This is a genomic window from Shewanella sp. MF05913 (assembly GCF_059758095.1).
Genome location: NZ_JCAYNT010000005.1, coordinates 173,015 through 230,685, shown reverse-complemented (window position 1 = coordinate 230,685; position 57,671 = coordinate 173,015). Strand labels below are relative to the sequence as shown.

The 57,671-nt window shown below is 42.6% G+C and carries 45 protein-coding genes and 1 pseudogene (2 of these 46 running past the window's edge); 20 read left to right on the top strand and 26 right to left on the bottom strand.

From position 1 onward, the window contains the following. Window positions 1-184, bottom strand: partial view of a hypothetical protein gene (locus tag AC19MV_RS09405; protein WP_498307209.1) — the start only. Its footprint begins 284 nt before the window's first position; the window shows 184 of its 468 coding nt (coding positions 1-184); it begins with the start codon at window positions 182-184; its stop codon lies off the left edge, out of view. 80 nt (window positions 185-264) lie between these two features. Further along, window positions 265-1,533 carry an IS4 family transposase gene (locus AC19MV_RS09400; protein WP_498307207.1) on the bottom strand — a complete coding sequence of 423 codons (1,269 nt, stop codon included), beginning with the start codon at window positions 1,531-1,533 and terminating at the stop codon, window positions 265-267. 541 nt (window positions 1,534-2,074) lie between these two features. Between AC19MV_RS09400 and AC19MV_RS09395 the strand changes: the two genes are divergently transcribed. Further along, window positions 2,075-3,101, top strand: a protein-coding gene (locus tag AC19MV_RS09395; protein WP_498307205.1) for an IS630 family transposase whose coding sequence is annotated in 2 segments (ribosomal slippage) — window positions 2,075-2,530 and window positions 2,532-3,101 — 1,026 coding nt in all. Because the reading frame shifts where the segments join, the coding sequence is not laid out codon by codon here. A 19-nt stretch (window positions 3,102-3,120) separates the two neighbouring features. On the opposite strand, the gene AC19MV_RS09390 is transcribed toward AC19MV_RS09395, so the two are convergent. Further along, the gene (locus tag AC19MV_RS09390; RefSeq protein ID WP_498307204.1) at window positions 3,121-4,155 is read right to left on the bottom strand and encodes a polysaccharide lyase family 7 protein; all 1,035 of its coding nucleotides are present in this window, start codon (window positions 4,153-4,155) and stop codon (window positions 3,121-3,123) included. 286 nt (window positions 4,156-4,441) lie between these two features. Between AC19MV_RS09390 and AC19MV_RS09385 the strand changes: the two genes are divergently transcribed. Next, window positions 4,442-5,191, top strand: a complete 750-nt coding sequence (locus AC19MV_RS09385) for a class I SAM-dependent DNA methyltransferase (protein ID WP_498307203.1) — start codon at window positions 4,442-4,444, stop codon at window positions 5,189-5,191. A gap of 222 nt (window positions 5,192-5,413) precedes the next feature. Here the strand turns inward: AC19MV_RS09385 and AC19MV_RS09380 are convergent, their stop codons facing one another. The 4 genes from AC19MV_RS09380 to AC19MV_RS09365 form a co-directional block, all read right to left on the bottom strand. After that, window positions 5,414-5,692 carry a DNA polymerase III subunit epsilon gene (locus AC19MV_RS09380; RefSeq protein WP_432401009.1) on the bottom strand — a complete coding sequence of 93 codons (279 nt, stop codon included), beginning with the start codon at window positions 5,690-5,692 and terminating at the stop codon, window positions 5,414-5,416. Window positions 5,693-5,852: 160 nt separating this feature from the next. Further along, window positions 5,853-6,860 (bottom strand): alpha/beta hydrolase, encoded by a 1,008-nt coding sequence (locus tag AC19MV_RS09375; protein WP_498307201.1) that lies wholly within the window; start codon window positions 6,858-6,860, stop codon window positions 5,853-5,855. A gap of 43 nt (window positions 6,861-6,903) precedes the next feature. Further along, window positions 6,904-7,674 carry an SDR family oxidoreductase gene (locus AC19MV_RS09370; protein WP_498307199.1) on the bottom strand — a complete coding sequence of 257 codons (771 nt, stop codon included), beginning with the start codon at window positions 7,672-7,674 and terminating at the stop codon, window positions 6,904-6,906. A 35-nt stretch (window positions 7,675-7,709) separates the two neighbouring features. Continuing rightward, the gene (locus AC19MV_RS09365; RefSeq protein WP_498307197.1) at window positions 7,710-9,176 is read right to left on the bottom strand and encodes a flavin-containing monooxygenase; all 1,467 of its coding nucleotides are present in this window, start codon (window positions 9,174-9,176) and stop codon (window positions 7,710-7,712) included. 164 nt (window positions 9,177-9,340) lie between these two features. Here AC19MV_RS09365 and AC19MV_RS09360 point away from each other — a divergent pair, with 164 nt between their 5' ends. Then, window positions 9,341-10,348, top strand: coding sequence for an AraC family transcriptional regulator (locus tag AC19MV_RS09360; RefSeq protein ID WP_498307195.1), 1,008 nt, complete (start codon window positions 9,341-9,343; stop codon window positions 10,346-10,348). A 3-nt stretch (window positions 10,349-10,351) separates the two neighbouring features. On the opposite strand, the gene AC19MV_RS09355 is transcribed toward AC19MV_RS09360, so the two are convergent. Next, complete coding sequence (locus tag AC19MV_RS09355) at window positions 10,352-11,005, bottom strand: cold shock domain-containing protein (RefSeq protein ID WP_498307193.1); 654 nt, start codon at window positions 11,003-11,005, stop codon at window positions 10,352-10,354. 311 nt (window positions 11,006-11,316) lie between these two features. Between AC19MV_RS09355 and AC19MV_RS09350 the strand changes: the two genes are divergently transcribed. Together AC19MV_RS09350 and AC19MV_RS09345 are read left to right on the top strand one after the other, a co-directional pair. Then, window positions 11,317-11,832 carry a hypothetical protein gene (locus tag AC19MV_RS09350; RefSeq protein ID WP_498307191.1) on the top strand — a complete coding sequence of 172 codons (516 nt, stop codon included), beginning with the start codon at window positions 11,317-11,319 and terminating at the stop codon, window positions 11,830-11,832. A gap of 185 nt (window positions 11,833-12,017) precedes the next feature. Further along, window positions 12,018-12,539 (top strand): DUF1993 domain-containing protein, encoded by a 522-nt coding sequence (locus tag AC19MV_RS09345; RefSeq protein ID WP_498307189.1) that lies wholly within the window; start codon window positions 12,018-12,020, stop codon window positions 12,537-12,539. Window positions 12,540-12,609: 70 nt separating this feature from the next. Here AC19MV_RS09345 and AC19MV_RS09340 read toward each other — a convergent pair whose 3' ends face one another. Continuing rightward, complete coding sequence (locus AC19MV_RS09340; protein WP_498307188.1) at window positions 12,610-13,503, bottom strand: DMT family transporter; 894 nt, start codon at window positions 13,501-13,503, stop codon at window positions 12,610-12,612. Window positions 13,504-13,642: 139 nt separating this feature from the next. Here AC19MV_RS09340 and AC19MV_RS09335 point away from each other — a divergent pair, with 139 nt between their 5' ends. After that, window positions 13,643-14,131 carry a MarR family winged helix-turn-helix transcriptional regulator gene (locus AC19MV_RS09335; RefSeq protein WP_498307186.1) on the top strand — a complete coding sequence of 163 codons (489 nt, stop codon included), beginning with the start codon at window positions 13,643-13,645 and terminating at the stop codon, window positions 14,129-14,131. Between the two features lie 78 nt (window positions 14,132-14,209). Here the strand turns inward: AC19MV_RS09335 and AC19MV_RS09330 are convergent, their stop codons facing one another. Further along, window positions 14,210-14,461: a DUF2999 family protein gene (locus tag AC19MV_RS09330; protein WP_160056334.1), complete on the bottom strand. Its 252-nt coding sequence runs from the start codon at window positions 14,459-14,461 to the stop codon at window positions 14,210-14,212. A gap of 277 nt (window positions 14,462-14,738) precedes the next feature. On the opposite strand from AC19MV_RS09330, the gene AC19MV_RS09325 reads away from it, so the two are divergent. After that, window positions 14,739-15,509 carry a hypothetical protein gene (locus AC19MV_RS09325; protein ID WP_498307184.1) on the top strand — a complete coding sequence of 257 codons (771 nt, stop codon included), beginning with the start codon at window positions 14,739-14,741 and terminating at the stop codon, window positions 15,507-15,509. A 143-nt stretch (window positions 15,510-15,652) separates the two neighbouring features. Here the strand turns inward: AC19MV_RS09325 and AC19MV_RS09320 are convergent, their stop codons facing one another. Together AC19MV_RS09320 and AC19MV_RS09315 are read right to left on the bottom strand one after the other, a co-directional pair. Beyond that, complete coding sequence (locus AC19MV_RS09320; protein WP_498307182.1) at window positions 15,653-16,042, bottom strand: hypothetical protein; 390 nt, start codon at window positions 16,040-16,042, stop codon at window positions 15,653-15,655. Between the two features lie 2 nt (window positions 16,043-16,044). Next, a complete protein-coding gene (locus tag AC19MV_RS09315; RefSeq protein WP_498307180.1) occupies window positions 16,045-17,613 on the bottom strand; it encodes a S41 family peptidase in 1,569 nt (522 codons plus the stop codon). Between the two features lie 234 nt (window positions 17,614-17,847). On the opposite strand from AC19MV_RS09315, the gene AC19MV_RS09310 reads away from it, so the two are divergent. Next, entirely contained in the window at window positions 17,848-18,615 is a 768-nt protein-coding gene (locus AC19MV_RS09310) for an arginine N-succinyltransferase (protein WP_498307178.1), read from the top strand. Window positions 18,616-18,729: 114 nt separating this feature from the next. On the opposite strand, the gene AC19MV_RS09305 is transcribed toward AC19MV_RS09310, so the two are convergent. Further along, window positions 18,730-19,008, bottom strand: a complete 279-nt coding sequence (locus AC19MV_RS09305) for a peptidylprolyl isomerase (RefSeq protein WP_498298625.1) — start codon at window positions 19,006-19,008, stop codon at window positions 18,730-18,732. A 203-nt stretch (window positions 19,009-19,211) separates the two neighbouring features. Between AC19MV_RS09305 and AC19MV_RS09300 the strand changes: the two genes are divergently transcribed. Further along, window positions 19,212-21,305: a prolyl oligopeptidase family serine peptidase gene (locus AC19MV_RS09300; protein ID WP_498307176.1), complete on the top strand. Its 2,094-nt coding sequence runs from the start codon at window positions 19,212-19,214 to the stop codon at window positions 21,303-21,305. 504 nt (window positions 21,306-21,809) lie between these two features. Here AC19MV_RS09300 and AC19MV_RS09295 read toward each other — a convergent pair. Both AC19MV_RS09295 and AC19MV_RS09290 read right to left on the bottom strand, forming a co-directional pair. Next, window positions 21,810-22,403 carry a hypothetical protein gene (locus tag AC19MV_RS09295; RefSeq protein ID WP_498307174.1) on the bottom strand — a complete coding sequence of 198 codons (594 nt, stop codon included), beginning with the start codon at window positions 22,401-22,403 and terminating at the stop codon, window positions 21,810-21,812. Between the two features lie 10 nt (window positions 22,404-22,413). Continuing rightward, the gene (locus AC19MV_RS09290; protein ID WP_498307172.1) at window positions 22,414-23,235 is read right to left on the bottom strand and encodes a cytochrome c3 family protein; all 822 of its coding nucleotides are present in this window, start codon (window positions 23,233-23,235) and stop codon (window positions 22,414-22,416) included. Between the two features lie 457 nt (window positions 23,236-23,692). On the opposite strand from AC19MV_RS09290, the gene AC19MV_RS09285 reads away from it, so the two are divergent. Together AC19MV_RS09285 and AC19MV_RS09280 are read left to right on the top strand one after the other, a co-directional pair. Next, complete coding sequence (locus AC19MV_RS09285; protein WP_498307170.1) at window positions 23,693-24,493, top strand: winged helix-turn-helix domain-containing protein; 801 nt, start codon at window positions 23,693-23,695, stop codon at window positions 24,491-24,493. Continuing rightward, window positions 24,494-25,012, top strand: coding sequence for a hypothetical protein (locus AC19MV_RS09280; protein WP_498307169.1), 519 nt, complete (start codon window positions 24,494-24,496; stop codon window positions 25,010-25,012). 137 nt (window positions 25,013-25,149) lie between these two features. On the opposite strand, the gene AC19MV_RS09275 is transcribed toward AC19MV_RS09280, so the two are convergent. After that, a complete protein-coding gene (locus tag AC19MV_RS09275; RefSeq protein ID WP_432401051.1) occupies window positions 25,150-25,791 on the bottom strand; it encodes an acetate uptake transporter in 642 nt (213 codons plus the stop codon). Between the two features lie 562 nt (window positions 25,792-26,353). On the opposite strand from AC19MV_RS09275, the gene AC19MV_RS09270 reads away from it, so the two are divergent. Beyond that, the gene (locus tag AC19MV_RS09270; protein WP_498307167.1) at window positions 26,354-26,860 is read left to right on the top strand and encodes a glycine cleavage system transcriptional repressor; all 507 of its coding nucleotides are present in this window, start codon (window positions 26,354-26,356) and stop codon (window positions 26,858-26,860) included. A gap of 59 nt (window positions 26,861-26,919) precedes the next feature. On the opposite strand, the gene AC19MV_RS09265 is transcribed toward AC19MV_RS09270, so the two are convergent. Both AC19MV_RS09265 and AC19MV_RS09260 read right to left on the bottom strand, forming a co-directional pair. Next, a complete protein-coding gene (locus AC19MV_RS09265; RefSeq protein ID WP_498307166.1) occupies window positions 26,920-28,071 on the bottom strand; it encodes a GGDEF domain-containing protein in 1,152 nt (383 codons plus the stop codon). 212 nt (window positions 28,072-28,283) lie between these two features. Then, complete coding sequence (locus tag AC19MV_RS09260) at window positions 28,284-29,285, bottom strand: phosphotransferase (protein WP_498307164.1); 1,002 nt, start codon at window positions 29,283-29,285, stop codon at window positions 28,284-28,286. Window positions 29,286-29,790: 505 nt separating this feature from the next. On the opposite strand from AC19MV_RS09260, the gene AC19MV_RS09255 reads away from it, so the two are divergent. Further along, window positions 29,791-31,326 (top strand): peptidoglycan-binding domain-containing protein, encoded by a 1,536-nt coding sequence (locus tag AC19MV_RS09255; protein ID WP_432401059.1) that lies wholly within the window; start codon window positions 29,791-29,793, stop codon window positions 31,324-31,326. A gap of 275 nt (window positions 31,327-31,601) precedes the next feature. Beyond that, window positions 31,602-32,180 carry a porin family protein gene (locus AC19MV_RS09250; protein WP_498298609.1) on the top strand — a complete coding sequence of 193 codons (579 nt, stop codon included), beginning with the start codon at window positions 31,602-31,604 and terminating at the stop codon, window positions 32,178-32,180. Window positions 32,181-32,246: 66 nt separating this feature from the next. Here AC19MV_RS09250 and AC19MV_RS09245 read toward each other — a convergent pair whose 3' ends face one another. The 4 genes and pseudogenes from AC19MV_RS09245 to AC19MV_RS09230 all read right to left on the bottom strand — a co-directional run. After that, window positions 32,247-32,876, bottom strand: a complete 630-nt coding sequence (locus AC19MV_RS09245) for a flavin reductase family protein (RefSeq protein WP_498307163.1) — start codon at window positions 32,874-32,876, stop codon at window positions 32,247-32,249. A gap of 13 nt (window positions 32,877-32,889) precedes the next feature. After that, on the bottom strand, window positions 32,890-33,636 hold the full coding sequence (locus AC19MV_RS09240) for a sulfite exporter TauE/SafE family protein (RefSeq protein ID WP_498307161.1): 747 nt from the start codon (window positions 33,634-33,636) through the stop codon (window positions 32,890-32,892). Between the two features lie 126 nt (window positions 33,637-33,762). Then, window positions 33,763-35,724: a putative bifunctional diguanylate cyclase/phosphodiesterase gene (locus tag AC19MV_RS09235; RefSeq protein ID WP_498307159.1), complete on the bottom strand. Its 1,962-nt coding sequence runs from the start codon at window positions 35,722-35,724 to the stop codon at window positions 33,763-33,765. Window positions 35,725-35,972: 248 nt separating this feature from the next. Further along, window positions 35,973-36,233 (bottom strand): annotated as a pseudogene (locus AC19MV_RS09230) (permease); the annotation flags it as partial. Between the two features lie 88 nt (window positions 36,234-36,321). Here AC19MV_RS09230 and AC19MV_RS09225 point away from each other — a divergent pair. Together AC19MV_RS09225 and AC19MV_RS09220 are read left to right on the top strand one after the other, a co-directional pair. Next, on the top strand, window positions 36,322-37,194 hold the full coding sequence (locus AC19MV_RS09225) for an alpha/beta fold hydrolase (protein WP_498307157.1): 873 nt from the start codon (window positions 36,322-36,324) through the stop codon (window positions 37,192-37,194). A gap of 242 nt (window positions 37,195-37,436) precedes the next feature. Continuing rightward, window positions 37,437-38,033: a 2-hydroxychromene-2-carboxylate isomerase gene (locus AC19MV_RS09220; protein ID WP_498307155.1), complete on the top strand. Its 597-nt coding sequence runs from the start codon at window positions 37,437-37,439 to the stop codon at window positions 38,031-38,033. Between the two features lie 230 nt (window positions 38,034-38,263). On the opposite strand, the gene AC19MV_RS09215 is transcribed toward AC19MV_RS09220, so the two are convergent. The 4 genes from AC19MV_RS09215 to AC19MV_RS09200 form a co-directional block, all read right to left on the bottom strand. Then, entirely contained in the window at window positions 38,264-38,455 is a 192-nt protein-coding gene (locus AC19MV_RS09215) for a DUF3185 family protein (RefSeq protein ID WP_498307154.1), read from the bottom strand. A 253-nt stretch (window positions 38,456-38,708) separates the two neighbouring features. Continuing rightward, a complete protein-coding gene (locus AC19MV_RS09210) occupies window positions 38,709-39,158 on the bottom strand; it encodes a DUF1499 domain-containing protein (RefSeq protein ID WP_498307152.1) in 450 nt (149 codons plus the stop codon). Window positions 39,159-39,170: 12 nt separating this feature from the next. Beyond that, the gene (locus AC19MV_RS09205; protein ID WP_498307150.1) at window positions 39,171-39,638 is read right to left on the bottom strand and encodes a nuclear transport factor 2 family protein; all 468 of its coding nucleotides are present in this window, start codon (window positions 39,636-39,638) and stop codon (window positions 39,171-39,173) included. A 155-nt stretch (window positions 39,639-39,793) separates the two neighbouring features. Continuing rightward, window positions 39,794-40,462, bottom strand: coding sequence for an esterase/lipase family protein (locus AC19MV_RS09200; protein ID WP_498307148.1), 669 nt, complete (start codon window positions 40,460-40,462; stop codon window positions 39,794-39,796). Window positions 40,463-41,107: 645 nt separating this feature from the next. On the opposite strand from AC19MV_RS09200, the gene AC19MV_RS09195 reads away from it, so the two are divergent. The 4 genes from AC19MV_RS09195 to AC19MV_RS09180 form a co-directional block, all read left to right on the top strand. Beyond that, entirely contained in the window at window positions 41,108-42,895 is a 1,788-nt protein-coding gene (locus tag AC19MV_RS09195; protein WP_498307146.1) for an efflux RND transporter periplasmic adaptor subunit, read from the top strand. 3 nt (window positions 42,896-42,898) lie between these two features. Next, a complete protein-coding gene (locus AC19MV_RS09190; RefSeq protein ID WP_498307144.1) occupies window positions 42,899-45,055 on the top strand; it encodes a hypothetical protein in 2,157 nt (718 codons plus the stop codon). Window positions 45,056-45,211: 156 nt separating this feature from the next. Then, a complete protein-coding gene (locus AC19MV_RS09185; RefSeq protein ID WP_498298587.1) occupies window positions 45,212-46,171 on the top strand; it encodes an efflux RND transporter periplasmic adaptor subunit in 960 nt (319 codons plus the stop codon). 145 nt (window positions 46,172-46,316) lie between these two features. Further along, a protein-coding gene (locus AC19MV_RS09180; RefSeq protein ID WP_498307143.1) for a BspA family leucine-rich repeat surface protein crosses the window boundary here: on the top strand, window positions 46,317-57,671 show its 5' portion. Its footprint extends 3,786 nt past the window's final position; the window shows 11,355 of its 15,141 coding nt (coding positions 1-11,355); it begins with the start codon at window positions 46,317-46,319; the stop codon falls past the right edge of the window.

Genomic DNA, 57,671 nt, shown 5'->3' with positions numbered 1-57,671 from the left:
ATGAGGAATCTACAGCTTCCAACAACAATCCTTGAGCAAAACCACGCACAGCATCAGTAATAATCAATTCATCTATCAATTCATGCTGATTCATAAATATAAACTTTAAAATGATGGTTGTTTCATTTTCATCAAAAAGAAGTTCGTCATTGGAAAACTGTTTAAGGTGCACACTTTTATTCATGATTATCAATCTCCATATAATTAAAAATCCGATAGCAAGTTAAAATTTTAACAACTAAGGTACAGTACATACACTGGACCTTAAGCATTAAGGCCTGAAAAAATTCCATCTAACGTTATGTCTTTTCTAGATTTTCTTTGTTGTGACTTTTTTGCGTTTATTGTTATATAGCAGACCGCCCAGTCTATCTTTTCTGTTATTTCTGACCAAGCCCGATGACAGATACACTCAAAGATTGGCAGCAGCCAAACGTCCACATTCTTTGCCGCTTTGAACAGCGAAACTGAAGGCATGATGCGCATCGCTGTGCTGCGTCTGATGATAAGTGCCAGCAGGCTGGCCCATACTAGGCCGTCAACTATCGCTTTCTGCGCGGTGGCAAATCTCTGCCAGTTTGTATGTGATTTCAACTCTTTGAACAGCAGCTCAACCTGCCAGCGGCAGCGGTAAATCGCCATAATGTCATCGGCTGAGTAAGACTCTGCCGGTAAGTTGGTTAGCCAGATGCAAAATCTCTTTTCTTCTGCAAACCAACGCCTTATCACTCGAAATTCCTGCGTTCCCCGCTGGGCTTTTAGGTCAAGCACTTCTGAGCGATTGGTGCGACGCGTGATGTCTTTAAGTTTCACTCCGGCAAGCTTAGGCAGCACACGGCCCTTGCCATTTCTAGCTTCAACTATTCTTGGGTTGAGTGACTTTTTCCCCCGAAAAATATAGAAACCATTATGGCGTTCCACATTGGCAAAATATTCGAAATCAGGATAGCCCGCATCAGCCAGAAGCAGTGTATTTTTCATTCTAAAGGCCATGGGGAGATAGGTTCTTTCTGAAGCGGTATCAGCACTTATCGCCATTGCTGTGGGATTAAATGTGCGCAATGACATGGTCATATGGCACTCTATCGCGGCGGGATTACGCTTAAAGCGGCTTGGGTACACGTCAGCTAACGCCTTGTGAACATGAAAAGAACTGCCGTCCTGAAGCAAAATATCATCAAAGCCTGACAACTTCTTCGGAAGCGAAGCGCATTGTTGGCGTGCAAACTGAGCGATAGCCAGCTGAACCAGTTGCTTCATAAAATCAGCAAAGGCGGCTTTGCGGAGCTGATTATGAAAAGGTTTGTAAGCCACATTATCATTTTCTGTCAGACACATACCATTAAACTGACGATGTAAGTCAGCAATGGCATGGCAGTTCCCTTTGCTCAACGCAGAGACCAAGCTCGGCACCAATAGTTCAGGTAATACAGCGCGATTTCGCTGTATAAACCCTGTGCGCTTTGCCATTTTTTGAAGGATGTCTGCATTGAAGAATTGCATAAATTGCTTTTTTAAGGTGATAATTGTCATCGGCTTTATTTATTGGTCATGTTGATTTGTTTGGCGACAATTATCAGATCATAAATAAGGCCTTTTTTCTATCTAAAATATAGGTTTATTGCTAAAGATCCTGTCTATGAGGTACAGTAAAACAATTATTACAATGGATGTATTCAACCCAGTTTAATGAAGCCAAAGAATATGGGCAATGACTATAATCGTTTGATTCTAGATGCTTTTGGATTGAGTAAGAACCCATTGCAACTTTGCCTAAAACCGTGATAACTGCGTTACTTTACTATTCGCTTAAGAAATTTTTGATACCTGAACGTATCGAGTTTTTAGGTACTTAGTGACATGGCAGGTTTACGGTTTGGAGTACTTTTAAAGTACATTTCTGAGTGGCGTCATGTCAAACATTGATACATCCCGACACGAAATTATCGGGATGTTATGGTCTTATAATGGGTATTGTAAAAAGTTAAGCTAACCAATGAGTATCAATAACCTGTTATACCAATTACATTAAATATATGATCTAATTAACCGTCATTCTCTTATTGCTATATTTATGAATAATATCACTCTTGCTGCATTAGCTAAATCTGAAAAAAGCGCTCGTAAACGTATGCGTTACCTCGCCTTACTCCACTTTACCGAAGGTCATTCTCGCACCGTGATTGCCAACATGTTGAAGGTCAGTAGAACAAGTGTAAATGCCTGGGTTACAAACTATTTAACTAATGGTATCAATGGCCTGGATGATAAACATAATCCAGGTAGGCCCGCACAATTGTCAGCGAAACAACAGGCAAGTCTGAAAGAGTTTATACAAGCTCAAAGCTTATCTGAGAGTGGTGGTAGATTAATGGCAAGAGATGTTTGTCTTTTTATTCAATCTGAATTTAACGTAACCTTTAAGCAGGCCAACATCTACAGAATACTGCATCAATTAGGCTTTTCATGGATAACAACACGCTCTCGTCACCCAAAACAATCTCAAGATGTTCAGGACGCTTTTAAAAAACTTCCAACTGTCAACGATCCTTAACACCCCTGGTCATGTATCGTTAGATCGCATTGATGTGTGGTTTCAAGATGAAGCCAGGTTCGGCCAGCAAAATACCACAACCCATATTTGGGCATTGAAAGGAAGCCGACCACGGTCAGTAAGGCAACAACAGTTTGAATCCGCCTATTTATATGGTGCGGTGTGTCCTGCCACAGGTGCGACAGAGGCAATTATTGCCCCGTATGCCAGTAGTGAATATATGTTAGAACACTTGAAATTAATTTCAGAAGCGACTGAATTTGGACGCTATGCGCTGATCATTATGGACGGCGCAGGGTGGCATCAACAAAAACTGACGGAGGGCTTTGATAACTTGAGTATCATTAAACTTTCCCCTTATTCCCCAGAACTTAACCCTGTAGAACAAGTGTGGCAATGGCTTCGTCAAAATGAACTTGCCAATCGCTGTTTTAGTGGATATGACGATATTGTTGAACAGTGCTCAATTGCATGGAATCACTTTATTGCAGAGCCTGAAAGGGTAATTAAATTATGCTCTAGAAGCTGGACAAAACTGACCAGTTAATTAATGTAAATGGTATTACTTACTGCTTTAACTCAAGTTGATAAAAGCTCGCTTGGGCGTAGTCGCCTGTTTCCATGCCGAGCCATTGGCAATCTGAACTGCTTTTATTGGTGTTGCATTGGTTATAAACGCCCGCTTTGTAATACATCCAATCATTTTTATAACCTAGGTCGACCTTATTGCCCTGGTAATTCCCCTGAGCCAGGTTAACTTCGAAGGTTTTTACGATGGGTTTGTCGCTGCCTGGATTTTTGGTAAATGTCAGTTTCATAGTATCGCCTTCAACATTCACTTCGTACGCGAATATCTCACCTAATTTAATACCATCTTTTGGATCGCTAGCACCCTGGCGCAGGTTGTATTTACCAAACACATTATGACGAATATCTTGGCGAAGTTTTTTGCCATTACTGTCGACAGCATCTTGTAGTTTTGGCTCTGGGTTAAGCTCGTAACTCCAGGCTAAAGAGCCATAATCATGCTCTGGCAATTTACGGTAAACAATTTTAAGCGGTTCGTTATCTGAGCCATGAATTTGACCAATAACCACAGCATATGCACCATTCTTTTTGTCATTACCGCTGCTGCTGACTTTATCGACTGATAGCGTTGCTTTTAGTTGCCCGCCAATCGCGCCGTATTCGCTGGCATTAGAGTGTGATGCTACAACGAAATTGTTTTTAGGTTCATCGTATTTATCGGCCAACATGGCGCGGAGTTCGCTGCGAGTGTTTTTACTATTGGGGGTGGTTGGTGCTTCATTTGGCGCAACAAACACTAATGCGCCGGTGTTTTTATCGGTATAAAACCACTGCGGATGAGAATAAGGCGTTTGGGTGTCGCTAAGCTGTTGCTTGTCTATTTCTAACGCCTTGGCTGATTTTTCAGTAGAGAGTTCCGGTAAGGTAATTTTCCACTTTGATAGATCGAAGTTTTGTGCCGGAGCATGGGTGGGGTCAAGATTAAATTTTTTGGCAGTATCAAGTTCAATTGAAGCGACTGCAGAACCGGCAAGTAAACTGGCGGTTAATAAGCTCAGTTGGATCTTTCTCATTGGATTGTTCCTCAAAACCATGACTAAAACAGAACACCAGAATACAACAATAATATTGTATTACAAATAGTGGTTTGTATTCGTTGCGCTAACTGTGAGTTAGCTCATCGTTAAGCAGGTAATCAACGGTAATAAGTGCTTGCAGCCAGCATCGTTCAAATTTACTGGAGCGAAAGTTTAGCGCGTCAATATTGTTGATAGATTGGCTGGTTTTAATGATTTCTCAATCAGGCTAATTGATATATGATGCGCCACCTTAAATTTAGCCTGTCTTCGATTCTATTTTATGTCTACCAATGCCCTTTATACCGATTTGTCCGGTTATTACGATTTAATGTGTTGTGATATTAACTACCAACAGCAAAGCAATAGCGTAGCTCGTTTGCATCAGATTTTGGGCAATAATGGTAAACAACATTTAGATTTGGCTTGTGGTACAGGACCGCATGTTAGGCACTTTATCGACTTAGGCTTTCAAAGCAGCGGGCTTGATATTAATCAGCCTATGCTCGACATTGCTATCCGTCGTTGCCCTGAAGCACAGTTTAGTTTGCAAAACATGACTGAGTTTTGTGTTGAAGAGAAGCTCGATTTAATTACCTGCTTTTTGTATTCCATTCATTATTCTCAAGGTGTCGAGGCGCTTAAAGCCTGTATTGTCAGTGTGCATAAAGCATTAAATACCGGCGGCTTGTTTTGTTTTAACAGCGTTGATAAACATAAAATCAATAACAAGGCGTTAGTGAGGCACAGTGCCGAATTTGAAGATAGTCAGTTTGTGTTTGAGTCGGGTTGGCATTACAGCGGTGCAGGTGAGATGCAGACTCTTAATTTGAGTATTGCCAAAACTCAGTTTGACGCCACACAGCTGTGGCAAGACTCTCATTCCATGGTCGCCACAAGCTTTACTGAGCTGGAATCGTTGTTGGCACCGTATTTTGATGTGCAAATATTTGAACACGATTACGACAGAATCATCCCGTGGGATTTAGCCTCAGGCAATGCCTTGTTTGTGTGTACTAAACGGGATATTTAAAAGTTAAGGCTTGAGTGGGCGTTTGGGCTGTTGTGCAAAAGATCTGTTCGCTAATGAATTTTTAGCCATTATTCTGCACACATTAATGGGTAGGATTTTGAGCCTGTAAATAATGTTGCTAAATAGATTGTCTACTTAACTAGGGCTCTAACCAGGGCTCAGGTTTCTTACTTAAATCAAGCCAGCCATTATGGTGACTAATGGCTGGTGTTTACACTTCGGTTACTGATTAGTATCAGTAAATTCCGCTTCAGCTTTTTCTAGTTCTTGCTGTGTTTTAAGCTCAAATTGTTGCAGCTTTTTCAATTTTGCTTCTTCTGCAAGCGTGGCTTGTCGTTCTTTAAAGCTGTGCTTTTCTGTCTTGGTCAGAAATTTAAACGCTTTCTCGTTGGCCAGTGCATAGCCGACCACATCTTCGCCTTTTACTCTGCGTTCATCGACACGTTGTGAAAAACGTTGGTTATCGCGCGCTTTGCGCTCTTCTGCATTAAGCTTACTCATGATATATCCTCATTTGTTATTACTGTTTGGGGCGATGGTTCAGTCAAACAAATGAGTTAGGTTGCACATTCATAAAGCTGAGCGCGCATTTTAGCATAAGTTGGTTTGTTAACTAATCTGAATGCAGGGATAAGCGATCAAACTATTTCATATCTGCCATTTAATCATTAAAGCGCTTCAATGCTGCAGCAATATCATGACAAGCCTGTTTGGCACGTTTGCTGAGCGTGGTGATGGAGATAAATCCGTGCATGCAATCGTCATAGTGCTCGTGGTGGATGTTAACGCCGGCATCTTTTAATCGATTAGCATAGGCAATACCGTCATCCCTTAAGGGATCAAACCCAAGTGTTAATAAGTAAGTGCTAGGCGATTGGCTTATATCAGCGGCCTGGAGTGGGCTGACTAAGGGCAGGGTGACTTCGTCGAGTGAATTGACATAGTGGCCTCTAAAAAAATCCATTAAATCGCGTGTCAGCAATAACTGCTTATTGAAACAACGGTAAGACTCGCTGAGCCCTTGTAAATCGACCATGGGGTAAATTAAAAACTGAAAGTTAGGCTTTGCTTTAATTTGTACTGGCAGCGTTGTGTGTAATGACGGCAAACCTATGATGCAGGCTAAATAGGCGCCTGCGCTGTCGCCGCCAACACCGATATGTTCTGGATTGATATTAAGCTGTTGATGGTTGTCGTTAATGTAGTTCCAGGCTTCGATAGCATCACAAATGGCACTAGGGAATTTATGTTCAGGGGCTAAACGGTACCCCACGGAGATAATATTCATGTTGCCGTGTTGAGCCAGAAAACGGCAAAAACGGTCATGGGTGTTAATACTGCCAATCACGCCACCGCCACCGTGAAAATACACTAAGGTCTTTTTAGGGATGTTGCTGCTGGGGTGGTAAATCCGCAGCTTAATGGTATTTGTGTCGCCAAGATTTGTGCTGATTGGAATCGTTAAATCTATCACCTTATACATGGCAATTTTATTCAGCCCAACCAGCTTATCCATTGCAGCATAGATAACCCTAAACAGGGCTACGGGGAGTTTATATAAAGGCAGTAATGACAACATTTTAGCGGCGTTTAACTGCGACGATTCGAGTTTAGCAGTGTGTAATATTGTGCTGTCAGGTGACGGCTGAGGCTTATTATTGTTGTCCATTTTTATGGCCTTTTTGATGTGTATTGGATCCGCTTAAAAGGGATTATCGACTTAACCATTTCATCACTAAACGATTAATAAACGCCGGTGATACGTTACTTAATCTGTGTAATATCCCATAAACCACGCTGACTGTTCTGTGAGTTTTTGGGCGTCTAACTTGTTTGTCGATGACAGCGACCACATCTTGAACGGTGATATTCACCCCAAGGCGATGCAGCACTTTAGCGCTGTTTTGTTGTGATTTAAGCATATTGGTTGCCACAAAGGGCGGCATGACGTCGCAAACCTTAATACCATATTTTGCCCACTCTAGTTCTAACGCTTCGGTCAGTGCTTTTACTGCAAACTTACTGGCCGAATAACTTGCCAATTCTGGCACGCCGTAATCACTGCTGGCCGATGACATATTAATCACAGTGCTGTTGCCATGGTTTTTTAAATAGGGCCAGGCCGCATGACATAAGTTTATCACCCCGTTAACATTAATATTAAGGGTGCGCTGATGCTGCTCAATCGAGACGGCTTCAAACGGGCCAATCTCTAGGATGCCGGCGTTATTGAGCAATATCGCCAAACAATCATTATGTTCAGCACAAAATTTAGCCATAGCATATTGTACTTGTGAAACATCACCAACATCCAGTTGAAACAAACGTATTCGCGTTCTATCCCATATTTCGGTGGCTTGTGTTAGTTGCACCATATTGATGTCGGCCATGGCGACCCAGTAGCCTTTTTTATAAAAGTGCTGAGCGGTGGCCAGACCAATACCTGAAGCCGCGCCGCTAATAAATATGGTGTTTTTATTCATTACGAAATCCATTTAATGATTCTGTTAACCGTTAATTAAAACGTGGTGGTATTGATATGTTCCATTTGCGGCTCTTTCATTTCATCAACCCACCGCTGCCAGGTGTATGGCCATAAAATAGGGTCACCATCGGCGTCTAAATACCAACTTTGGCAGCCACCCACCCAGCTGGTGCCTTTTAAACCCTCTTTGATATAAGCCGTAAAGTCATCAATGGCTTGTGGTTTGGCTTCAAACTCATCAAATTCATGTGCACGCCATTTATCAATTAATTTGATCACATAATCTGTTTGCACTTCGCTCATGGCGATAACCGAAAAGTTACCAATGGGAGTATTGGGGCCAAGCATTAAAAAGAAGTTTGGATAGTCGCTAAGTAGCATTGAGCGGTAAGCTTTGATTTTATGTGACCAGGCTTTATCAATGTGTACATTATTGCGGCCAATGAGGTTCATTGGGCGCATAAAGTTAAATGCGTTAAATCCGGTCGATAACACTAATACATCCAGTTCGTGGTGCTTGCCATCTTTGGTGATAATGCCGGTTTCGGTAATGCGTTCAATACCTTCGGTGATCAGTTGTGCGTTGGGTTTTTGAATGCCTTTATAAAATGTGCTGTTGATAATGACTCGCTTGCAACCGACTTGATAATTAGGCCGAAGTTTTTCACGTAATACTTTGTCTTTAATACTTAATCGTAAGTTTGCTTTACATAAAAAGCTCAACAGATGTTTTTGAATAAACTGGCCGGTCACGGCTTTGGTAAAAAAATGCTCTAAAAAGAATTTACCGGTATTGCGATGGATTTTGGTAATAACTGGAAAACGGGTCATGAGTTTTCGCATGGTGTGTGAAAACGTAAAATCCGGCAGGTGCATTAACCATTGTGGTGTACGCTGAAATACCGACACGGCCGCGCCAGTTTTAATGAGTTCAGGTATCGCTTGCGCCGCCGTTGACCCCGTACCGATTATTCCAACACGAGTATTGGCTGATATCTCGACACTATGATCCCATTGTGCGGTATGAAACTTAGCGCCTTTAAAATCGTCTAGCCCAGCAATATCTGGGAATTGGGGATGATGTAAAATGCCGGTGGCACATACCATAAAATCGGCAATGTAGGTTTGCCCTTTGTTTGTTTTTACGGTCCATTTTCCATCAGTATATTGGGCGTCGGTTACCGCTTCATTAAAACGTATATCACGCGCGACATCGTATTTATCGACCACGTGCTCAAAGTATTGTTTTATCTCTGGTCCGCGGGCAAAAAAACGACTCCAGTTTGGGTTAGGCTCAAACGAATAGGTATACATGTGCGCAGGTACGTCGCAAGCTGCGCCTGGGTAGGTGTTTTCTCGCCAGGTACCACCAACAGACTCTTTTTTCTCCAGGACAACAATGTCGGTAATGCCTGCCTCGCGCAGTTTAATGGTCATTAAAATGCCTGTCATACCGGCGCCAATAATCACCACTGAAGGGTTGCGTTTTGTTTGAGTCATAGGGCCTCAATTATTCTCATTATTGTGAGTCTTATTATTCTGCATGCGCATGCAAATATTGTTAATAAATTGTGTCGATTACCCAGCATAGGAAATTACGCTTAATTGATCTACGCTTAAAATGGACGTATATTTGTGATTTTAAGACATCATGGTCGTAACTTATGGCATTTCGCAGCATTACCAGTGTGCAAATTATTGTGGCCTACGGCATTGAGCAGGGTGTTGAAGAGGGCGTTTTACTTAATGGCTCAGGGCTGACAAGCGAGCAATTACACGATCACGACCAACTGGTTGAAGATACACAAGAATTACAGGTATTAAATAATCTAGTACAGCACACATCGTCGCCGTTTACTGCTGGCGTAGCTTTAGGCAGTCGATACCATTTAACCAGTTATGGCATCATGGGTTACGCTCTTTTAGCCAGCAGTACCGCCAGAAAAGCGATTGAACTGGGCTTACGCTATTTAGATTTAACCTATGTGTTTTCGCAAATCACCTTAAACCAGATTAATGATGATATTGCGCTGACATTTTTATGTGATGTGCCGGGCGAGTTGGGCGAACTGGTGTTGGTAAGAGACATGGTTGGCGCGGCGATGATCCAGCGCGAGGTGTTTGAACATAAAGATTTACCGATAACACTGCAGTTTACTGCAGCCCCACCGGCGAACTTATCAATAGCGGATATTGAGCAAACGCTTGGGGTTAATATTCGATTTAATGCTGATTACAATGGCTTTGCTCATTTAGCGCCTCTGCTCGATTTACCATTAACCAAAGGTAATGAGGCCACGGCCAGACTGTGTGAAGCGCAATGCAGCCAATTATTACAGCAAAAACAAAACTGGAAGCCCGTTGCCAAATTAGTAAAAGACACCCTAGTGCATTTAGGCTTAACAGCATCAATGGAAGACATTGCCGCCCATTTAGCCCGCACTACTCGTACTTTGCATCGGCAACTTAAGCAGGAACAAACCAGTTGGCGCCAGGTGCGAGACGATGTGCGCGTCGGCATTGCAGAGGCATTATTATTAACGCCCATGCATCTGGATGAAATCGCTGAAAGGCTTGGTTACAGTAATGGGGCTAATTTTAGCCACAGCTTTAAGCGCTGTAAAAATATGACCCCAAGCCAGTATCGTAAGCAAACAAAGAAGTTAGGTTAGGCGCTAATTACAGAATTGTCTTTCACATGGAATTCCGTCACCTTTTCCATTTCTGTCACCATCCATTTTAGTGTTTGGGCAGTTTTTCAAATAGAACTTAGCCTCAGCGCAGGATCTCATATGGCTACAATGGGTCTTACCTGTTTCACAACGAAAGTTTTGTTGTGTTGAATTAGACTCTTTGGTTCGCCAAACAGGTGTGTATTGCACCTCTGGCTTGATTTCCCGAAAGACTTCTCGAGTTGTCTCAGGTTGTTTTATCGGGGTTATACCCATTTTCTCATATTGCTTATAGCCGAAAATCCCGACCCCAAGAAACAGAATAATCATAAACATACGGCCGAGTATTGGGCTGCTGTTACGATGATTGTGATGTTTTTGGCTGGGTCTATGTGTGTTTCGTGCGGTGCTATTGGTTGATGAGTGCAGGGTGTTCGCAACAACGGCAACGCCTTCGATGCTGGCTTTTATGGCTCTGATTTTTCCGTCTGGCTGATTTTCACGATGAAATACAATCTCATCACCAACCTTGGGCTTTCTGGCCATGTGCTTTAATGCTGATATATGAATAAACACATCTTGATCATTACCCGTTTCAGGTTTGATAAACCCAAAGCCTTTTTCATCGTTCCAGCGAACTAACGTGCCTCTTTCCATGGCGATACTTTCCTAATCGAGATGACGTAAATAAAAAATTATACTTTAAATCAGTAATATAATCGTAAACGATAAAATATGTAAGTTAATTGTTGGGGTATGCTACTGTCGATAGACTTAGACAAAAAACGTTACTGATTACCGAAAATTCAATATTAATATTGTCTTCATAATATCAAGAGCAGTTTAATTTGAGTCATAATAAGTAATGTGTTGAAGATCACACTTCTAAACTGAATTTGGGTACTACAATCTTTTTATTGCTTGTAAGCGTATATCAATAATCGTTATTGCTATCAAAGGACTTAACCATGCGTTTTTTCATTACAATTACTGCCATATTGCTTCTCAGTGCCTGCAGCACCAGCTATCCAAACCAGGCGATTACAGGTCAATTTTTCCCTTCTGTGTCAGGGGAAACCCTTGAACAGCAGGCGATGACACTGCCGGACGATTTACAAGGAACAACATCATTACTGTTAATTGGATATAAACAAGATTCGCAATTTGATATTGATCGTTGGTTAATTGGGCTCGACATGACCCAAACTCAGGTGCCGGTTTACGAAGTGCCGACTATTCAGGGATTATTTCCGAGGATGTTTAGCACTTTGATAAACAACGGTATGCGCTCGGGTATTCCTAAACCGCTATGGAAAGGCGTGGTCACTGTCTATCAAGATGGTGAGCAAGTACAAGCTTTTACCGGTAACGATAAGCCAAATAATGCTCGGGTTGTGCTGTTAAACCCTCAGGGTAAAGTGATTTACTTTTATGATCAGGGTTTCTCGGTTGATGCGCTTAATGCATTGCGGGCATTACTGTAAAAGCTCGCGATACTCGTCGGAGTAATGTGTTGCATGAGCATGAAAATAGGTTCATCTTGTTGCAATCAAGCTCGTTATTACTGATTCGTCATTACTAACTACTAACTACTAAATACTAAATACTAAATACTAAATACTAAATACTTACACGCTGCAGTTTTTGCAGCTTCATTGAGGGATTTTTCATGCTTTACGATCTGACTGTAGTGCAATTCAGCAAGATGCTGAATAATTTAAACCATATTCTTGATAAAGCAGAAGCCTTTGCTGCACTGAAAAAAGTCGACATGACTGTGCTGTTAAATTCTCGCCTAGCGCCTGATCAGTTTAACCTTATTCGCCAAGTGCAGATTGCTTGCGACACGGCAAAAGTGGGTGTAGCTCGTTTAACCGGAAACATGGACACAGTGCCAAAGCACGATGACAGTGAAACCACATTAGCAGAATTGCGTCAGCGTATCGCATCAGTGCTAAAGTATCTTGAAGGCTTTAGTGAGGCTGATTTTGGCCATGCTGACAAGGTGCATGTGTCGCAGCCGCGTTGGGAAGGTAAGTATCTAACAGGATATGAATTTGCCATTGAGCATGCGGTTCCAAATATCTATTTTCATATCACTACGGCTTACGCAATTTTGCGTCATAACGGCGTTGAAGTCGGTAAAAAAGATTATTTAGGTGCTATGCCTTATAAAGTGCCAGTGCTTTAAGTTATACGGGTTAACAAAAAAGGATAAGCCATGGCTTATCCTTTTTTAATTTTTAAGCGTTACTGATCGGCTACTTTATCAACGCAGAGCGGCGTAACTTAACCCGTAATAGATTAATCAATGTCGGCGCGATTGAGGCTAATATCATTCCGGCCATCAAGGTGTATTGATGCGTTGTGTATGATTCACTGAGTAACAAGGCGCCACAGGCAATACCAGCAATGGGATTCGCGATACTGCCAAAGGTAAAGTCGACAACAGACATGCGCTGCAATAACCACACGTACATGCTGTAGCCCAATACAGTATTGAGCAACAATATCCATATTATCCCTAACGCGTTACCCCAATTAAACCCGCTTATCACATTGAAATAAGGCTCTGGTGTTATCATTGCTTGTACGCCAGACACCAGAGTGAGTAACACGCCGCCAATAATCAGTTGCCAGGTTAAAATCGTCCACCAATGAATCCGCGAACCAAGCGCTTTGGTAATCGTACTGCCGACAATAATGCAACTTATAGCTGCAAGCATGGCAATGAGTCCTACTGGGTTTAGGGTGATTGAACTTGGGTCAAACAATATCCACGCGAGTAAAACTAACACTGCACCACAAAATGCCTGTATAGCATTGGGACGTTTTTTGCTCACAACCCAATGAAATAGCATCGCAAATACAGGCACCGAGATCATTCCAACCCCAGAGATAGCTGAGGGAAGTGTTAATGCCATGACAAAAATCAAACAGAAAAACACCGCGATATTAACGGCCCCAAGCTTGATTAAAATAGACCAGTCAGCAGACGCTGGACGACTGGGTTTTATCGCCAATAATATTAATCCCGCAGGTAAAGCGCGCAGTGCACTGAGCAATAAGGGGGGCCAGTCTGCCAATGTATATTGAGTCATCGCATATGTTGTCCCCCAAAAAAAAGCGGGGATCATGGCAAGTAAAATATTCATAAATAACCTTGGTGTTAATTTATCTTCACGTAAAGATAGTTGGCGATTTTGAACTGATAAGTTGTTTTTGTAAAGTTACTTTATATAAAGTATCTTAGCATTAAGTTTTATTGCTGATTGATGAAAGGTAAAAATAAGCATGGAAGATGTCGATAAAGTGGTCGCACAATGGGCAACAGAAAAGCCACATTTAGATACCGTGCCGATGGCATTGCTAGGGCGTTTTTTGCGTTTACAAAAACACATTGAAGCCGACATCTCTGCTTGCCATAAGCAGTTTGGCTTAACCATGGGTGAGTTTGATGTGCTAGCGACATTAAGGCGTGCAGGTCTGCCTTATACCTTAACGCCTTCAGGGTTATTATCGTCGATGATGCTCACCTCGGGTGCCATGACTAACCGCCTAGACAAACTAGAAGCTAAAGGACTCATAGCGCGGGTACACAGCACTGAAGATCGCCGTAGCGTATCTGTTGGGCTAACCAGTAAAGGCCTTACAGTGATTGATGCGATGATAGAACAACATGTACTCGTGCAACACAAACTCGTTGCCAGCTTATCTACCAGCGAGGTGCCCGCATTAAACCAATTACTTAAATCCTGGTTAACGGCTTTTGAAAGCGAGTGAATTGGTATTATTTCGAGGTGTTAAAAAAGGCCAGAATCTTGTGATACTGGCCTTTTTTAATGTAATGAGCCGGCACGCTTACTGCTGTAACTGTGCTTTTGCTGCTTCAACTTTCGAAAAATCTAGGCCAAGCTCTTCAACTGCTTCTTTGATTAAGGCTGGGTTTTGCATCACCATGGCCATTAATTGTTGTAGCTTGTCCGCAGGAATACCTAATTGACCAATAGTTGCCATTGCTGCAAATGGATTTTCCGTTAACGTTTGAAACAACTCATTAATTTGTGCATCAGTGACGTTGTGTTCTTTTAAGATGGCAATAATAGGATTCATTGCGTTACCTTGTGTGGTTGAAGTGAGTAGGGCGAGATTTTATCACGTTTTAGCCTGTTGGGGGCAAGATGGCTGTTGCACAATTGGACTAAAAAACAGATTAAATAGGCTTTGATTTTAGTGAGTCTCTAAACATGATTGACCCGAGCACTATTTATACGTTACAGCATTCGATAAATGATTGAATTTACTACCCTGGTGTTTATACTGTTCAGGTTTTAGCGTGTTGTTTTATTGATTTAATAACTCTTTTACATGGATTTTTACGGACGTTGATATGGATATTATTACCCTCTGCACTGTGCTTGTGCTGTTACAACCCTTCATTGTTTACTTCGCTTTTTATAAAGATACTGGCTTAACCACTAAAGATAATGAGTTTTACCAATCCTTTTTAGTGATATCTCCTAGCTTCGCATTTTTTTATTTAGACCAATATTGGTATGCGTTAGGCGCGTTGGCTGGCGTGGCATTATGTGGTGTGTTATTGGCCTTGATTGTAAACCGAAAAGCCAGTCATCCGATTGATTATGGTGGTCTGGTGTCATTTGCTGTCGCATGGTTAATCATCTTTGGCATTGGTCATTGGATAGCCAGTTTTTTTACTGACTCAAGCGTAACAGACACTATTGCAACAACAGAGCTGAATGCAACAATAGATCCGAATGCCATCACGGTATCGCAAGGGATCTTCTCCGCATTAACCAGCTCACTGTATTATCTGGTACTCATGTTAGCGGTACTGTGTGTGTCTATATTAGAGAGAAAATATTCATTTAAAGAGAAACTGAGTGATTTACTGCTGTTTATTGCATCTGTTGCTGGTGGTGTAATACCTTTGATCGGTGACTATTTTTTGTTAAGCATCGTCATCAACTTTTTTATTTTATTGACCATGAGTCGCGTTATCATGGAGCTAGAGGACCCTGACGCTGCAAAAGGCTCAAACGGTGCTATCGGTTTTATGTTTAGCTATTTATTTATGATGGGTATTGGTTTTGCCATGATGCTAAAAGGCGGAGCTTGGCTTTACAGTGTCGTGAGTTAATATTGAAATTAGCGGTGAAATAAATTAGCGGTGAAATAAATTAGCGGTGAAATGCATTAACGCGTAATAAAAAGACCAGAGCATATTGAGATATGCTCTGGCCTTTTGGTTTATTCGCTTATATCAAAACACTCAATGTGCTGCTATTGCGCGTCTTCAAGCTTACAACGTACTTGCGATAAGTTTGCAATGTTGCCGCTTTGCACATGTTGCAATAGGCATTTATCACCTTGTGTTAATAACTGAATCGCATCAGGTATTTCTGTGCTGCGGCCCATAATTAATAACCCGTTGGCATCTTTGTGCGGTGCTCGCTCAATCACTTCCTGACTGTATTGCGTAAAGGCACTGTCGCTAATCACTACGCTACTGACCCCTAACAAGCTTGCTATTGCTTGCTGTAACTCGGCGTGAGTTTGCGCATTTGGATTAGTGATTGTCGCAGCTTGAGGCGAGGCGTTAACCTCGCTTGCTGTTGCCACACAACCGCTTATAAGCACGATACCAATGAGCCCTATGAGAGGTTTTAGCATTATTACTCCGAAACCTGTGGCATTAAAATGCGGTTGTTTAACAACACATTTTGATTGCGGGTGTCTTGCAACATAAAGCCTGGGTCAATAAAGGTATTTTTAACAGGGGCGCGTGCTACAGCCGTTGCAGTGGCGGGACAGCTGTTATTGTCGCGATAATACAATGCCGCGCTAAGCAGTCTTTCGTTGCTATCACCTAACGCATGAGTAAGGTCATCATCTAACATACAACCTTGTACTTCACTGTCGACAGTTGGATTTGTTGATGGCACAAACCCGTCAGAATACTCCCCAAAGCCTTTGTCATTTACGCCTTTAAACTGAATAGTAAAGTAAGTGGTATCACAGTTACCTGTTGGGTAAAAACCGTAAGGTTTACCGCAAGTGGTGTCGCCTAATTGAATGACTTCGATATCAATACCACGCAATGCATTCATTAATGCTTCACTTGCCGAACAGGTACCTGGCGTCGTTAATACAAATACACGTTTAAGATTTAATGTCGGTAACGCTATGCCGCTTCTGAGTAATGACGTATTAAAACCAAGTGATTCAGGAATAAACGGCATTGGTGTTAAGGCGTCTCGAGTGACCGGATCAATGGTTGGGTATTTGTCGTTAAAGCTTGTACGTTCAAATACGTGGTTTGCTGTGGCTTCGTCGCCGGCAACCATGTAAGCCAACTGACTCGCGATAGCTAATAGTCCGCCACCGTTGTAACGGATATCTAATACTAAATCATCAACCTGTGCGTTGCTCAGGGTGGTCATCGCATCATATAAGCCTTTTTCAGCCGTTGCGATGTGTGAGTTAAATTGTAAATAGCCCACTTTGCCATTAGCCGTTTGAATCGTATTGGTATTTTGTACCGGCGTTGATACCACTGTCGCAGCCGTTAACGTGACACTGCGATCGGTTTGAGCATTTAAATCACGGACTACAAATACCGTTTGCTTACCGTTGGTGCTTGGAAATAAACCGGCATTAAGTGTATCAATACTGGCGCTATCGTTAGCGTTAGCAACATTAACGCCATCGACAGAAACAATAATTGCTCCACGACTCACTCCGGCATTACTCGCAGGGGTATTGGGCTCGTTATAAGCAACGGTGACTTGTCTGCTCACGCCTGCGGAGGCATTTCGTAAACTCAATTCCATACCATACCCGACAGAGGCGCCAGAGCCATTTAATAGCTCCCATTCTTCAGTCGACATCGAAAAGTGGAAATTATCTTTTAAACTTCCGGTGTCTGATAGCTCATTGGTTTTCAATAGGTCAAAATATTCGGCAACGCTATAAGGCGCTGGATCGCGATCGATGATTTCGTCATACCAAAGGTAGGTGTCGTTACTCCACGAACGTAACCACAGCTTTTGGGTTAATGGTGCGCTGCATTGATTGGCTAGGCTTGAATAATTAGCAAAAGTCCCAGAAACCCATTGCGGTGCAGTGGAGCCTGAGGTGTTATCGTTATCATCACTTGATGAGCCTCCGCCTCCACATGCTGTGAGCAAGAGACTGGTGCCAATAATGAAGGGCGCTAAGGTGCTGCGAGAGAGTAACTGCATTAAAATAATCCTTTATTTATCTCAAACCTATTTGGTTGATTTACGTACTTTCGATTGACGATTTTATTACAACTCAGCCAGTTTGTAACTCAAATTTTGCGCGATTGTTAACTAGTTTGAGTGTTTATAATGGTGTAGGCGCAAGTTTTTTATTTTTATAGTGGTGGTGTTTTATTTGCTGTTTAGCCTTTGCGCGCATTACCATGAACAAAATCAATAACGAAAGAGCATGCCATGCGAGCTTCATATATCCATTTATCTGTGCCCTACAAACAACAAAAAGGGGCCTCGGGCGTTAAGTTATTGCTGATTATTTTAGCGACAATATTGCTCACTGTTGGCTTAACTTTTTTTGTTATTCTCACGTATATTTTCCCCTCGCCAATGACTCCAATAACCTTAAATGCCAAAGAGGAGCAAAAGTTAGATCAAAAACTAACTCAGCTTGGTTGGCAGGCCGACTCAAGGACTCAAGTGCAAAGCAGTGCCTCTGGTCATAGTGATAGAGCCAGTCAAAACAGCGCTCCCATCAATAGCCATCACACCAATGACAACCCTATCAACGACAAAGGCGAGCTAACACCACAAGCCTATCGTGAATATGATGCCGACCGACAAGTGTCGTTTAGTGAAAAAGAAGTAAATGCGATGATTGGTCGTAATCCTGATTTTGCCCAGCGCGTAGCGATCGATTTTTCTAATAACTTAGCCAGTGCGACCATGCTGATCCCGATCCCCAAAGACTTTCCGGTAATGCCTGGGGAAATTTTACGGGTAAATACTGGCTTGGATATTCGTTTAGATGCGAATCGTCGCCCTGTGGTGGCATTAGTGGGTGTGAGTTTAATGGGCGTACCTATTCCCAATGCCTGGTTAGGCAATATGAAAAACGTCAATTTGGTCAGTGAGTTTGGCGATAGAGGCTTTTGGAATACCTTCGCCGATGGTGTTGAGGATGTTCAAATTCGCGATGGCGAGTTATATATCAAGCTGCGTAAGTAGTAGTGATAAGTCAATATGCAAATGGATAAGTCTTGATGACAGTGGCCCGTTGTCGCTAATCCACTGTCTCTTTTCGTCTACTGTGGCTTCTAATAAAGCCATGTTCAATAGGCCCTAAGTGCGATAAAGCACCTTGACTACATGCCAGCCAAATTTGGTTTTAACTAAATGCGGGGTAATGAGTTCGCCGTTAAAACAGACTTTATCGAATTGCGGCACCATTTGGCCTTTTTTAAATTCACCTAAACTGCCGCCACTTTTGGCAGAAGGACAACTAGAGTGTTTTTTGGCTAATACATCAAATTTAGCGCCATTATTAAGCTGTTTAATAATATCTTCAGCTTGAGTTTGGTGTTTCACTAAAATATGTAATGCCGCTGCCGTTTTAGCCATGTTGATGCCTGTATTGAGGGGAAACCAGAGATAAAAATGTCGTGGTGATTATAACTGTTTAGCCACTCTATGGGGCATTATTTTCCCCACAAATACGCGTGTAACAGTTTGTAGCAGCTTAGTGATTGAACATCTGCATAAATTCTATAAAGTAACTACACAATAATAAACACACCTAAGCAAACAACTAAAAGGATAATTAGATGCTTAAGCGAATCATACCTTTATGCGTAGCGAGTGCGATGACAATGGCAACACCTATTCAAGCAGAAGAAGATAAATATATTTGGTTAGAAGACGTTGAAGGCGCTAAGCCTATGGCGTGGGTTAAGCAACAAAATGATGTGTCAGCTGCCCATATAAAAGCCTATAAAGGCTTTGATACCTTAGTGGCTAACAGCCTTGAGATATTAAATAATAAAGAGCGGATCCCTTATGCCAGCCGCATAGGTGAGTATTTTTATAATTTTTGGAAAGACGAAACTCACACTCGCGGTATTTACCGTCGTACTACGTTAGCTGAGTACGAAAAAGCCGACCCGAAATGGGAAACGGTGCTCGATATTGATGCGCTAGGTAAAGCCGAAGGCGTCAACTGGGTATACAAAGGTATGAACTGCCAATACCCACTCAATGAACGTTGCATGGTGTCGTTATCGCGTGGCGGTGCTGACGCAGCTGAAGTGCGTGAGTTTGACCTCACCACTAAAGCCTTTGTTGATAAAGCGCAGAAACCGTTTGCGCTTAAAGAAGCTAAATCAATGATTAGCTGGATTGATAAAGATACTGTCTTTGTTGGGACTGATTTTGGCGATGATCAAAGCATGACCGACTCTGGTTACCCAAGCCAAGTGAAGCTATGGAAGCGCGGCACACCATTATCTGAAGCTAAGACCGTCTTTACTGGCAGCAAGACTTCTGTAGCATCAGCGGGCTACGTTATTTTTGATGATAAAACGCCGCTTAATATCATCACCGAAAGCTTAACGTTTTATACCGCCAAACATTATGTATATCAAAACGATAAACTGATTTCGTTACCACTCCCAGAAGATGCAGACATTAAAGGCTATTTTAAAGGCCAATTGTATATCGAGCTAAAAAGCGATCTCGTAACAGCAAAAGGCACCTTTAAACAAGGCGCTATAGTCATGACGCCAGTTGATAAACTCATTGCGCAAAAGCCTGAGTTTAGTGAGTTTGTATCACCGACTACAACAGCATTTATCTCACAAATTAACTTCAGTAAAAGTGCCATATTTGTGACCTGGTTAGACGATGTTAAAAGTAAGCTAGTGCGTTATATGCAAAACGACAAAGGTGAATGGAAAAGTGAGACCGCACCATTTGAAGTCAACGGCACCTTAAGCGTGTTTGATGTTGAACGTGACAGCGATGAGTTTTTCGTTGATTACACCAGCTTTTTAGAGCCTTCAACCTTATATCGTTTTAATGGTGCAACCTTAAAAGCAGACAAAATTAAAGGCATGCCACAACAGTTTGCCGCTGATAAATTTGAAACCAAGCAATACTTTGTGACGTCAAAAGACGGCACCAAAGTGCCTTACTTTGTTGTGATGGCCAAAGATATCAAGCTAGATGGCAGCAATCCAACGTTGCTTTATGCTTATGGCGGTTTTGAAGTGTCACGCTTACCCGCTTACTCAGCCACAGTCGGTAAAAACTGGTTAGAGCAGGGCGGTGTGTATGTGTTAGCTAATATTCGTGGGGGTGGCGAGTATGGTCCTGCTTGGCATCAAGCCGCCTTAAAAGAAAACCGTCACAAGGCCTATGAAGACTTTGAGGCCGTTGCCGAAGACTTAGTTGCGCGTAACATTACCACAAGCAAACATTTAGGTATTCAAGGTGGCAGTAATGGTGGCTTATTAATGGGCGCAGCGTTCACTCGTCGTCCTGGTCTATATAACGCTGTTGTGTGCCAAGTGCCATTATTAGACATGAAACGTTATAACAAACTATTAGCGGGTGCCAGTTGGATGGGCGAATACGGTAATCCTGATATTGCCGAAGAGTGGCAATACATTAAAACTTACTCGCCTTATCATAACTTAAAGCAAGGTGTGAATTACCCTAAAGTGTTCTTTACCACTTCAACTCGTGATGACCGTGTACACCCAGCGCATGCGCGTAAAATGGTCGCTAAAATGGAAGGCATGGGCATTGATGTGTTGTACTACGAAAACATTGAAGGTGGCCACGCGGGTGCCGCAGATAATACTCAAGCAGCCGAGTTAAGCTCAATGGTTTATGCGTATTTAATGCAGCAACTACGTTAACGTTTCACATTGGATATTAAGTTAGTATCATAAACGCTCATAAAACAAAGGGCCTCGTATAAACGAGGCCCTTTTTTGTTGGGGAAAGGTTAATACCAATTCTATTAATTATGTGACCAATCAGAGCCACTCAGACCGTTCAGTTTGAGGCGCATTGTTGAAATAATGGTTATTCCCTTTTAAGGCAATGCAACAAAGAAATGAACGGTCTGAGTGTCTCCTGTAAGGCGGGTTTCTGTGCCTTCCATGCTGCTTAATAGCATTTTGACTTACGACTGCATGGATGCAGAAGGTAGAGCAACGCAGGAGCTGTTGCCGAGAACAACTATGCCTACAATTCTATTACTTGCCTAGAAGGCACAGAACTCCCGCTGAATGACCAGATAATTAATGGAATTGGTATGACATTGAGAGTTAAAAAAAGCCGCAGCTATGAGCCTGCGGCTGAGGTCCAAGTTTAGTTAGGTGAACTGGCGATGTTCCTAACTAACGTGGGGGGAATCATCATTCGTCTGCGGCAATAAGGGTGATTTCATTGCTGGCAATTGAACCATGAATTTGAACCGCAACTTTAAACACTTCTACAGCGCCAGCAGCGGCTTTACTGCCTAGGTCGAGGTCGGTTGCATCAAAGGTATACTTTCCTTCAACATCAGTTTCTTGAAGTAGGCCAACACAATTGTCGCTGTCGGTTTTATCGCACTTGAAGCTTTGGGTTACATGCCAGCGCTTCCAGGCTTTTGGCTTAATGGAAGGCGATGCTGGGTCTGGGTAGCCAAAATACACAATGTCATAATCGCTGGCATTGGTAATGGCTTTACCTTCGGCATTGGTCAATGTGAACGTTAATGCCCCTGTTGCCGCATCAAATGAGTCAAGCTGCATCGATATGTCGGTGGCTTCATCAACAGTCACGCCTTCACTCACAGGATCGACAACCACGGGTGGTACAACAACTACAGGTGGCACAACGACAACGGGTGGTGTCACAACGACAGGCGGCTCAACGGTAATGATGTCGTCGTCATCGTTATCACTGCCACAACCAATGATTAGCAAGCTACTGGCTAAAATGGCGCTAAGATATTTGATCTTCATGATGCGCTCCTTAATTGAAATGCCCTGTATGACAAGTCGTACATTCCATATCGGTTTTCACGCTGGCAGCTGAGCCCATTGTTGAACTTACGCCATGGCATGACTGACAAGCTTGTGCTTCTACTGATGGCTTCGCGATGGTTAATGCTGAAATATCTTCTCCGCCGTAAGCGCGATTAAGTAAATCAACAATATAGTAAGCCATGCTGGCAGAGAGGCGTTTGCAGCGTTCGCCTTTTAAGGCAAATTCTTTACCTGAGGCGGCAGACCAATTACTGATTGATGAGTGACACAATGGGCTGTTAGCAATTGACGTTGTACCTACTTCAAGCGATTTAGCTTCGGTAGAACCAATGCCCGCTATAAATTCTGCAGATGATAATGGCAGATCTGTCGTTTCGTAGTAGCGGAACGAGGCGCCAATAATGGCATTATTTTGACCGTTAATATCATCGAGAATATTAATCAACATTCCGGCAGCATTCAGGTTGCCACATAAGGTCCCTTGGCCGACAACGCCAGCCCAACCGTAACCTGCTAATGCAGTAGGAATAGTGGCAAATTTAGAGGCATCGGCACTGGCTGATGTCGATAACATTTTGATAATGGCGTGAAATACCTGGTGCATACAGCCGCCGCCGGTTTCATAAGCAAGTTTTGCAGTTGCCATGGCATCTAGTGGTATATATTTTAACTTTTCACCTAATGCTAAAGTGTAGTTACCATCTGCGTCTGTGGCAGCAAAAGCGGAAGTACCTAATAAGGTGGCTCCAGCAGCGGCGGTGCTAATACCAATAATCTGTGTCAATGCTTGACGTCTGTTTATGCTCATAATAATCACCCTTTACTCATCGTTATTTTATTATTCCCAATCGTAGGTGTTGGGAGCTATAGAGTCGTTAGCAAAATCTGCTGAACAACTTGATGGGGTAACAATAAGTGATGGAGTTATTAATGGTGTGATTCAAAGCAGATAAAAGTAGAGGTTTTCAAAATACAAAGAGTGTGATTATTGCAGCAGTTAATTGACGATAAAATGGCATAAAACGAATATAAAATGTGACTTAAGTCGCCTTATTTATCACATTTATGCTTATTGGATGGCAAATCTACTCATTTTAATTCCGGTAAATTGAGTGATATTGCTCACGAATTGATGATATTGTAAATTTAAGCACTGACTTTTAATAAGGAATAAAGCGCTTAGATAGCAGGATCACAGAATTCATCAGATTTTTTGCATACACTGTAATTGTCGACTTTTGAGTTATTTATTGAGGCAATCAAAAATGCAATTGGGCCATTGTAGGTTCGATATTGGCAAAGGGGATTTGATTAACCAAGACACTGGTGTGGTGTGGCATCTTCCTCGAGCAGAATTACATGTACTGACATTATTGGTGGAGTATCAAGGCAACGTCGTGGCTAAACCATTACTGGAGTCTGGGCACGAAGATGACTTGCCGCTAAGTTCTGCATCGGTATCCCGAGCTATTTTTACTTTACGCTCATTCCTTGGCCCGCAATATGAAACGCTGATTGAAACCGTAAAAGGCCAGGGCTACTTGCTTAGGCCTCATCGTGCCCGTAAATGTTCAGACAAATCATGGTTAAAAACTTTGATTAAACCACTGCAAATGTTGCTGGTGGTTATGGCTCTTGTTAGCGTGTTACTCGCTGTTTTTTGGTGGTTTAATCAAACGAGCGAATCAGTTGGCCCAGCTTTGCCATTAAAAGTAGAAACGGTCACGTTAGTCTCAGGTCAGCAAGTTGATATCATTTTATATTCACCGTCTAAAACCAATAATGAACTCCTTATAGAGCAAAGCCTGCAGTTGATCCAAGGTTTACAATTATGTCCGGTAACAATATGGACGCGCATTTTTTTATCATTATCTCACGACAAGCAAGTGCTCAATATTACCCTTAGAGGAGATCATTATGGTCAGTCTCTTATCCGTAATTTAAAAATTAGCGATTTGCGTCAGCCAAAGCAATTTGTGACACCGCAGTGGTTAGAGCAATTGAACATTTGCAGCACTTCAAGTGGCCAAATTACGCTATCAAGTCGGTCACGAGGAGGTGAGTAAATGACCAGAAAAGGATTATGGGGCATCAATATTGTGGTACTTGTGTGCTTACTTGGCTGCGTAGGAGCAATATACTCACTGACCTCCAAACCGGCTAATTTTATGCTCAGTTGCAGCTCTGAATTATTTAATCATCAAGTAGACAGGGCCGACACGGATCACTATTTACTGGTCGATTTAGTCTCTAAAGATGGCTTAGCCCAAATAAACTATCGCTATTATGATTTAGAGGGTAACTCCGCGGGAACGTTATCGATGACAGGTAAGGTGAATAAGGTGGATACTGAGCGACAAATGTTTGATATTTCAGTGACCACAAAACAAGAGTACGTGGGAGCAAAAGGTCAGGCGACACCAGAGCATTATGAGTATTTATCGTATATCAGTGGCATCAACTTAAACAAAAACGGTATGCACTCACTGAGTGTCCAGGTACTTGAACGTGATGAAACCAAAGATTATGCAGTGGTACTATTTCAACCGAGTAATACCGTGTGTGGATGCCGCCTAGTGCACTAGTCATTCAAGTGCACTAATGATTAAGTGTGCCAAGTCTCTAAGTGTACTAAGTTATTAATTAAATTATGATAAAACAAAATAAAAAGGCCGATGCAATGATTGCACCGGCCTTTTTATTGTTTTAATGGCAACCGTTTTTATGCGTTAACTGAGTGTAACGCGACAGGCTCTGCAGTAACTGCTTGTGGTTGGCGGTGAGTATTAGTTGATACGTTAACTTGCGTTAATTCGCCAACGGGTAAAATAGTACGGCCATATTCAGCGTTAAGCACTTGTGCCATGGCAAAGTAAATGGCACTGGCGCCACAAATAATGCCTTCAAATCCTGCAATGGTGCCGAGTAAGGCATTACCGGTAAAGTCGCGAGCAGCAAGCAAGAAAAACAATACCGTCAGTGAGGCAAACACAAACTGTTTGGCGCGCGGGTAACGTAACGATCCGACAAACATAAAGGCGGTAAATGTGCCCCATAATGTTAAATACCAACCCATAAAGTGTGCCGGACTGGCCGCAATACCCATGTTGGGCATTAAAATAATTCCAACTAAGGTTAACCAAAATAAACCATATGAAGTAAATGCCGTGGTACCAAAAGTATCACCACGCATAAAGCACATCATACCGACAATAACTTGACCAATGCCGCCATAAAAAATACCCATCGCAAGGATCATCGAATCAATTGGAAAATAGCCTGCATTATGAATATTAAGCAGTATGGTGGTCATACCAAAACCCATTAAACCTAATGGTGCTGGATTCGCAAATTTTGTAGACATGGTGTTCCCTTAGTGGAAAGTTCAACAGCTCATTGCAGCCGCTAAAAAGTTAATCTGTAGCCTTATTAGGCAAGGCGCGCATTTTAGAGAAACCCTACAGAGGTAGCAATAACTCGTTATGAGTATTCTTAAAAACGCTCATAAGATAAAAATACATTTAAAATCAAGGCGTTACATATAAACTTGTTGTGGTTGATTTGGTTGGGCAAATTTTGTGTTAATAAGTCTTTAAAATTCAGTTGGATACAAAGCAGCTTAATTGTTGGGTGATGTACCGCTAGTCGTTTTGATTGGTGTGACAATAATCAAAAACAGCACGTTAAGCGCAGCTTAATATGTCATTTTGATTGCAGTAATCAGCTTAAGTTTGTGATGTAAGCGACACAAATACGCTAAGTGTGTGAGTGTGTGCAAAATCAATAATTTATACCAATTAATATAAGGCAGTGAACGACTCTGCTTGTTTTATGCGAAGGTTTTGTGCGATTTGTGTTCTAGTGCACAGACGAGGTTTAAGGTGATAGATAGTCTGTAGTAAGCGTTATTTCTCAACGGAGGCACTATGCAACATAAGTTTATAACAACAGTATTGGGCACATTAAAGCCTAATTTATTGCAATCGTTGGCTCAAGTTAGCCGTGAAATAGGTGCGAGTTGGGAAACCAGTAAAGTCATTAAGCTTGATGGCCAATTTGTGGCGATGATGCGGGTTATGATTGATGCTGATAAAGAAATGGCGTTAAAACAAGCGTTAGAGCAACAGTTTAGCCAACTGACTTTTGTTTATGCAGAATATGCCCATGAGGCTATTCATTTATCTGCAGAGTGCAAGCTCACATTAGATTGTAATGATCGCTCTGGCTTAACCCATGACATGAATGAAATTCTAAATGATCTTGAAATCAGTGTCGATCATCAGGAATGTTACCGTGTTCAGGTTACCAGTTTAGGTAAAACCGTTTACAGTGCTAAATTAACATTAAGATTACCTGAGAACGTCACCGTTGCATTACTGATATCTCAGCTTGAAACCTTAAGTGACAATATCCGTATTGATGTTGCCGAATAACATAAGTGCTGAGTTAGAGTCGTTGATTGGGTATATAAGTAAGTTTGATGGTGTTTAGGTTAGCTAAACACCACTTTGTTTCGGCCGCTGCTTTTGGCTTGATATAATGCTTTATCGGCAAGGTCGATTGCTTGCTCTACACTAATGTCTTGCGAGCCTAGCTCGACGACACCAAAGCTCGCGGTGATATTAATGTGTTGCTCGCCGAACGGGATCGGTGTGTTATTTATCATGGCTCTTAATCGCTCAGCGACATTTTTAGCGTCGTCATAGCAAGTACGACCAATTAAAATAACAAATTCCTCGCCGCCCATTCTGGCCAACAAATCGTCTTTTTTAACATGCTGTTTAATCATTTGGCTAATACTGACCAACACCTCATCACCGCCCGCATGACCATATTGATCGTTAATGGCTTTAAACTTATCGATGTCCCAATAAATCAAACACACATGTTGTGCTTGTTGTTGCAGCTCCAGTATTTGTTGTTTGGCATGCACATAAAACCCCCGCCGATTTAAGCAGTTTGTTAGCGTGTCCGTCATGGCCAGCAGTTTCATTTCTTCTGCTAAATCAGACGCCAGCATATAAATAACAAACACCGACATGCCCACATATGCTGCTGGTAAGGCTGTAAAATTGACTACGGCATACAGTTTTATGAGTTCAACATCCATATTACGCCCTTGTGATAAGGCGATACTGGCTGCAATAAACAAACTTATCGCAAACACAAAGTGCATCACAGAAGCGCCTATTTCAGCCGGGCGTGATTTTTTTCGATGTCTAATGATGACAACACTGGTAATGAGTAGAAATATCACATCAACAAACAAGTACAGTGACATTTGCATGCCAATGAAGGGATCAATATAGGTAAAGTAAAAGGTTAGCGCGATACCCAAGCCTGCCAAACTCAGTAAGGCTGAAATGGGAATAGGCGTTTTAGTGCGTAAACAATGCCCCCAGGTGCCCAGAACGACAGACAGCATCGACAGGGTACAACCAATCATCCAATACAAATTGTGCGATAAAAACAGGCTTTTAAAAAGGGAGTTGGCCCAAAGAATGGTTGAGGCTAAAAAAGATAATGAAAACATCAACGCATACTTTTGTTTCCCCATCGTTTGCCAAGTCATGAAAAAAATAATCGCCAGCAAAATGCTCGAAAAAAATAAAGTGATCAAAATGTACGTAAATGGACTTTCCATATGCCGTCTTCTTATTGAGTTGGTATAGGCTACACACAGCCTAACAAGCGCGAGCGGATTAACGAATTAGCGGTTAAAAATAAGGTGTTAATCAACTGTAGACGGCAATATAGCGCTTAGCCAATGGTGAACGGGAATTAGAAGTTGTGTGGTTAATAAAACAGCAAAAATGATAAATTAGGTTCACGACACTAAGTCAAAAGAGGGTAAGCCTAGGTGGATGTTGTGAGTTGCTTTATTGCTAATGCTGTTAGTGATTCGGTATAAGCATTTATTTTAACGTGTTCCACACTCCAACCTTTCACAAACCGCTGAAAATCAGCCCATGCAACACAATATAACGGCCGCCAAGCGTGCAAAACATCTTGCGGATTAATATGAGGATGAAACTGACTTAGTCCGTGAGTCAATTCGCTAAAGTAATGCTCAAGATAAGCATCAATCATGCTTTCTGGCTCATGGTAATTCAAGACACTGCTAAGCAACATAATGACATCTTTCATGCCGCAGCCCTGGCCAATGTATTGGAAATCGACTGCCGCAGCTCGGTTGTCTTCACTAAAGCAAAAGTTAGCTAACTTTGCATCACCGTGGACCAGAGTTTGAAATGGACATTGGCTTAATACACGGTCAATCATAACCGCAGCTGACTTTAACGGGCCATCAGGTAACGCAGCATATTCATCTGGGCGCGTGTCTAAATGCCAATATGTGCCTATTGGCCAAAGTCCGTTGGGTTTGGCTGACATGTATTGTGCATGGAAATAACCTAACCAGGTTAAACACGCCCGCACAACCGAGGGTGTCACATGAGGATTAACCCGGGTAAACCCAATCGTGTGTAAATCTTGCAGAACTAATAACGTTTCGTGGGTCTGTTGTTCTACATATAAACACTGAGGTAAAGGGCTTAATGGCTGTTGTGAATGTGCGTTGGCATAATGTTGATACCAATTCACTTCAACGAGGTAAGATTGCAATTTTCGTTGGTGTGACAAAGGCGTATTCCAACCTCGCGGGTGCGAACTCGGTTGCGGTAAGCGGATGTATTTTACAATGACAGACGGATAGGATGTCCCACAAACATAAGCTCTGAATAACTGGCCATAACCACCCCAAAGTGGCTGTATGATTTCCACATGGCTGATATGACTTGCACCAATAGCATGACTAATGCGTTGTAAAACATTCTCTGATACTGGTGGGTTTTGCATGTGTAAGCGTGTCTCGGCGTGATTGGCTAAGCCCTCATTGTAACAAACTTCAAATATAGGCTTAACTATTCCTCGATGTTCATTTTATCTGCAATGCCTTTATTTATCTCTCAGTATTAATGCGGATTTATGATGATCTATTGTCTGAACGTAAAAATTTATAATTTTTTTCTAATGTATCTTTTATGCGTAAAAAAAACGGTTGTTCGTGGTGCATGCCGGTGGGCATGCTGATGTTTTAATAAGCAACCTAACACTTGTTTTAAAACACTTTATTAACATCGATTGGTTTTATTTCAGAAACAATTGTTTCATTTATTGTGACGTTAAAGTGACGATGTAATGTCGCGTTTAATGCAAGCTATTGTTTATATTAGGCTTGCGATTTTACGTTCAGTTGTTGAATAGTCAGTAATTTGACGGTATCCTGTGCGCAAAATGTAACAAAGATTTACATGTTGTTACATTATATTAGCAAATCCGCTTAATCGATCCAGGAGTAATCATGGCCACTGCAAGGACAACCATTTTCAAACTGAGCACACTTTCTGCTGCTATTTTATTGACTGCATGTAGCAACTTGTCACAACCAGCCAGTGTATCTGTATACAACGCAGAAGAGTTAGCGCAACGAAACAATGCCTTGCTAGAAAGAGAAAAAGCGGTCGCTAAGCGCGAAGCTCAATCTCAAGATGCTATAGCCGGTAAAACGAGCCCAGAAGGTGAGTTACTTCCGCCTAATGCTAAACCTGGTGAATGTTATGCGCGTGTATGGGTAGAACCTACTTACGAAAATTACACAGAAACCGTCATGGTAAAAGAAGCCAGTGAAAATGTGAGTATTGTGCCAGCACAATATCAACAGGCCACTGAAACCATTGAAGTACAACCTGCTAGCTTTAACATGGTCGCAGTACCTGCAACTTACGATGTTGTGACTGAGCAAAAACTAATACGTGCAGCAGGTTCGCAGTGGTTAGTCGACTTACGTAAGGGCAGTGCCCCTGCAAGTGCTGAATTATTGAAAGCCGCAACAGAGCACGGCATTAATCTTAATAATGCCACGGCTGGAATGTGTTTCCATGAACATTACATGCCTGCACGTTATGAGCAAAAAGGTGAGTCTGTACTGGTTGCGGAAGCGTATGATGTTGTTGAAACCATTCCTGCAGAATTCCGTTGGGTTGAAAAGCGTATTCTAGTTAAAGAAGCCAGTACTCGTATGGAAGAAGTGGCTGCACAATATGAAACGGTTACTGAAGACGTTGTAGACGTACCTGCTCACAATATCTGGAAAAAAGGCGTTGGCCCAATTCAGAAAATTGATGAAGCAACTGGCGAAATCATGTGTTTAGTTGAAGTGCCAGCCACTTATAAAACACTGACAAAACGTGTATTGGTGTCTCCTGCAACATCACGCACAGTCGATATTCCGGAAGAATACGAAACAGTTCGCGTGCAAGAGTTAGTGAGCGAAGCAAGAGAAGTGCGTACACAAGTACCTGCTAAGTATAAAGACGTTCAGGTCACTCAAAAAGTCGCTGATGTTGAGTTTGTTTGGCATGAAGTGCATAACGACGAACACCCAAAAGCAACTCGCACTGGCAACAAGATTTGTTTGACAGAAACGCCAGCTGAATTTGAAACGGTTAGTCGCCGTGTTGTGGTAAGCCCTGCATCAACTCAGCGCGTAGATGTTGCTGCAAAATATGAAACCATGAGTGTGACTAAGTTAGTGTCTGCTGCGAAAGAGATGCGTTCTGAAGTGCCTGCAGAGTTTGAAACAGTGTCACTGAGCCGTATTGATAAAGATGGCTTTATGGAATGGCGTCCAATTTTATGTGAAACCAACATGACGCGTACAACCATTACCGATCTACAACAGGCATTAGCAACAAAAGGCTATAACCCAGGTAAGATTGATGGCGTAGTGGGTGTTGATACCATCAAAGCTGTTAATGCATTCCAAAACGATAATAACTTACCAACCGATAAGTACATCAATATCGAAACGGTAAAAGCATTAGGCGTTAATCTTTAATATAACGTTTAAGGGCTGTCGATCTTTGAGGGTGAAAGTAAACCCATTAAAGATTAATTATCCCCGCTAAAAAAGCCCAGGTGCCAATCTTATTCAGACGGTCACCTGGGCTTTTTGTTGCCTTAATCACTCCACATAAATTGGTTATATGATGCTTGTTTAACGCTGCTGTACATGGTCGGGGGTTATTGATAAAAATATAGTTATATTAACTGTTTGCGTTAATATTCTTTGTGATAGTATTCGCCAGATTTTTTCACTATCATTAAGGAACAATGATGTACAAAATGTCTCTTCTTGCCACAACCTTGTGTGCTGTTTTAGCTGCTCCTGCCTTTGCCAACACCGATACACTCTCATCAACATCAGATAACCGCGGTTTTTATATCGGTGGTGCAGTGAATAAAACAGAACTTGGTTCTGGTGATGCCAGTGGCTCAGCCGATGCGACAGGTTTTGGGATATACGGTGGTTATCAATTTAACGACTGGTTTGGTTTAGAAAGTAACTTTTTTGCCGCTGATGTGGGTGAAGATGGCCTTGATGTGGTCGCTGGTGCACTCACCTTTACTCCCACATTTACTGCGCGTTTCAATGAGACATTTTCGGTTTTTGCTAAAGTGGGTGTGGCATCAATGGCGGTTGTTGTTGATGGTTACTATGATGACTTTACCGCTTCGGGTTTTGGTTTAACTTATGGCATAGGTCTAAACGCAGCAATAACTGAAAACCTTAACCTTCGGTTAAGTTACGATATGAGCAAAGGCGATCTTGATATTGATGAGTATGGCTATGTTGATGATATAGATGCTGAAATTGAGCAATTAGCATTGGGTTTACATTACCAGTTCTAACCATTTATTCGAGCTGTTTATCAAGAAAATTAAGGCTACCAACGGGTAGCCTTAATTGTTTCGTGCTTATAGCGTAGGACGATGTAAATCGAAACGCTGCTCGTCTGAAATACCATAATACGCCGAGGGTCCGCCAGCACGTAACACTGGTTCTGCTAAGGCTGTTTGGTAAATTCCTTCTGCACTGAGTAAGTGCTTTTCAATGTGTACCGCGACCACTTCACCGAGTACCAACCAGGTATCAATTTTATTGCCATTTGCATCAGTGAGCTGAATGCATTGGGTTAATTTACATTCAAAGTTGACTGGGCTTTCGGCGACCCTATCTGCCGCGACAATATTACCGGCTATAGGTGTTAATTCTGCAAATTCAAACTCGTCAGTACCGCGAGTTAATGGCGCCGAGGTTTGGTTCATTTTCGCGGCTAAGCTGCGGGTAGTTAAGTTCCACACAAACTCGCCCGTTTCAACAATATTAGCCACACTGTCTTTCCAGCCTGTACTAGCAAAACCAATGATCGGTGGGTCGTAGTTAAAGCAGTTAAAAAAGCTGTAAGGGGCTAAGTTACGCTGCCCCTGGGCATTACGCGTTGAAATCCAGCCAATAGGGCGTGGGCCAATAATTGCATTTAGTGGATTATGCGGTAGGCCATGGCCTTTACTCGGCTCATAAAAAAATCGATTTTCAGTGCTCATTACATGTCCCTTTTTACGACGGCATCAATGCGGTCCACAATAAACGTAAACCTACTACGATCATTAAACTCAGAATGATCTGCTTAAATTGTTTTTCATTAAATTTATCTTGAATGCGTAGCCCTAGTTTTACCCCAATCCAAGCAATAGGGGCAAGCATGGCTGAAACCAGTAAATTACTCAGATTAATCTGTCCTAGCATGGTGTAGGGGATCAATTTAACTGCATTAATAACTGCAAAAAACATCACGGCGGTACCAAGGTATTGTGTTTTCTCTAGGCGCAGCGGGATTAAATAAGCATTTAATGGTGGCCCTCCGGCATGGGCGACAAAGCTGGTGAACCCAGCAAGCATACCGCATATTCGGCCAATTAGGGCAGACGGTTTACGCTGAGACCACTCACCAAACGTTAATCCATAAATGCCAAAGCCTAACGAAATAACACCTAAAATACCGCGAAGATACTGCTCATTGAGTTGATCAAATAATAAATAAGCCACCACAATACCGACCATGGCCGCAGGTAATAAAATCAATAATTGCTGATTACTTTGTTTATTCCACCACGAGCGGACACTTAACAAATCCATGTAAACCAGTAAGGGGAGCATGACCGCTGCCGCCGCAGCAGGGCTAATGGCGAGAGCCAATAACGGCACAGTTAAACCGCCTGCGCCACCTGCAAAGCCTGATTTAGAGATACCGGTAATGAGTACGGCTGGTATGGCGACAAGCCAAAATATTGGATCGGTTAACATGTTTCTCTCTGTCGATTAACTGAGCTTGTCATTAAATGTTTGAGAGGTTCATAGTGCACTGAGCGAATGGCATTGAGCAAGCAAATTTAAGGATATCAATTCGCGAGGGATAATAAGCGCTAACCATTAAGAATTAGCGGAGCGTAATAGTGCTGGAGATTGTTGCTCTGTGGTGTGGCTAGCGAGTCGTTGAACTAATACATCAAACTCAAGGGGCTTATCAAACAAATACCCTTGTAAGTAATGGATACCCAAGGTGGTGAGTGTGCTTGCTTGTTGTCTGTTTTCAACCCCCTCCGCAACGATGCGATAACCCAATCCATGCGACATCACCATGACGGCTTTGACAATATCAATACCATTAAGGTGAAGGTTAGCAATAAATGAGCGATCAATTTTGACAATGTTTATGTGTAAATTTTGAATGACCGAAAGTGATGAATAACCGGTGCCAAAATCATCAATTGAAATTAAAAAACCGAGCGTTTGAAAGTCGTTAACCATGCCAATTAGCTTATGCTTATCCTGGGAAAATACCGATTCGGTAATTTCAATATGCACATCACTGGGCGACACATTATGCTGACTTACAATGGTATAAACTTGATTAACAAAGTCGGCATCCTCAAATTGTATAACCGACACATTAACAGAGATTTTCAAGGGCTTATATTGCTTATGTAATGCAGACAATTTGCGCATCGACTCGTCTATTACCCAATAACCGATTTCTTTGATGGCGCCATTTTTCTCAGCCAATGGAATAAACACATCGGGTGATACAGTCGCACCTTCAAATTCCCATCTGAGTAGTGCTTCAACTGATGCAATCTCACCAGTATTTGACTTGATAATAGGTTGAAATACTAGCCTTAACTGCCCCGCAGAAACCGCTTGAGCAATCCCTTTACTGAGGTGTATTTCGTGTTTTATTTTTTGCTCTAACTCACCGCTAAACATAACAAAATCGTCAGAACCCCCACTTTTTCGACTGTACATAGACAAGTCCGCTAAACTGATTAAATCGGAGAGTGATTGGCCGTGCTCAGGATATTTGGCTATGCCAATAGAACAGTCCATATTAAGGACATGTTGAGTCGTTACAAAAGGCATGTTGATTTGTCTTTTTAGCCTAATCGCGAGCTCTTCAAAGCGGTAATGTTTGGTTTGGTGCGCCATGATAATGAATTCGTCACCCCCCCAGCGACAGGTAATTTCACCATGTTCGCAAGTCTGTTGTATCCGTTGTGCCACTTCGGTTAATACTTCGTCCCCAACCCGGTGGCCAAAATTATCATTGGCTTGCTTAAAACCGTCTAAATCAAGGAAGAAAATAGCATACTTAACGTCGGATTCGGCTTGTTGGAGCTGTTGATTCGCAGCCTCAACAAAAGCGCGTCGATTTAATAAATGAGTAAGAGGATCTCGTTGGCTTAATTGAATAATCTCTTTGGTTCTTTGTATGACCTTTTGCTCCATACTTTTTAATAATTGATTGTGTTCATTTCGTAGCTTAATAGAATGCGCAGTAAAATTAGCCGCCGTTTTGGCGATAGAAAACATCACAATGGTATAAGCAAGGCCCAAAAAACCCAATATGCGGTGTTCAGGGTTACCGGATATTATCATTTGGATTGAAAAGGGGGCCAGTAACAAAGAGGCGTATATTTGCGATACGAGTTTATTGCCAGAGAGTATTGTCGCTGCGCCACCGGCCATGGCAGAGACGATAACCAGTGCGGAAAATAATTCGTAAATACTCAATATAGAGTAAAAAAACAGGCAATAAAATGCCCAGAAAACCGCCGTTAATATTACACCTGCGCTAAAACGATATAAGTCATGTTGGCATCCGAGTGTGCCTTTATTCGTCCGTACAACCCAAAGGAAAGCGTCGATAGCACGCAGTATCATTAACCCAGATAAACATAACCACCAGAGTAATTTGAGGTGGGCAGCAGATTGATCTTCAAAGCCAAATGCTAATCCTGCAGAGGCAATAATGGTAATACCAATACCAGGAATGGAGCTACGGTATAACAATTTTAGGTGGTCATGCAGGAGCTGTGGGTCTACCAATGTCGTCATGAACACCTTTACCGTCACGATGAATGATTAAGTAATAAGTATACTGCGGATGTTTAAAAAAACTACTCAGGCAGCGTTTTTAACCTAAAAATCAATATTCATGGAGTTGTCTGAGCGTTGAAATATTAAAAAATATTATTAAAATAAGTGAGTTGCACTTTATGTTAAATAAAGCGCAACCATTAACATGTTGTGTTTGCACGGTATCGATTTAATGATAATGCTTCGTCATCAGTGCTGATTTAGACCTAAAATAAAAACTCATATAGGTAACCTGCTAACACAGCCATTGATAAAATCACCACAAGAAAAGTCACGATTAGGGTATTTTTAAAAATAGATTTGAGCAAAATTATTTCAGTTAAACTGGCGCCAGCACTGCCAATAATCAGTGCCATAACCGCACCCAGCCCCATACCTTTTGCCGCTAATGCAGCACTTAACGGAATAACCGCTTCTGCACGGATGTATAGCGGAATACCAATCACTGCCGCCACAGGTATCGCAAATCAATTATCGCTACTAGCTATTGTGCTGACGAGCAAATCCCGCCAGTATGATGCAACACAGTGGGTATAAGTTAAGGACGATGTCACCATGATAACCTTGGATGAATGGCAACAACACGGACGGTTTGAGCAATTTAATGGTCAGCAAATCTTCACTCGTACAGGAGGGAATCCCTCAGCGCCGGCATTATTGCTCATTCATGGTTTTCCCAGCGCCAGTTGGGATTGGGAAGGCATGTGGCAACAACTCACTGAACGATATTATGTGATTACCCTTGATATGCTGGGTTTTGGCTTGTCGGATAAACCTAAAAATAGCGAGTATTTGATTAGCCAACAGGCCGATATTTATCAGGCGCTTTTAGCCAAGTTAGGCGTGAATGAATATCATATTTTAGCCCACGATTATGGCGATACCGTTGCACAAGAGTTATTGGCAAGGCAAGTTGATGGTGGTAGCAATATACACATTAACAGCGTGTGCTTATTAAATGGCGGCTTGTTTCCTGAAACCCACAAACCGGTATTAATTCAAAAGTTATTATTATCGCCCTTGGGATCGTTTGTGGCGAAAAGGATCACCAAGCCAAAATTTGCAGCCAACTTACAGCATATATTTGGTCCATCAACCCCACCAACGCCAGAGGTAGTCGATACGCTTTGGCAATTGTTAACCCATAATGATGGTATCGCAGTGATGCACAAGCTCATCACCTATATGACGCAACGCAAACAACATCGTCAACGTTGGGTGGGTGCTCTGGTGGACAGCCCTGTACCAGTCAAACTGATCGCAGGAGCGCTCGACCCGATCTCGGGTCAACATATGATCGATCGCTATGGTCAATTAATCCCCAATGCGAATGTCACCACCTTACCGACACTCGGTCATTACCCTCAAGTAGAAGATGCCACTGCTATCACTGAGGCATATTTACAGTTTAGAGACAGCATAGAGTAATCTATGATTTTAATATTTAGGGCAGCATTTAATGCCGTTTATTGAGGCTTGCCAACTAGAACATTTGCTCACAAATCAATGCTAGACTGCGTAAGGTGTTGCACGCTAACGTTATGTTTTTGGCGGTGAGTCAGTATTTCAGCGCTTATTGTGACGTCATTTTTTATCGACGTTGTTTTTGACATCACTTATCGCCATCAATCTTTGCTATCAAATACTGCCATTAATAGGTAACGCGAAACATGAAAACAGCCATTGAGTATTACTTTACCAGCCTTTCTCCCTATGCCTATTTAGGTCACCATGCGTTTACAGCCATTGTGGCAGAGCATCACACCTCCATCGACTACAAGCCGATAAAACTCGGTAAACTGTTTGCCGAGCGAGGCGTGTTACCAGTAAAGCAACGCCCGCAAGCCAGGCAAGATTACCGTTTAATCGAGTTAGCACGCTGGTCTAAAAAACGCCAATTACCGCTTAACCTTCATCCGGCTTTTTTCCCGGCAGACCCAAGCTTGGCCGACAGATGCACCATTGTGCTACAACAAATGGGACAAGACCCAAGTGAGTTTGTTGTCAATGTACTGGCGGCATGTTGGGCAAAAGAGCAAAACATTGCCGATGTTGCATTGATTGCACAGATCCTGGCGTCTATGCAGCTTGATGCTGAAAAGGTTATTGAGCAGGCATCATCGAGTGAAATTGAAGCAATATACGAAGCCAATACCACGGCTGCTATTGAAAAAGGTTTGTTGGGTGTGCCGACCTACGTTTATCAAGACGAGCCATTTTGGGGGCAGGATAGACTCGAATTACTTAACGATAAGCTGACCGAGTAAGGCTCATTCGGTGACATCTAACATAAGGTTGCAGTGATCATTTACTGCAACCAATACCAATACCAATACCAATACCAATAATAGTGAAATTTAAAAAGTAACAACCAATAATCATTTGCGGTTTATGTGTCATAATTTGGTTTGGGAGATAATAATGTTACCTATCAATAATCATCAGCTGGTAGCCATTATGGTTGAGTGTTTTTTCATCAACGCTTAATCACAATTCATTATTTCAACTTTGTAATACCGATTAGAACCGCAATAATACCCCCCGCCATTCCCGCCCAGGCTTCAATAGGAGTATCACCACTTATCGCACGGGTAATTTGAGAACTCGCTGCATCATAAATATTGTAACCCCACAACGCTAAAAAAATACCTGCAATAACAAGTGCAATTCCAATAATTTTACTGTTCACTCTAACTCCAGACTTTGATGAGGCGGCACTAATAATGCCACTGTTGATGACGTTCAATAGGCAATGTCGCAATAGATAATGTCGCAATAGATAATGTCGTAATAGATAACGCGAAACTAACGCAACTTATGAGAGCTCTTAATACAAGCTCCCAGACCAATTTCTGAGGTATGAGAGCTTCCATCGAGTTCATTTCTAGTCAAAAGAACAGACATCAGTTAATTTCGTCTAAAAGATTGATTTTTATGTATATTTATGACTTAACGTTATTTCTAATCGATTCAATTCGCTCACGGTTAACGCCAAAGTCTGAGTGACCCACCCGTGAGGCCGATCTTACCTGGATCATGATTTTACCTGACTCAGCGGGTGGAAAGTAAAACTCAACATCGTCAACAAAGCGCATAATCTGCGAGGTAAATTCAACCCGAATATAATTATCTTCAACCACTACAATATTGGCATTCTCTGTTAATTTTAAGGCGTGCAATAAGCCTACTTGAGCTTGTTGAGACGTGCCGCTAAATTCAATCGGTTCAATATAATGCTCTTCATCTGCAGTTGCTTGCTGGCTGTTCACGCAATTAGGTGAATCAGGGCAGGGCATAAATTGGCCATCATTAACTCCCAGAGTTGGCACAGTGCCAGAACAACCCATTAATAGCATCATGCTGAGTGACAGTATGGTTATTTGTTTATACATCATCATTATCCTTTAATTATTTTCACGGTGGCCGTAACTTAATACTCGAGTGATTTCCCACTTATTATCTACTTTACGCCAAATCATTACAAAGTCAGCTTTACCTTCGCATTTGTTGGTTTTATTTTGACAAAATACATGCACGCCTTCTGTTATAGCGCCAAAATCTTTAATCGCGTGGGCATCAAACGTCCCTTCTATCAGTTTGCGAGTAAAATGCCCACAGGCATTATTTTGCGTATTGGCAATCATGCTATCGCGATCCCATGTCACTCCACCATTATCATGATAAAACTCAACATCCTCTGCAAAAAAGCTCGCATGTCTCTCTAGTTCTTCGGGTTGTTGGCATCGATTAAAGGCATCAAACACTGCGGTATCTAATGCTTTCATTTTATCGGTTAGTGTAGCGTCATTTGCCAATATTGGGGCTGAAGCTATTGAGAGTAAGGTTATTAATAACAAACTGACTTTATGCATTGAGTGCCACTCCTTGTGAGCTAATACTGAACAGTAGGCATTTGCTGTTTTACGGTAGTTATATTTTTGTACACTTTCGAATAGCGGTGCTTTTTCAAGATAGTTGTTTGTCCTTATGGTGCCTTTTAAGCTGGCTTTATCCGTAAACATTTTAACTAGTGGTTAAATTTCCCATGCATTAAAAAGTGCAGCACTTGTGCTATCACGATTTTATTTTTCATCATAAACGTGTGAGTCACTGCGATGGGGATATGATCGCTCATGCCATCAAGTAGAGTGCTGGCCACTGAGACTTTGCCATCATTGGGCATTGGCAAAAGACTTGATAACAATAAATTAAAACTGCGAGTGCCGGCAATAATCCCAACATCAAAATTAACCGCACCAAGCATGCGAGGTTGATCATCTAAGCGGGTGCCAAGCTGCATACCCGCAGGGCCATTAATGAATTTGAAACCGGGGAGCGTTTTTAAACGGTCTACGACTTCGCTTCCTTTATTTGGAGGCCCAAGCATCACCACTCGACCCAAATTTTCAATCGTGTGTAAATGCAGATACTGCCTAACTAAAATCCCACCCATTGAATGGGTAACAAAGTGAACTTTACTGCCTTTGGGGCACTGTGCAAGCGCGGCAGTAATGGCATCTTCAGCTAATTTTGCAATATGATATTGGGTCGAGGGGTATGAAAAATTAATAGTGTGATAGCCAGCCGCATTTAAGGCCAAGGCTAAAGTCGTCATCGAACGATGCGTTCTTGCTAAACCGTGCAGTAAAATAACATATTCATCCTTCGGTGAAGGTGATGTATCAATAACAGCCAACGCATTCTCCCTTTGCCATTTTATCGTTTATACCATGTTTTGAGGGTATTCGCGTGGCAGTTATGCATGATTGAAATGTGCCATTTTTATCATGGATACTTAACATCTTCCACTGCACGCCGTTTAAAATAAAAGTGAACGGTATCTTCATTATTGATTCATCTTTTTGAAGGAATCATATTCATAGCCACACGTTTAACAACCTACAAATAAAGCGAACTATTAGTTATGTGTTTTTATGATTTAAAACCTTCGGTTTTCATCTGCCAAGATGGCCTCGTTTTCTGGATACGATATTTTGCATTATGAATAAAAAAGCATTCATTAGGCCTTAATATTGCCCATCATTGGAATTGAATTCCAACTATATTTTGATTGTTTTTACTTGTTTATATTCAACATCAAAATGCAATATTTACTGATTTATCAAAAGAAATCGTAAGTTAAGCCGATAAGTATTTTTAGGATTAATGAAAGCAAGTCTGAATAGAGTTCACAATTCAGCGTTTATTTAACCATTAATATTAACTAAATTAGGCGAAGCCATGATAAAATTATTGAACTATGGACTGTTTTATTAAATGAAAATGTAGGGAATATCATCGGTTTACAACTCTTTGAATAAAAGGGTAAAGAGAGCGTTTAGTGGCTAAAACTTCGATTACACCAACAAGTCCCAACGAGATTTCACATTGGTTAGATTGGCAATGTAGCATGATCTCAGGTGTTCAATGTGGAGGGATTTATCTCACTTCGCATTCCGTTGAAGATGTGCTTCAAAATATCGCCATTTGGCCTCAGTCTAATCCCCTATCCTCAACGCTTCAGGTTATTGCTACTAGTACCATTAAAAGTGGTGTCGGTGGTGTGAATAAAGCTGTTACGCAAGAATCACATCCCATTGATTATGTTACTCAACCATTAATCCGCCAAGGGAAAGTCGTCGGAGTGGTGGTATTGGCGCTCGACGTGCGTTCGGAGCAACAATGCCAAGCCGTACTGCAATTATTGCAGTGGGGTACTGTATTTCTGGAAAAATTACTCAAACAGGCTAATGAACAACATAGTGATGATGCTGCCATAGCGCTTAATGCCGTTGCATTGCTTACCGTGAAAGAACCTTTAGCTGTTATGGGTTACCATTTTTGTAATTTCCTTGCAGATCATTTCAATTGCACCAGAGTACAACTCGGACTGAGTAAAGGCTTACAGGTGCAAATATTAAGTGTGTCACATCAACTTCATTTTGACCGTCGTATTGAGCGTATAAGACTGGTTGAGTTTGCAATGGAGGAATGCATTGAGCAAAACCAAAATATTATTATTCCTGCGCCACTAACTGAAACCTCAGCCGTTATTCAGACACACACTCAACATTTACTCAATGATGATAATGAGGCTGTTTGTTCTATTATTTTACACGATGGCGAAATGCAAATTGGTGTTTTAACTTTGGTGTCTAATCGAAGCGATGGTTTTGATAATGATACGATAAAACACTTAATGACGATTGCCAATCATGCCGCTCCAGTTATTGGTTTAAATATTAATAATGCTTTGCCGGTTTTGGCAAGAATACAAAAAAGTATGAAAGGGCAGATCCATCGACTTATTGGTCCAGGGTATGTCCGTAGCAAAATGTTCGCGCTTGCTAGCATTATAGCGGTGGGATTATTAACGTTAGTACAAACGGACCACATTATTACTGCACAAGCTTCAGTCGAAGGAAAAATGCAGCAAGCTATTGTCGCACCTTTTAGCAGTTACCTTGCTACAACTCATGCTAGAGCTGGCGACCTGGTTGAAAAAGACCAAATCCTTGCGACGTTAGATGATCGAGATTTGCAGCTTGAATATGATAAATGGTCTAGTGAACGAGACAAGCAAGCTAAAGAATATCATCAGGCATTAGCCCTGCGTGATCGCGCTCAAATCAGTATTCTACTGGCGAGCATTGCACAAACAGATGCCCAGTTGAACAGTGTCGAAGAGAAATTACAACATACTCAATTACGGTCGCCGTTTAGTGGTTTATTGGTGAGTGGAGATTGGAGCCAAGCATTGGGTACGCCTATTGAGCGAGGTCAGTTATTGTTTGAGGTCATACCCGCTAAAAATTATCGTGTTACGCTGCAAGTTGATGAGCATGATGTTGCAAATTTGACTTCGGGACAGCGGGCTAATTTACGACTAACCGGACTGTCGGAACAATCGATCCAATTAAGTATTTCACAGATTTTTCCTATCGCATTAGTGGCACAAGGAAGTAATAATTTCCGTGTAGAGTCTGACATCATTGATCCTCCCAAAGGTTTACGTCCTGGTATGCAAGGTACCGCCAAGATTGTTGTGGGGCGTGGAAGCCTATTAAGCGTCTGGAGTGACTCCCTGTTATCTCGATTACGCCTTTGGGCTTGGTCTTTGGGGATATAATCGATGACTAAAGAGCGTAGCCCCTCATCAATGTGGCAGTATGTCGCAGAATTGCGTCCATATTTACGTAAACACGTACAAATATTGGTGCAAGATTATCGCGGTGAGCGCTGGTATCTTTTACACGACGAATCCAGTGGTAAATTTACCCGTTTTAATGCTACCGCTTATGAAGTGATAGGGCGTTTAAATGGTGATTTCTCAATGCAAGAAATCCTCTATCTCGTCAATAAAGTGCGTCCTTCTGATGAACAACTTGAAACCGACGACATCATTAATATTCTGGCACAATTGCAACGTGCAGAAGTGCTACGCGATGGTCTCCCTGCCGGTAAGCAAGATGTGCTAAACCGATACACTCAATCACAGCAAACAAAACGTTCAGCGTTGGGGAATCCGCTCGCTATTCGTATTCCGTTGTTTGACCCTGATCGTTTTCTTAACTATTTAACGCCATTGGCAAGAGTGATTTTTTCTGCGGCAGGCTTTTGGGTTTGGCTATTTACTCTCGCGACAGCAATGATTTTAGCCGTGTTAAATACGCAAGATATTGTGGCTGCGGTGGGCGCTAAAACACTGAGTAGTTCTGAATTACTAGCGTTTTGGTTGATTTACCCCATTATCAAAATTTTGCATGAGCTTGGCCATGGTATGGCTGTCAAAGCCGGTGGTGGTGAATCCCATGAAACCGGCATTACCTTGCTGTTATTTATGCCCGTTCCTTATATTGATGCGTCAGCGTCCTGGGCATTTAGAGATAAACGGCGCAGAGCCCTCGTTGGCGCTGCCGGAATATTAGTCGAGCTCTTTTTGGCCTCTCTAGGCCTATTTGTGTGGTTGCTGAGTGAGCCTGGCATTGTTCACGAAATCGCGTTCAATACCATGTTGATTAGCGGTGTCTCAACCTTGCTATTTAATGGTAATCCCTTATTGCGCTATGACGGCTACTATGTGTTATCGGATTTGATTGAAATACCTAATTTAGCCTCACGGGCTCATCAATTTTATTTATACCTTATGCAAAAATATGCGCTTGGTATGAAAGGCCTGCGTTCACCAATAACGGCAGATGGAGAATCAGCCTGGTTCTTATTTTATGGTTTAGCATCGCCGCTGTATCGGTTGTTAGTGTTGATTGGTATTGCGATGTATTTGCCCAGTGAATTTTTTGTGATTGGTATCATTTTGGCGAGTTGGGCGATATTTAAGCAAATACTCAAGCCGTTATTACAGACATTATATTTCCTTTTTACGAGCCCGCGTCTTGAGGCGCGGCGTGTGCGCGCGCTATCGACTCTTGGTTTTGTGATGATTATTTGTGCTGGCTTACTGCAGATACCCGTAGCGCTCACAACACAAGCGCAAGGGGTTGTGTGGTTTGATGATAATGGACAAATTTTTAGTCCTTCGAATAGTTTTGTGCAAGATGTGCTAATTGCCTCGGGGAGTGAGGTCCGCACGGGTGATTTGCTTATACGATTAGAGGACAAACAACTGCTTACTGAGCGGACTATCTTGGAAGCTCGATTACGCGAGTTACACACCAAACGACTTTTAGAACGTAATAATAGTCGGGTGCGTGGCGCAATGGTTGCAGACGATATTAACGCCGTGACAGCAGAATTAAATAAACTCAATGAGCAATTAGACGCGTTGCTGATTATCAGTCCGGTTAATGGACGCTTTATTTTGCATGACCCACATCAGTTACGAGGTGAGTTTGTGCATCAGGGAGCCATTTTAGGTTATGTGATTCAAGAGCAACAGCCCATTTTACGGGCGGTTGTAAAGCAAGAGTATGCTGACTTATTGAATTCACGGCCCGGTTTGATTGAGGTGATTCTGCCCGGTCAATTAGATACACCTATCCAAGGAACACTCATACGCCAAGTGCCTGCTGGCAGCTCAACCTTACCGAGTATTGCACTTGGTGCACTCGGCGGTGGCGAGATCAGTGTCGATATGCGTGATGAAACCGGATTAACCGCGACAGAAAATGTTTTTCAGTTAGACATTGCGCTCCCTAAGGGAACAAAAGTGACAGGGATTGGCGGTAGAGCTTATGTGCGCTTTAACCATGGTTCAGAGTCTTTGTGGGGGCAGTGGATGAGAAGCCTACAGCACTTATTTTTAAGGCATTTGCTCCCGTTAACTGCATAGGACGAATTCGTGTGGTTTCGTTAATGCGTAAAGTAATTAAATATATTTAATATCATAAAGATAGTTGGTTTTTACTCTAATGTTAACCATGTCAATATTGACAGTTTGTCTGAGTAAATTACAACAAAATACCATATACAGATGCGAGAAAAAGCTATGGGTCGTTTTAGACTACAACGAGAATTTTTAGTACTGCTTTTGCCACTAACATTGTTATCGGCATTTGCATCGGCGGCCATTGAGCCGCCACCCAATGAGTTAGAGTCTCTTGATTGCGTGATTGACCCCAGCGTTGTTGCTGATTTAGGCAGTCATGTACCAGGGGTTTTGCAATCGGTTGAAGTGGATCGTGGTGACTTTGTTAATGCGGGTGACGTGATTGCGATACTTGAATCAAGTGTTGATCAGGCGTCGCTCGAGCTTGCACGAACACGCGTTTCGTTGACGGCGGAGATAGAATTACGCCGTATTAATGCTGCTTTTGGTGAACGGCAAAGTAAACGTATTGCTGATCTCTATAATCGCTCAATGATATCGAGCAAAGAGATGGATCAAACAGAAACAGAAACTCGATTAACTCAACTGCAACTTGATCAGGCGCTAGATAATCGCAAACTCGCAGAGCTTGAATACGCTCGGGCTAAGGAAGTGGTCGATCGCCATACCATTCGCAGCCCTATTACGGGGTTTGTCATGGAACGCTTTAAAACATTAGGTGAGTATGTTGACGACCAACCTATCGTTAGGGTTGCACAACTTTCTCCATTAAACGTTGAAGTCATCATCCCGGTAGAGCTATTGGGTAAAGTGAATAAAGACATGATAGCTGACGTCTGGGCAGATGCTATTGGGCAAAAGTGGCAAGCAAAAGTGAATCGTATCGATCGTGTTGCCGATGTGGCGAGTGGTACCTATGGGGTGCGTCTCACTTTAGATAATCCAGATTATCAAATACCCGCAGGGCTTCGTTGTAAAGTCAGCTTTATTCAGGATCACAATGGTGATGAAGCACAAACTGTTAACGCGACTCAACCAACCATGCATCCTAGCGATCATCAATTGATTTCTGATAATGCTGTTACCGAAAATGATCATACCGTAGTCAACAGTAATTAAGTCGACTAGATAAGATTTTAATCGTTTTACCACAGTAACAAAGCGCTCCCATCGAGCGCTAATTACTCAATGATAGTGCAACTAAGTTTTATTCAGCAGCGACGAGCGTTTTTATTTATTCGTTCGGACAGGGGCTTTACTTGTTATGACATCATCTATACATCGAAATAAGCGTAAGTCTGGGTTCCCTATCATTGAAGGGCTTGAGCCGCGTATTTTGCTGTCAGCGGATTTACCTGGGTTAGACATCTCTGGTAGTGACCTAGATTTACCGGATGAAGTCACAACGGAAGCTATTTTACGCGACGCCCATGCTGAGTTTGAAAACTTAGATGCACAAGCGATTGAGCAAAGTGCTGTATCTGGTGAGCCCCATCAAGATGATAATGTCGATGCATTGGTTGAGCCCACGGCGCAAGCAAATGATATTCGCCACGAGCTTGTTATTATCGATGCGGCCGTAGAAGACTATTCAACGTTAGTTGAGAGCTTGCAATCGCAAGCGGATGAAAATACCACCATTGAGGTCATCATTCTAGACTCAAACCGTAATGGTATTGAGCAAATCAGTGAAATCCTCGCAGACCAACAAAACCTAGATGCTGTGCACCTTATTTCCCATGGGTCATCAGGTTCAGTGCAGGTTGGTAACAGCCAATTAAGCCAAAGCGAATTAACTCAACACTCACAGACAATAAGCCAGTGGGGGAATGCATTTTCAGCCGAGGGTGATTGGCTTATCTACGGCTGTGACCTCGCCGCCGATGAGCAGGGTATCGCGTTTATTGATACGCTATCACAATTAACCGATGCCGATGTGGCCGCATCTGATGATGTAACTGGACACTCTGACCTTGGTGGTGATTGGGATCTTGAATATCAGTCGGGAACAATAGAAACCGATGTGGTTATTGATGCCGACACTCAGCAAGAGTGGGGCTATTTATTAGCTGATATTGCTAACTTACTCGATGGTGATGAAGACTCGACTACTGATCCATTAAATGCTGACATGCTCAGTGAATATAGTGCGAGCGCCTCTATCACTGCGGTTAATGGCACCGTGCTTAGCGGAGCAGCACAAAGCATCACGGTCACCAATGGTACGGTCAACATAGATGCAGACGGTAATATCACCTTTAGTGCAGATGCTAACTATAACGGTGCGGTAAGTTTTGACTACACCATTAATGACGGCGGTACTGAGACAACAGACAATGCTAGCGGGACGATTGCGGCGGTTAATGATGCGCCTGTGCTTAGCTATACTACCTACCTATCTGATATTTCTGAAGATCCAACCACCAATACGGGTGATAAAGTCTCCGATATTATTGCCCGTGGTGGTGACGGTTTCTTCACTGATGTTGATGCGGATGCGCTCCAAGGAATAGCCATTTATGGCCTCCCTGATACTAATGGATATTGGGAGTTTGATACTGGCTCTGGCTGGCAAAGAGTTGATTCAATATCTACAGAAACAATATCTCTATCCAATTCACTTTTATTGCGTAGTGAAGATAGTTTGCGCTTCGTTCCGAACTTAGATTGGAATGGTCAAGTGTTTATTGGTTTTGCAGGGTGGGATCAGACGTCTGGTACATTTGGTTTACAAGGCACCACTGTTGATGCTTCTTCTTTTGGCGGCGCCACAGCATTTAGTGCAACAGGTACCGGTCCTTCAATCACAGTTACAGCCGTCAATGATGCGCCAAGCATCAACTATGATCCCCCCATTAACGTAGCAGAAAATACTGTTAAGGTTACCACTGTCACTAGTACTGACGTTGATGGGGATACTGTTAGTTATGCCATTACTGGTGGTGCAGATGCGTCATTATTCAGCATCGATAGTGCAACAGGAAAGTTAATCTTTAACTCGGCACCTGATTTTGAGGCGCCTATTGATACCGATGCAGATAACATTTATAACGTTCAGATTACTGTCACAGACAGTAATAATGCGACAGATGTTCAAGATCTGGCGGTGACAGTCACCAACCTAAATCTTGAGGCCAGTGATGATGCTTTTACTGTTTCGGCAGGCGTCCCGGTCACCATCAATCCGCTCAGTAATGATATCGATGTAGACGGCGACAGCTTAACGCTTACTCACATCATCGATATTGAAGATAGTAATAAGTCATATGCTCTCATTACAGGGACACCCATAACCTTAGCATCCGGTACAGTGATTGAACTGCGCGCCGATGGTCGTCTCAAGGTTACCGTCAGCAGTGCTGGAAATGATAGTTTTGCTTATGTGGTCTCAGACGGCAATGGTAACAGCGATACCGGCACTGTCGATCTCAGCGTAGGTGATGATCAGACTGCTGCAGAAGCTAGTGGCTTTGTGACCACTTGGCAAACGACTGCTGCAAATGAAAAGATAACCATTCCAATTGGCAAGGGTGATACCAACTTTACCGTTTATTGGGGAGATGGTACATCATCTGCCTATACCGCTGGACAAGTAGTTAGCCACACCTATGCTGTTGCAGGCGCCCATAAAGTTGCCATTGTTGGTGACTTCCCCGGCATAAACTTCAACGGTAGCGGCGATGCCGACAAACTATTAACCATTGAGCAATGGGGCAATATCGCTTGGCAGGATTTGGATGATGCCTTTGAAGGTGCGGATAATCTTGTTATTAATGCCACCGATGCGCCTGACTTATCTGCAATAACCGATCTTTCTGAGATGTTTAGAGACGCAACTAAGATTACTAATGAAGGCACAAAATCAAACATTTGGAATTGGGATACGTCAAGTGTCACTGACATGAGTTTCATGTTTAACGGTGCTAAAATTTTTAATCAAAATATCGGCAATTGGGATACATCCAATGTCACCACCATGCAAAGCATGTTCTCAGGCGCCAAGAAGTTCGATGCAAATATTGGGTCTTGGAATACTTCAAACGTCATCACCATGCAAAGTATGTTTAAGGATGCCTCTTCGTTCAATCAGAATATCGGCAACTGGGATACTTCAAATGTCAAAAATATGTGGAATATGTTCCAAAATGCTTCAGCGTTCGACCAGGATATTAGTACAAAGAAAGACATAGACGGTAATAACATTTCATGGGTTACCTCAAATGTAAATACAATGGTAAACATGTTTTATGGTGCCACAATTTTCAATCAAAACATTGGTAACTGGGATACGACAAACGTTACCAGCATGAGTAATATGTTTAACGGGGCTGCCAAGTTTAATCAAGATATCAGTCTATGGAATACCTCGTTCGTTACCGATACATCCGGTATGTTCAGCGGTGCTAGTTCGTTCAATACTAATCTCAATAATTGGGATACTTCGAATGTCGAAAAAATGAATTCGATGTTCAGTGGCGCAACAAATTTTAACCAGAGTCTGAGCGACTGGAAAACCGGCAATGTCACTAACATGAGTTTCATGTTTAACGGTGCGACTTTGTTTAATGGCAACATAGGTACATGGGATACTTCAATCGTCACTACCATGCAAAGTATGTTCTCAGGCGCAACTAAGTTCGATGCAAATATTGGTAACTGGATTACGACGAGCGTTACCAACATGCAAAGTATGTTTAAAAACGCATCGTCTTTTAATCAATATATTGGTGATTGGAATACAGGCAATGTCTCTATTATGTGGAATATGTTCCAAGATTCATCATCCTTTAATCAGAATATTGGTGATTGGAATACGAGTAACGTTACAACCATGCTGAACATGTTTTACAATGCTAGCAATTTTAATCAAGACATTGGTGGTTGGAATACCAGTAACGTTACAACCATGGAAAGCATGTTTTTGAATGCTAGTGCTTTCAATAAATATATTGGTTCTTGGAATACTAGCAACGTTACAACCATGCTGAACATGTTTTACAATGCTAGCAATTTTAATCAAGACATTGGTGATTGGAATACCGGCAATGTTACAACCATGCAAAACATGTTTTACAATGCGATCAAGTTTAATCAAGACATTGGCGATTGGAACACCGCTAAAGTCACCAACATGAGTTTTATGTTCCGTAATGCCAGTGATTTTAATCAAGATCTCATTTTTAATTCAGATACCAACGCATGGAATACCTCTAAAGTTACTAACATGTCATTGATGTTTCAAGACGCTTCATCCTTTAACGGTAAGATTGGCTCATGGGATACGTCAAGTGCCACTAACATGCAAAGTATGTTTTTGAATGCGAGCGATTTTAATCAAGATATTGGTGAATGGAATACGTCAAAAGTCACTAACATGAGTAGTATGTTCAAAGGGGATAGTGACGCAAATCCAAATGTTTTTAATCAAGATATTGGACGCTGGGATACGTCAAGTGTGACTACCATGCAACATATGTTTAATAGAGCAGATGCTTTTAATCAAAATATTGGCGCATGGAATACGGCAAATGTCACGACCATGGAAGCGATGTTTTTCGGTGCAAAGGCTTTTAACCAAGATATTGGTGGCTGGAATACTGGCAATGTCACCAGTATGCTGAACATGTTTTACAACGCTACCTCGTTTAATCAAGATGTTGGCAATTGGAACACCGCTAAAGTCACCAACATGGGCTTTGTGTTTTACAACGCGTCTTCATTTGACCAAAGTCTTGGTAATTGGAATGTAACAAGTGCTACCAATATGGCAAGCATGCTAAGAAATAGTAATTTGTCCATTAGCAACTATGACAGCACGCTTACAGGTTGGGCTACACAAAATGTTAAATCTGGTATCTCGCTTGGCGCCGATGGGCTTCACTATAGCGATGTTAGCGCTGTTGATTCGTTAAAAGCGAAAGGATGGACCATTAATGATGCTGGCAGCGACAGTGTTGTCACTGTTGAATTCACATCAGCCACGTACACTGCAAATGAAGGTGATGGATCGATAGTCATCAGCTATACGGTCACCTCTGACGTGGTCAGTACTACGGATAAAACGTTTACCTTTACCATCAATGGCGGTACAGCCACCTCTGGCGTTGATTATACCTTTGCTTCCCATATTACGATTACTATTGCCAAAGGTGATTACACTGGTTCAGTTGTTCAAACGCAGACCATCACCATTCCCCTTAACGATGATACGACCGCTGAAGATGATGAAACTATTAACTTAGCGCTTGCAGCCGCCACCGGTGAGCAAAATGTCGAATTTGGTAGTCAAACGACAGCTGTTGCAACTATTCGAAACGATGATAACCATGCCCCGGCGATTACATCTAATGCCTCCGTCAGCGTAGAAGAAAATAGTATATTGGTGACCACAGTTACCAGCTCTGACGTTGAAGATGATGTTGTTAGGTATTCGATTACCGGTGGCGCAGATGCGTTATTATTCAGCATCGATAGTGTAACGGGTGAATTAACCTTTAAGTCGGCACCTGATTTCGAGACTCCTACTGATATCGGTGCAGACAACATTTATAACGTTCAGATTACTGCGACTGACAGCAATAATGCGACAGATGTTCAAGAGTTGGTTGTTAATGTCACCAATCTGAATGTCGAAGCTATTGATGATGATTTGCATATTTCGGCAGGTGTCCCGGTGACCATCGATCTGCTCAGTAATGACATCGATGATGATGGTGACACCTTAACGCTTACTCAAATCATCGATACTGCAAATAACAATACAGTATATGATCTTACTTTAGGGACACCAATTACATTAGCGTCCGGTACGGTGATTGAACTGCGTGCCGATGGTCGCTTGCAGATCACTGCTGGTAGTGCGACCAGTAATACTAATCAATTCTTTGATTATGCTATCTCAGATAGCAACGGCCATAGTGACACAGGAAGTATCTCCTTAGAAATTGGTAGTGGTGAGGGTTTTGTTACTACCTGGCAAACGGATAATGCAGGCACATCTGCAGATAACCAAATTAGTATTCCAATTGGAACCAATGGCACTGGCGTTGTTAATTTTACTGTTTATTGGGGAGATGGCACATCCTCAATCCACACATCTGGTCCAGCAAAACACGAATATGCTATAGCAGGTGAGTATACTGTTTCTATTGTCGGCGACTTCCCCGGCATCAACTTCGACGGTGGCGGTGATGGTGACAAGCTATTAACTATCGAGCAATGGGGCAATATCGCTTGGCAGGATTTAGACGATGCCTTCGATGGTGCAAACAACTTAGTTATCAATGCGACAGATACGCCTAACCTATCTGCAATTACCGATCTTTCAGAGATGTTTAAGGGCGCCACCAGTATTAATACCAATCTCAGCGGGTGGGTTACATCCAGTGTAACCGACATGTCTGGTATGTTTAATGGTGCCACTGCTTTCAATCAGGATATTAGTGGTTGGGATACCTCAAATGTTGAGACAATGTACCAAATGTTTAATAGCGCAAAGGCTTTTAATCAAGATATTGGTGGTTGGGATACTTCCAATGTCAAGAGTATGGCCCGTATGTTTTACGGAGCGAGCGAGTTTAACCAAGATATAAGTTTATGGAAAACTCATAACGTGGAAAGTATGGCTTACATGTTTGACAGCGCGGGATCGTTTAATGCCGATATTGGATCATGGGATACATCTAAAGTCACTTCAATGAAAAACATGTTCAGTAGTACTGCTTCATTTAACCAAGATATTGGGAAATGGAACACATCTAGTGTTAAGGACATGGAAAGCATGTTTAGTGGTGCCACAGCTTTTAATCAAGATATTAGTGCATGGAATACATCTAGTGTGACCAAGATGCAAAGCATGTTTAGTGGTGCTACAGCTTTTAATCAAGATATTAGTGCATGGAATACATCTAATGTTACCAATATGAAAAGCATGTTTTCCGGTGCCTCTTTATTTAATCAAAATATCAATACTGCAATTAATCCAGATACTAATAAAACATCATGGGACACATCAAAAGTTACCGACATGGGTAGTATGTTTTCTGGTGCGACTGCTTTCAACCAGGACATTAGTGACTGGAATACCTCACGTGTCACCACAATGTACCAAATGTTTAGTAAGGCAGAGGTTTTTAATCAGGATATTGGTGGTTGGAATACTTCCAGTGTCAATAATATGGCCAGAATGTTCGAAAATGCCACTTCATTTGATCAAAATATCGGTAGTTGGGATATATCCAAGGTTAGTAACATGTCATACATGCTGGATAATAGTAATCTATCTATTAGCAATTATGATGCGACGCTCATTAATTGGTCAAAACAAACTGTGCAGGCTAACGTAACGTTTGGGGCTAAGGGACTTCACTACAGCGATGCTGTAGACAGGCAATTGTTAGTCGATAAAGGCTGGGTAATTACAGATGCTGGCAGTGACAGTGTTGTCACTATTGAATTCACATCAGCCACGTACACTGCAAATGAAGGTGATGGGTCGATAGTCATCAGCTATACGGTCACCTCTGACGTGGTCAGTACTACGGATAAAACGTTTACCTTTACCATCAATGGCGGTACAGCCACGTCTGGCGATGATTATACCTTTGCATTCCCTATCACGATTACTATTAAAGCAGGTGATTACACTGGTTCAGTTGTTCAAACGCAGACCATTACCCTTAACGATGACGAGATCCCTGAAGATGATAAAACTATCCTATTCGCTTTTGAAAGGGTAGCGGGTGAACAAAATATCAAATTTGGTACTCAAGACAGTGCTGTAGCAACTATCTTGAATGATGACAACCATGCGCCAGTAATAGAACAGGATAGTGGAATTACCCTAACCACTCTCAGCGAAGATATGGGCGCAGACAACATCAATGGCAACTTGATTTCTGAGATACTCGCAAGTTCAAATACGGACGCTGATTCTATTAGTGATGCAGATAGCGGAGCCTTAGAAGGTATCGCGATTCGTGGTCTATCAAGCGACAATGGTTATTGGCAATACGATATCGGTGACGGTTGGGTAACAATAGACTCCGTGTCTGCAAGTGAATCACTTTTACTGGGTGCAGATGACAGAATACGTTTTGTACCCGACTCTGATTGGAACGGTACAGAGTTTTTAACTTACGTTGCCTGGGATCAAACATCAGGTGTACATGGCGAAAAAGCTAATACTTTTAATTCAGCAGATGATCGTGGTGGAACTACTGCATTTAGTAAAGGGCTGGTGGTTGCCAGTTTAACCGTCACAAGAGTCAATGACACTCCTACTATTGAAATAACGGCTAATGACTTTACTGAAGATGCTGGGGGCTTAACTGCGGGGGTCAGCATTGCGGGTAGTTACACCACCGATGATCACGGTGATGGCGACCAATTAACGGTAACCTTTAATACGGCGAGCACTCATTACACTTTAGATACAGTAAACGGTAATATACTGCTGACACAAGCGGGTATAGATATCATCAACGCGGGTGGCACGCTCGACGCAATTGATCTGAAAGTCACCGATAATAACGCGACGCCATTATCTAGTACTGCTTTAGCTACACCAATCGTTACTGAGGTCAACGATGTTGAAACCTTAACGCTAACTAACGGCACTGCCACAGAGCACAACACCGTAGCGGGCACAGTGATGGGTACGTTCACCTTAACGGATGAAGAAGGCGGCTTAACGGTCAACTTCACCTCTGGAACAAATACGTTAGGCCACTATGAATTAGTCGGCAACGAAGTGCGCTTAACTGCCGCCGGTGTCGCGTATCTTAATGCGGGCAATACCTTAGCGAGTATCAGCTTAACTACCAGTGATGGCGTAAGTGCAACCAATACGGTGAGTACTACCTTAGTCAATGATGTTGAAACGTTAACGCTAACCAATGGCAGCGCGACTGAACACAGCACCGTTGCTGGCACAGTGATGGGCACGTTCACTTTGACCGATGAAGAAGGCGGGTTAACCGTTGATTTCACTGCTGGCACTAACAGTGACGGTCACTATGAATTAGTCGGCAACGAAGTTCGATTAACCGCGGCGGGTGTCGCGTATCTTAATGCCGGTAACGTTTTAGCGAGTATCAGCCTCATCACAAGTGATAATGTCACAGCAACTAATACCGTCGAGACGACTTTAGTTAATGACACTGAAACCTTAACGCTCACTAATGGCAGCGCGACAGAACACAGCACAGTCGCTGGCAGTGTAATGGGTACGTTTACCCTGACTGATGAAGAAGGCGGGTTAACGGTCAACTTCACCTCTGGAACAAATACGTTAGGCCACTATGAATTAGTCGGCAACGAAGTTCGCTTAACCGCCGCCGGTGTCGCGTATTTGAATGCCGGTAACACTTTAGCCAGTATCAGCCTCACTACCAGTGATGGCGTGAGTGCAACCAATACGGTTAGCACCACGCTAATCAATGACACTGAAACCTTAATACTCACCAATGGCAGCGCAACCGAGCACAGCACGGTTGCCGGTACCGTTATGGGTACGTTTACCCTGACCGATGAAGAAGGCGGCTTAAGCGTCGATTTCACCGCAGGCACTAACAGTGACGGCCATTATGAAATCGTTGGCAACGAAGTGCGATTAACTGCCGCCGATGTCGCATATTTGAATGCCGGCAATACTTTAGCGAGTATCAGCTTAACTACCAGTGATGGCGTGAGTGCAACCAACACGGTTAGCACCACCCTAGTCAATGACACAGAAACCTTAACACTCACTAACGGCAGCGCCACCGAGCACAGCACGGTTGCGGGCACAGTGATGGGTACATTTACCTTGACCGACGAAGAAGGTGGCTTAACGGTCGGCTTCACCTCTGGCACTAACAGCGACGGCCACTATGAAATCGTCGGAAGCGAAGTGCGCTTAACCGCAGCTGGTGTCGCGTATTTGAATGCCGGCAATACTTTAGCGAGTATCAGCTTAACTACCAGTGATAATGTCACAGCAACTAATACCGTTAGCACCACCTTAGTTAATGATGTTGAAACGTTAACGCTCACCGACGGCGCGGCCACAGAGCACAGCACCGTTGCAGGCACCGTGATGGGCACGTTTACCCTGACCGATGAAGAAGGTGGTTTAACCGTAGACTTTACCGCTGGCAGCAACAGCGACAGCCATTATGAAATCGTTGGCAACGAGGTGCGTTTAACCGCAGCTGGTGTCGCGTATTTGAATGCCGGCAATACTTTAGCCAGTATCAGCCTGACTACCAGTGATAATGTCACAGCGACCAACACCGTCGAGACGACTTTAGTTAATGACACTGAAACCTTAACACTCACCAATGGCAGCGCCACAGAGCACAGCACCGTTGCTGGCACCGTCATGGGCACGTTTACCCTGACTGATGAAGAAGGTGGCTTAACGGTCAACTTCACCTCTGGCACTAACAGCGACGGCCACTATGAATTAGTCGGCAACGAGGTGCGCTTAACCGCCGCCGGTGTCGCGTATTTGAATGCCGGTAATACTTTAGCGAGTATCAGCCTGACTACCAGTGATGGCGTGAGTGCAACCAATACCGTCGAGACGACTTTAGTTAATGACACTGAAACCTTAATACTTACCAATGGCAGCGCGACAGAACACAGCACAGTCGCCGGCACAGTGATGGGCACGTTTACCCTGACTGATGAAGAAGGCGGCTTAACCGTAGACTTTACTGCTGGCACTAACACAGCAGGTTACTATGAAATCGTCGGCAACGAAGTTCGCTTAACCGCCGCCGGTGTCGCGTATTTGAATGCCGGTAATACTTTAGCGAGTATCAGCCTGACAACCAGTGATGGCGTGAGTGCAACTAATACCGTCGAGACGACTTTAGTCAATGATGTTGAAACCTTAACGCTAACGAATGGTTCAGCCACCGAGCACAGCACGGTTGCCGGTACAGTGATGGGTACGTTCACCCTGACTGATGAAGAAGGCGGGTTAACGGTCAACTTTACCGCAGGCACGAATACTGCTGGCCACTATGAAATCGTCGGAAGCGAAGTGCGCTTAACCGCAGCTGGTGTCGCGTATTTGAATGCCGGCAATACTTTAGCGAGTATCAGCTTAACTACCAGTGATAATGTCACAGCAACTAATACCGTTAGCACCACCTTAGTTAATGATGTTGAAACGTTAACGCTCACCGACGGCGCGGCCACAGAGCACAGCACCGTTGCAGGCACCGTGATGGGCACGTTTACCCTGACCGATGAAGAAGGCGGCTTAACCGTCGGCTTCACCTCTGGAAGCAACAGCGGCGGCCATTATGAAATCGTTGGCAACGAAGTGCGCTTAACAGCCGCCGGTGTCGCGTATCTTAATGCGGGCAATACCTTAGCGAGTATCAGCTTAACTACCAGTGATGGCGTAAGTGCAACCAATACGGTGAGTACTACCTTAGTCAATGATGTTGAAACGTTAACGCTTACCAATGGCAGCGCGACAGAACACAGCACGGTTGCCGGTACAGTGATGGGTACGTTCACCCTGACTGATGAAGAAGGCGGGTTAACGGTCAACTTTACTGCTGGAACAAATACGTTAGGCCACTATGAGCTGGACGGAGACAAAGTATTACTTACTGCAGCG

Excerpts from the sequence above, each read along its gene's own strand:
- AC19MV_RS09250 (WP_498298609.1), top strand. The coding sequence starts at position 31,602 with ATGATGTACAAAATGTCTCTTCTTGCCACAACCTTGTGTGCTGTTTTA.
- AC19MV_RS09255 (WP_432401059.1), top strand. The coding sequence starts at position 29,791 with ATGGCCACTGCAAGGACAACCATTTTCAAACTGAGCACACTTTCTGCT.
- AC19MV_RS09210 (WP_498307152.1), bottom strand. The coding sequence starts at position 39,158 with ATGTATAAACAAATAACCATACTGTCACTCAGCATGATGCTATTAATG.
- AC19MV_RS09235 (WP_498307159.1), bottom strand. The coding sequence starts at position 35,724 with ATGACGACATTGGTAGACCCACAGCTCCTGCATGACCACCTAAAATTG.
- AC19MV_RS09305 (WP_498298625.1), bottom strand. The coding sequence starts at position 19,008 with ATGGCTAAAACGGCAGCGGCATTACATATTTTAGTGAAACACCAAACT.
- AC19MV_RS09205 (WP_498307150.1), bottom strand. The coding sequence starts at position 39,638 with ATGCATAAAGTCAGTTTGTTATTAATAACCTTACTCTCAATAGCTTCA.
- AC19MV_RS09290 (WP_498307172.1), bottom strand. The coding sequence starts at position 23,235 with ATGAGCATAAACAGACGTCAAGCATTGACACAGATTATTGGTATTAGC.
- AC19MV_RS09350 (WP_498307191.1), top strand. The coding sequence starts at position 11,317 with ATGCGTTTTTTCATTACAATTACTGCCATATTGCTTCTCAGTGCCTGC.
- AC19MV_RS09380 (WP_432401009.1), bottom strand. The coding sequence starts at position 5,692 with ATGAGTAAGCTTAATGCAGAAGAGCGCAAAGCGCGCGATAACCAACGT.
- AC19MV_RS09360 (WP_498307195.1), top strand. The coding sequence starts at position 9,341 with ATGGCATTTCGCAGCATTACCAGTGTGCAAATTATTGTGGCCTACGGC.
- AC19MV_RS09300 (WP_498307176.1), top strand. The coding sequence starts at position 19,212 with ATGCTTAAGCGAATCATACCTTTATGCGTAGCGAGTGCGATGACAATG.
- AC19MV_RS09385 (WP_498307203.1), top strand. The coding sequence starts at position 4,442 with ATGTCTACCAATGCCCTTTATACCGATTTGTCCGGTTATTACGATTTA.
- AC19MV_RS09295 (WP_498307174.1), bottom strand. The coding sequence starts at position 22,403 with ATGAAGATCAAATATCTTAGCGCCATTTTAGCCAGTAGCTTGCTAATC.
- AC19MV_RS09285 (WP_498307170.1), top strand. The coding sequence starts at position 23,693 with ATGCAATTGGGCCATTGTAGGTTCGATATTGGCAAAGGGGATTTGATT.
- AC19MV_RS09315 (WP_498307180.1), bottom strand. The coding sequence starts at position 17,613 with ATGCAGTTACTCTCTCGCAGCACCTTAGCGCCCTTCATTATTGGCACC.
- AC19MV_RS09340 (WP_498307188.1), bottom strand. The coding sequence starts at position 13,503 with ATGAATATTTTACTTGCCATGATCCCCGCTTTTTTTTGGGGGACAACA.
- AC19MV_RS09355 (WP_498307193.1), bottom strand. The coding sequence starts at position 11,005 with ATGGAAAGAGGCACGTTAGTTCGCTGGAACGATGAAAAAGGCTTTGGG.
- AC19MV_RS09225 (WP_498307157.1), top strand. The coding sequence starts at position 36,322 with ATGATAACCTTGGATGAATGGCAACAACACGGACGGTTTGAGCAATTT.
- AC19MV_RS09220 (WP_498307155.1), top strand. The coding sequence starts at position 37,437 with ATGAAAACAGCCATTGAGTATTACTTTACCAGCCTTTCTCCCTATGCC.
- AC19MV_RS09335 (WP_498307186.1), top strand. The coding sequence starts at position 13,643 with ATGGAAGATGTCGATAAAGTGGTCGCACAATGGGCAACAGAAAAGCCA.
- AC19MV_RS09270 (WP_498307167.1), top strand. The coding sequence starts at position 26,354 with ATGCAACATAAGTTTATAACAACAGTATTGGGCACATTAAAGCCTAAT.
- AC19MV_RS09365 (WP_498307197.1), bottom strand. The coding sequence starts at position 9,176 with ATGACTCAAACAAAACGCAACCCTTCAGTGGTGATTATTGGCGCCGGT.
- AC19MV_RS09390 (WP_498307204.1), bottom strand. The coding sequence starts at position 4,155 with ATGAGAAAGATCCAACTGAGCTTATTAACCGCCAGTTTACTTGCCGGT.
- AC19MV_RS09275 (WP_432401051.1), bottom strand. The coding sequence starts at position 25,791 with ATGTCTACAAAATTTGCGAATCCAGCACCATTAGGTTTAATGGGTTTT.
- AC19MV_RS09375 (WP_498307201.1), bottom strand. The coding sequence starts at position 6,860 with ATGGACAACAATAATAAGCCTCAGCCGTCACCTGACAGCACAATATTA.
- AC19MV_RS09190 (WP_498307144.1), top strand. The coding sequence starts at position 42,899 with ATGACTAAAGAGCGTAGCCCCTCATCAATGTGGCAGTATGTCGCAGAA.
- AC19MV_RS09325 (WP_498307184.1), top strand. The coding sequence starts at position 14,739 with ATGGATATTATTACCCTCTGCACTGTGCTTGTGCTGTTACAACCCTTC.
- AC19MV_RS09240 (WP_498307161.1), bottom strand. The coding sequence starts at position 33,636 with ATGTTAACCGATCCAATATTTTGGCTTGTCGCCATACCAGCCGTACTC.
- AC19MV_RS09185 (WP_498298587.1), top strand. The coding sequence starts at position 45,212 with ATGGGTCGTTTTAGACTACAACGAGAATTTTTAGTACTGCTTTTGCCA.
- AC19MV_RS09265 (WP_498307166.1), bottom strand. The coding sequence starts at position 28,071 with ATGGAAAGTCCATTTACGTACATTTTGATCACTTTATTTTTTTCGAGC.
- AC19MV_RS09260 (WP_498307164.1), bottom strand. The coding sequence starts at position 29,285 with ATGCAAAACCCACCAGTATCAGAGAATGTTTTACAACGCATTAGTCAT.
- AC19MV_RS09400 (WP_498307207.1), bottom strand. The coding sequence starts at position 1,533 with ATGACAATTATCACCTTAAAAAAGCAATTTATGCAATTCTTCAATGCA.
- AC19MV_RS09280 (WP_498307169.1), top strand. The coding sequence starts at position 24,494 with ATGACCAGAAAAGGATTATGGGGCATCAATATTGTGGTACTTGTGTGC.
- AC19MV_RS09345 (WP_498307189.1), top strand. The coding sequence starts at position 12,018 with ATGCTTTACGATCTGACTGTAGTGCAATTCAGCAAGATGCTGAATAAT.
- AC19MV_RS09310 (WP_498307178.1), top strand. The coding sequence starts at position 17,848 with ATGCGAGCTTCATATATCCATTTATCTGTGCCCTACAAACAACAAAAA.
- AC19MV_RS09330 (WP_160056334.1), bottom strand. The coding sequence starts at position 14,461 with ATGAATCCTATTATTGCCATCTTAAAAGAACACAACGTCACTGATGCA.
- AC19MV_RS09245 (WP_498307163.1), bottom strand. The coding sequence starts at position 32,876 with ATGAGCACTGAAAATCGATTTTTTTATGAGCCGAGTAAAGGCCATGGC.
- AC19MV_RS09320 (WP_498307182.1), bottom strand. The coding sequence starts at position 16,042 with ATGCTAAAACCTCTCATAGGGCTCATTGGTATCGTGCTTATAAGCGGT.
- AC19MV_RS09370 (WP_498307199.1), bottom strand. The coding sequence starts at position 7,674 with ATGAATAAAAACACCATATTTATTAGCGGCGCGGCTTCAGGTATTGGT.